This window comes from Streptomyces sp. NPDC048182 (assembly GCF_043202555.1).
In the GTDB taxonomy this organism is placed as follows: domain Bacteria; phylum Actinomycetota; class Actinomycetes; order Streptomycetales; family Streptomycetaceae; genus Streptomyces.
Genome location: NZ_JBIDAQ010000005.1, coordinates 166637 through 224307 on the forward strand (window position 1 = coordinate 166637; position 57671 = coordinate 224307).

A 57671-nucleotide genomic window follows, 5' to 3' on the forward strand; every position below is an offset into this window, starting at 1 on the left:
CTCGACCACGCCTGCCGCACGGCGCTGGAGAACTGGGCCGAGCGGCACGGCGCGAGCGGCACCGCCACGGTGAAGGTCACCGAACCGGCCGGCGCCGGCTGAGGCGTAGCCTGGGACTCCCTGCCGGGCATATCGTGACATCGAACCCTTTGGGTGAGGAGGGTCGCCATGCTCCAGGAGCTGCTGACCGCCGTGGTCGCCGCCGGAGGTGTCGGGGCGCTCTACGCCGCCACGGCCGCGCGGGTCGTCAAGCAGTACGAGCGCGGGGTCGTCTTCCGGCTCGGCCGGCTGGCGGGCGACGTACGGGCACCGGGCTTCACGATGGTGGTGCCCTTCGTGGACCGGCTGCACAAGGTGAACATGCAGATCGTCACGCTGCCGGTGCCCGCCCAGGAGGGCATCACCCGGGACAACGTGACCGTGCGGGTCGACGCCGTGGTCTACTTCCGGGTCATCGACGCCGCCCACGCGCTGGTCCGCGTCGAGGACTACCGGTTCGCGGTCTCCCAGATGGCGCAGACCTCGCTGCGCTCGATCATCGGCAAGAGCGACCTGGACGACCTGCTCTCGGACCGGGAGAAGCTCAACCAGGGCCTGGAGCTGATGATCGACAGTCCGGCCGTCGGCTGGGGCGTGCAGATCGACCGGGTGGAGATCAAGGACGTCTCCCTGCCGGACACCATGAAGCGCTCGATGGCCCGCCAGGCCGAGGCCGACCGGGAGCGCCGGGCCCGGATCATCAACGCCGACGCCGAGCTGCAGGCGTCCAGGAAGCTCGCCGAGGCGGCCCAGCAGATGTCCGAGCAGCCCGCCGCGCTCCAGCTGCGGCTGCTCCAGACGATCGTCGCGGTGGCCGCCGAGAAGAACTCGACGCTGGTGCTGCCCTTCCCGGTGGAGCTGCTGCGGTTCCTGGAACGGGCGGCGCAGGAGCGGCCGGCGGAGCACTGAGTCCGTCGCCCGTGCGGTGACACGGGGTGACACGTGTCGCACGCGTGGTTCCCGGGCCCACAGGGAGGTGATAGACACGGCGGGGTCACTGTCCTGTCCGCCAGCAGGAAGGTCACCCCATGTCCGTGTCCGACGCCCCCTCGGGCCCGTCCGCGACCCGCCGCCAACTGCTCGCCCGCACGGGCGCCGTCGGGGCGGGCATCGCCTTCACCGGCGCCCTCTCCGAACTCTTCGCCGGCACCGCCGCAGCCCAGCCCCTCGGCCGGGCCGGCTACGGCCCCCTGGTCCCCGACCCCGACGGCCTGCTCGACCTGCCCCGGGGCTTCCGCTACCGCGTGCTGTCCCGCGAGGGCGACGCCCTGCGCTCCGGCGAGGGCCGCGTCCCCTCCCACTGCGACGGCATGTCGGCCTTCGCCGCGCGCTCCCGGGACGGCCGCGCCCGGGTCCGCCTGGTCCGCAACCACGAGAACCGCGCCGACGCCGCGATCCCGGTCCCGACGGCCGCCGGGCTCACCTACGACCCGGCCGGCAAGGGCGGCTGTACGGCGCTGACCCTCGACGCGCGCAACCACGTCCTCGCCGAACGGGTCGCCATCGCCGGCACCGCCGTCAACTGCGCGGGCGGGCCCACCCCCTGGCACACCTGGCTGACCTGCGAGGAGACCGAGGACCGGGCCGGCACCAACGGCTACACCAAGGACCACGGCTTCATCTTCGAGGTCGATCCCGAGGACCCGCACCGCAGCGGCGCGGTGCCGCTCACCGCGATGGGCCGCTTCCAGCACGAGGCGATCGCCGTCGACCCGCGGCGCGGGATCGTCTACGAGACGGAGGACGCCTTCGAGCGCCCCTTCGGCCTCTTCTACCGCTTCCTGCCGAAGAAGCCGCTCGGCGGCACCGGCTCGCTGCGCGCGGGCGGCCGGCTCCAGGCGATGCGCGTGCCCGGCGTACCCGACCTCTCCACCATCCAGGAGACCGGCGCCGTCTTCGAGGGCATCGAGTGGGTGGACGTGCCCGACCCGCTGGCCGCCGCGACGCCCATCCGCTTCCAGGACTTCGGGCGCGGCGGCATCACCCACGCGCAGAAGCTGGAGGGCTGCTACTGGGGCGGGAGCAGCGTGTACTTCGTGTCGTCCTTCGCCCGCAGCGCGGACGGCTCGGCCGCCGACCACTACGGCCAGATCTGGCGCTACGACCCCGAGCGGCGCCGGCTCACCCTGGTGATCGTCTTCGGCCCGGACACCGACGTGCAGCTGCCCGGCGAGTCCCCGGACAACATCTGCCTGGCCCCCAGCGGCGGCCTGATGGTCTGCGAGGACGGCAACGGCGCCCAGCACGTCTTCGGCCTCACCCGGCGCGGCGAGGTCTACGCGATGGCGCGCGGGCGGCAGAACATCGGCACTCCCGACGACCCCGAGTGGGGCGAGTTCGCCGGCGTCACCTTCGCCCCCGACGGCGGCACGATGTACGTCAACTGCTACACCCCGGGCACGACCTTCGCCGTGACCGGCCCCTGGGACCGGTAGCGCGGTGCGCCCCGCGGCGGAGGGTCACCGAGGCCGCCGCGGGGTACCCGGCGCGCCATGACCGAGAACCCGCACGTCAGCGGCTCGTACTGGCTGCACACCGCGCCGGGCGGCGCGCCCCGCCCCGCACTCGACGAGGACCTCCGCGTCGACGTGGCCGTGATCGGCGCCGGCATCGCCGGGCTGAGCGCGGCGTGGGAGCTGGCCCGGGCCGGGCGCACGGTGGCCGTCCTGGAGGCCGGGCGGGTCGCGGCCGGCGTCACCGGGCACACCAGCGCCAAGCTGACCGCCCTGCACACGCTGGTCTACGACCGGCTGCGCCGCACCCGGGGCGCCGAGGCGGCCCGCCTGTACGCCCGCTCGCAGACCGAGGCGATCGAGCGCGCCGCCGGGATCGTGGACGAGCTGGGCCTCGACTGCGACTGGGAGACCCGTAGCGCCTACACCTACGTCCTCGGCGAGGACCGGGTGGACGAGGTGCGGGCCGAGGCCGAGGCGGCGGCGGAGGCCGGGTTGCCGGCCGCCTTCACCACCGAGACGGGACTGCCGTTCCCGGTGGCCGGCGCGGTGCGGGTGAGCGGGCAGGCGCAGTTCCACCCGCGCAAGTACCTGCTGGCCCTCGCCGCGGACCTGGAGGCGCACGGCGGGCGGATCTTCGAGGACACCGTGGTGCACGGTCTCGAGGAGGGGTCGCCGTGCCGGGTGTCGATCGGCACCGGGGCGACCGTCACCGCCGCCGACGTCGTGGTCGCCACCCACTACCCGGTCTTCGACCGGGCACTGCTGTTCGCGCGCCTCTCCCCGCGCCGGGAACTGGTGGTGGCCGGCGAGATCGCGGCGGACCGGGACGTCGAGGGCATGTACATCACCCCGGACGAGAACACCCGCTCGGTGCGCACCGCGCCCCTAAACGACCCGGCGCGCCGGGTCCTCGTCGTCACCGGCGAGCACTTCACCCCCGGCACCGGCGACACCAGGGAGCGCTTCGGCCGGCTCTCCGACTGGGCCGCCCGGCACTTCCCCGGCGCCGACCTGACCTGGTCCTGGGCCACGCAGGACATCGACCCCACCGACACCGTGCCCATGGTGGGCCCGCTGCACCAGGGCGCCCGGCACACCTGGGTCGCCACCGGGTTCGGCGGCTGGGGGCTGAGCGGCGGCATCATGGCGGGCCGGCTGCTGTCCCGGCAGATCACCGGCGAGGAGTGCGCCTGGAGCGGGCTGTACGACCCGCGCCGGCTGCGCACGGCGGTGCGTGAGGCGCCGGCGCTGCTGAAGACGCAGGCGGAGGTGGCCAAGCACTTCGTCGGCGACCGGCTGCGCCCGGTGCCGCCGGTGGACGCGCTGCCGCCCGGCGAGGGCGCCGTGGTCCGGGCCGGCGGCGACAAGCTCGCCGTCTACCGCGACGAGGCCGGCGCCCTGCACGCGGTGTCGCCGCGCTGCACCCACCTGGGCTGCCTGGTCGGCTTCAACGCCGCCGAACGCGCCTGGGAGTGCCCCTGCCACGGCTCCCGCTTCGGCATCGACGGCAAGGTGATCGAGGGCCCGGCGACGAAGCCGCTGGAGCGGCGGGACATCTGACCGCCCCCGGGCCCGAAGCCACCCGCACGCAGAAGCCACGCACACGAGGACGTGCATACCCCCTTGCGCAATGGTCAAGAAACGTTGACCATTGCTCGCATGCCCACCGAAGACCTCCCCGAGACGTTCCACGTCACCACCGACGAGCAACTGCGCGCCGTCTCCAGCCTCACCCGGCACCGGATCATGGCCGTACTCCGCTTCGAGCCGGCGACGATCACGCAGATCGCCGAGCGGGTGGGCCTCGCGAAGGGAAGCTCCAGCTACCACGTGCGGCTCCTGGAGCGGGCCGGCCTGGTGAAGGTGGTGCGGACCCGGAAAGTGCGGGGGGTCACCGAGCGGTACTACGCGATGGCCGCGCGGGCGATCGTGCTGCCGGACCCGGGCGAGGGAGGTCCCGACGTGCTGATGCGGCACGCGGTGGCGGACCTGGAGGCGTCGCCCCCGGACGGCGGGCGGCACGTGCGGATGGCGCATCTGCGGCTCACCGAGGAGCAGTTCGAGGAGCTGGGGGCGCGGCTGCAGGCGCTGGCGGACGAGTACCGGGAGCTGTCCGACCCGGCGCTCCCGGACGTGTCGCTGGCCTTCGCGCTGTTCCGCCCGGCGCCGCTCGGACCGGCGGACGGGGAGACCGAGTGAAGCAGGCGGACGGAAAGCTCCCGGCCGGGTTCGGACGGCTGTGGACCGCGCAGACGGTGTCCTCCCTCGGTGACGGGGTGTCGCACGCCGCGCTGCCGCTGCTCGCGCTCACGCTGACGCGGGATCCGATGGCGCTCGCCGTCGTCTCGGCCGCCGGGACGCTGCCGTGGCTGCTCTTCGGGGTGCTCGGCGGCGCGCTGGTGGACCGCTGGGACCGCCGGCGCACGATGTGGGTCACGGACGCGGCGCGCGCGGCGCTGCTGGCGATACCGGCGGCGGCGACGGTGCTCGGCGTGCTGAGCATCCCCCTGCTGGCGGCCGTCGCCTTCCTGCTCGGCCTCGGCGGGCTCTTCTTCGACACGGCCGCCACGGCCTACCTGCCGGACCTGCTGCGCCGCGACCCCGCGCTCCTGACCCGCGCCAACTCCCGGCTGCGCGGGGCCCAGACGGCCATGTCCGGCTTCGCGGGACCGCCCGCGGGCAGTGCGCTGCTGGCGCTCGGGCGGGCGTTCCCGCTGCTCGCCGACGCGGTGTCGTTCCTGCTCTCCGCGCTGCTCGTCCGCGCGCTGCCCGCCGCGCCCCGGCCCGCGCCGGAGGCCAGCGAGCCGCTGCTGCGGCAGGCGCGGGCCGGGGCGTCGTACGTCTTTGGGGACCGGCTGCTGCTCGGGCTGGCGCTCCGCCCGGCGGTCGGGAACATCGCCTTCCTCGCCGTGGAGACGGTCCTCGCCCTCTTCGCGCACGACCGCCTCGGCATCGACACCTACGGCTTCGGCCTGCTCCTCACGGCGGAGGCCACCGGCGGCCTGCTCGGCGCGGCCGTCGCCTCCCGCCTCGGCCGCCGGCTCGGCACCGGCACCGCGCTGACCTGCACGGCCGCCGTAGAGGGGCTCGCCATCCTCGGCCTGGCCGCCGCCCCGGACCCGTACCTGGCCGGTCTCGCGCTCGCCGTCTGCGGGGCCGGCATGGGCGCCACGATGGTGCTCGGGCCCTCCCTGCGGCAGGCGATCGTCCCGGCCCACCTCATGGGCCGGGTCGCCGCCACCTCCCGCATGCTCGCCATGTGCGCCGCCCCCGTCGGGGCCTTCGCCGGCGGCTGGCTGGCCGGCGCCTACGGCGTCCGCACCCCGCTCTGCGCCGCCGGCGTCCTGCTACTGGCGATGACGGCGGTCACGGCGTCCATGACCGGCGACCGCCGGGTCGAGGCGGCGCTGCGTGCCGCCGCGCCGGCCGGCGCTGGCCCGGGAGGGTGACCTCTCGGGCACGTCGCCCGAGATAGTCGTACAACCCGACGACCACACTCCTACGTTCGTACGGTGATCACTCTCGTACGCCGTGCCGCCGTCCTCAGCGCCTTGGGCGCCGCCCTCGCCGCCTGCGGCACCGCCACCGCCCCGCACGCCCCGCACCCCGGCGCGTCCGCGCCCTCCGCCGCCCCGTCCGCCTCGGCCACCGCGCCCTCCCGGCCGCCCACCCTCGCGCCGGGACCGGCCGGTCTCACGCCGGTCTTCGAGCACGGGCCGCGCGCCGGGGCGAAGACGGTCGCCCTCACCTTCGACGCCGACATGACCGCCGACCAGGGGCCGCGCGCCGCGGCGGGCGAGCAGTTCGACAACCCGCAGCTCATCGCGACGCTGCGGCGGCTGAAGGTGCCGGCCACGGTGTTCATGACCGGCCGCTGGGCCGAGGAGTACCCGGACCAGGCCCGCGCGATCGGCCGGGACCCGCAGTTCGAGATCGCCAACCACTCCTACAGCCACTACTCCTACACCCCCGACTGCTACGGCCTGCCCACCGTGGCGCCCGAGGAGATGCGCCCGGACCTGGAGCGCGCCTACACCGCCTTCCGCAAGGCGGGCGTGCCGAACCCGATGCCGTACTTCCGCTTCCCCGGCGGCTGCCACGACCAGAACTCCCTGAAGGCCCTCGCCGCGACCGGCGTGACGGCCGTGCAGTGGGACGTGGTGAGCGGCGACGCCTTCGCCACCGACGCGGACGCGGTGGCCCGGCAGGTCCTGGAGGGCGTGCGGTCAGGCTCCGTGGTCGTCATGCACTGCACCCGCAGCGCGGCCCCGGTGACCGAGCAGGCGGTCCGCACGATCGTGCCGGCGCTGCGCGAGCAGGGGTACCGGTTCGTGAAGGTGTCGGAGCTGATCGGGGCGAGCACGGGGCGGGCGTCCTAAGGTGGCGGGATGAGCGCGGAAGTGACGACCGGGGACGAGCGGGAGGCCGGCGGGCCGGTGTACGCGGAGTGCGTGCTGTGCCAGGAGCCCACCGAGTATCCCGAAGCGCACCGGGGCATCACCCTCTGCCCGGTCTGCGAGTGGCAAGAGGCGCAACGGACGGCCTGCTCGGGCTGAGCGACGGAGCAAGGCCCCGGGCTTGGCAGACTGGGGGCGTGACTTATGAGCAGGCGCCCGTCAGCGACAGCCCCTTCCGCCCCGAGCCCGGTGACCGCGACCTCGCGCCGCAGTTCGTCCTGCCGCTCGTCGTCCGCATCGAACGCGCCGAGCCGCCCGCCCGTACCGACGCCCTGGAGGCGGCGGCGCGGGCGGTGCTGGTGATCCTCGGCGACGAGCGGTCCAGCGGCGACGGCGAGTGGGCGCGGGCGATGCGGGACTGGCAGGACGCCCGGATCCGCAAGGTGGTGCGCCGGGCGCGCGGCGCGGAGTGGCGGCGCGCGGAGGCGCTGCCCGGCATCACGGTGACCACCGGCTCCGCCGAGGTGCGGGTCTTTCCGCCGGTCCCGCTGGACGGCTGGCCCAAGGACCTGGCCCGCCTCCAGGTCTCCGGCACCGACCTCGACGACCCGGAGCCCCCGGCCGCCCCCGATCTCGCGGCGCCGGTGCTGTGGATGAACCCGGACCTCGGCATGTCGGCCGGCAAGGCGATGGCGCAGGCCGGGCACGGTGCCCAGCTCGCCTGGTGGGAGCTGACGGAGCCGCAGCGGGCCGCCTGGCGCGCGGCCGGCTACCCGCTTGCGGTGCGGGAGGCGGACCCGGCCCGCTGGGACGGCCTCACCGCGAGCGGCCTCCCGGTGGTGCGCGACGCCGGCTTCACGGAGATCGCCCCGGGCTCGTGCACGGTGGTCGCCGACCATCCGGCGCTGCGATAAGGGGCCGGGCGGGAAGCTCAAGTCTTGCTCTGAACATCCGGCAGCAGGGTTCGGCGCCGGCCGCCCGGGCCATATCCCCCGCAGACGGACGGGGGAGGAAGCGCATGGAGCGACTGGGAACCGGCATCGGATGGCGCCCGGAGATCGCCGACGCCGTGGAGCGGATGCCCGGCGTCGACTGGGTCGAGGCCGTGGCCGAGAACCTGTGCCCCGGCCATCTGCCCGACTCCCTGCTGCGGCTGCGCGAGCGGGGCGTCACCGTCGTCCCGCACGGCGTCTCGCTCGGCCTCGGCGACGCCGAGCGCCCCGACCCGGGCCGGCTGGCGGCGCTGGCGGAGCGGGCCGAGGCGCTGGGGTCGCCCCTGGTCACCGAGCACATCGCGTTCGTGCGGGCCGGCGGCGCGCTCACCGCCTCCCCCGCCCTGGAGGCCGGCCACCTGCTGCCGGTGCCGCGCACCCGCGACGCCCTGGACGTGCTCTGCGCCAACGTGCGGATCGCCCAGGACGCCCTGCCGGTGCCGCTCGCCGTGGAGAACATCGCCGCCCTGCTCGCCTGGCCCGGCGAGGAGCTGACCGAGGGCCAGTTCCTCTACGAGCTGGCCGACCGCACCGGCGTCCGGCTGCTCATCGACGTGGCGAACCTCCACACCAACCGGGTCAACCGCGGCGAGGACCCCGCCGAGGCGCTGCGCGACCTGCCGCTGGAGGCGCTGGCGTACGTCCATGTCGCGGGCGGCTTCGAGCGGGACGGCGTCTGGCACGACAGCCACGCCCACCCGGTGCCGGAGCCGGTCCTGGGCATCCTGACCGACCTGGCCTCGCTGGCGGAGCCGCCGGGCGTGCTCCTGGAGCGCGACGAGAACTTCCCCGCGCCGGAGGAGCTGGCGGGCGAGCTGGGGGCGATCCGCACGGCGGTGGCCAAGGGCCGCGCCGCCGCCGGGCACCGGTCCGCACCGGCTCCCACCGTGGCCGTGGCCGCCCGCCCGGACGTGGCACCGGTCGACGACGCCGTACGTCAGCGCCTCGGGCTCGCCCAGGCCGCGCTGCTGTCCGCCCTGGTGGCCGACACCCCCGTGCCCGAGGGGTTCGACCGGACGCGGCTCGCCGTGCAGGCCCGGGCGCTCGCCGGGAAGCGCGCCGACGTGGTCGCCAAGGTCGCCCCCGAACTGCCGGAGATCCTCGGCACCGGCTACCGGCCGGCGTTCGTCGCGTACGCCAAGGACCGCCCGCTGACCGGCGGTTACCGCCGCGACGCCCTCGACTTCGCCGCCTGGCTCCTCGACGCCGGGCGGGTGGTGGACGCCGGGGCGCGGCAGGAGGTGCGGGAGTGGTGGCGGGAGCGGTCGGGGTCGGTGCCGTACTCGCGCCGGCCGGGGGTCCGGCTGGCCCGCGCCACCCGGCGGGTGCTGCTGCGCCGCTGACGGCGGCACAGGCGTCCCACCTGGTGTCCCACGTCCCGGAATGTGGAAAGCCCATGGCGCCGACGTGTGCATCTGGCATACAAGTACGGCATGTTCTGGGCCCTCTTCCTCCTGCCGGCCTGGGCCGTCGCCGGCTCCGCGTGCCTGCGGCTGTGCCTGGCCGCCGTCCGCGCGGCGGCCACCGCGCCGGAAGCCGCCGGTGACGACCGCGCGCTGACCCTGTACGAGGCCGCGTTCCTGTCCGGCGGCCCTCGGCGGGTCGCCGACCTGACCCTCGTCTCCATGGCCCGCCAGCGCCGGCTGCTGCTCGCGCACACCGGCTGGGCGACCGTGGTCGATCCGCGCGGGCGGGACGAGATGGAGCGGTCGGTCATCGGGGCGATAGGCCCGGGCGGGCAGTCCCGGATAGCGCCGGTGCGGGCGGCGGCGGCCGGCACGGAGGCGGTGCGCGGGCTCGCCGACCGGCTGGTGGGCGCGGGCCTGGCGGTGCAGGACGGAGCAGGCAGCATCGCGGCGGGGGTGCGGCGGGTGCGCCTCGCCGCGCTGGCCGTGTGCGCGCTGGCCGCCCTCGCGCTGGCGCTGCCTGTGCCCAGCGACCTGCCGGACCGGCTGGTCGCCCTGTGGTTCGCGCTGCCCCTGGCGCTGACGCTGGGCAGCCTGCTCATCGCGCGGATGGAGGTCCACCCGTACTCGCGCTGGGCCTCCCCCGCCGGGCAGCGGCTCCTCACCGCCCTCACCCGGCGGCCCGGCGCGCCGGCGGACGACCCGGCCCAGCTGACCGCGGTGGCCCTGCTCGGCGTGCACGCCGTCGGCGAGCCCGACCTGCGGGCGGCCTTCGCGCACCGCGAGCGGTACCTGGAGGAGCCGGCGGCGCCGGGGCACTGAGCGCCCCGGCGTCCCGTTCAGGGGGTGTCAGGCGAGGCCGGCCACCAGGTCGGCGACGTCCTTGCGGCGGCCGGTGTAGAACGGCACCTCCTCGCGGACGTGCATCCGGGCCTCGGAGGCGCGCAGGTGGCGCATGAGGTCGACGATCCGGTACAGCTCGTCGGACTCGAAGGCGAGGAGCCACTCGTAGTCGCCCAGCGAGAAGGAGGCGACCGTGTTGGCCCGCACGTCCGGGTAGCCGCGGGCCATCTTGCCGTGGTCGGCGAGCATGCGGCGGCGGTCCTCGTCGGGCAGCAGGTACCAGTCGTAGGAGCGCACGAAGGGGTAGACGCTGACGTAGTCCCGGGGCGTCTCGTCGGCGAGGAAGGCCGGGATGTGCGAGCGGTTGAACTCGGCGGGGCGGTGCAGCGCCATGTTCGACCACACCGGGGCGAGCGCGCGGCCGAGGCGGGTGCGGCGGAAGAGGTTGTACGCCTCCTGGAGCTGGTCGGCGGTCTCGGCGTGCCACCAGATCATCACGTCGGCGTCGGCGCGCAGCCCGGAGACGTCGTAGGTGCCGCGGACGACGACGTCCTTGGCGGCGAGTTGGTCGAACAGCTGCTGGACCTCGTCGGCCCAGCCGGCGCGGTCCTCGGGCAGCGCGTCCTTCAGCTGGAAGACGGACCACAGGGTGTAGCGGATGACCTCGTTGAGGTCCTTGGCCAGCTTGCCCTTGTTGGGGATCCGGTCGGCGGCGGGGGTGGCGGCGGCGTCACTCATGGCCCTATTCTCCCGCCCCGCCGTGCGGGCTCTGCACCGGGTGGGCGGCGAGGTCCCGCTCGGCCGCCGCGTCGCCCAGGATCCGGTCGACGGCCGCGTACGCGCTCGCGATGCTCGCCGGGATGCCGACGCCGTCGTAGGCCGCCCCGCACACGGCCAGGCCGGGCAGCTTGGCGACCTGGTCGCGGACGCGGGCCACGCGCGCGTGGTGGCCGACGGGGTACTGCGGCAGGCCGTCGTCCCAGCGGGTGACGCGGGTGGCGACGGGGGTGGCGGTGAGGCCGGTGGCCTGTTCGAGGTCGTGGCGGGAGACGGCCACCAGGTCGTCGTCGTCGCGACCGAGGATCTCCGTCTCGCCGTGCCGGCCGACCGAGGTGCGCAGCACCATCAGGTCCGGGTCCTGGTCGGCGATCCACCGCCACTTGCGGGAGGCGAAGGTGGACGCCTTGATGGTGCGCCCGTCGACCGGGGGCACCAGGAAGCCGCTGCCCTCGGGGAGCGCGGCCGTCTCGGCGCGGCGGTAGGCGAGGGTGACCAGGGCCATGGAGGCGTACTCCACGCCGGCCAGGTCGGCCGCGGCGGCGGGCGCCTCGGCGGCGAGCAGCGCGGCGGCGGCCGGCGCGGGGGCCGCGACGACGACCGCGTCGGCGCGCAGTTCGCGCCCGGCGGCGGCGATCCGCCAGCCGTGCGGGGCGGTGCGGCGCAGCTCCGTCACGCGCGCGTGGGTGACGATCTCGCCGCCGCGCGCCCGGACCGACTCGGCGACGGCGAGGGGCAGCGTGCCGACGCCGCCGGCCAGGCCGGCGAAGACCGGGCCGGCGTCGGGGGCGGCGGCGGTGCGGGCCTGGATCGCGCGGACGGCCTCGGTGAGCGAGGTGTGCCTGCGGGCCGCCGCGAAGAGCTGGGGGACGGCCGAGCGCAGGGAGATGCGGTAGGCGTCGCCGGCGTAGACCCCGCCGAGCAGCGGCTCCACCAGGCGGTCGACGACCTCGCGGCCGAGGCGGGCGGCCACGTACTCCCCCACCGCCACGTCGTCGCCGACCTCGGTGCGCGGCAGTTCGGCGTCCTGGGCGATGCGGGCGAGGCCCTCCTCGGACAGCACGCCGGCCAGCGCGGCGGCGGTGCCGGGGACGCCCATGACGTGGCCCTTGGGCATGGGGCGCAGGGCGCCGCGGGTCCACAGGGCGGCGGTGGCGGTGGCCGGCGCCTGGAGGCGCTCGGCGAGGCCGACCTCGCGGGCCAGGCCGACCGCCTCGGGGCGGCGGGCCAGCATCGACTCGGCGCCCAGGTCGACGCGGACGCCGGCGACCTCGCCGGGCAGCAGCTTCCCGCCGACCCGCCCGGACGCCTCGAGCACCGTCACGCGGGCGCCCCGCTCCAGCAGCCGGTGCGCTGCGGCGAGCCCGGCGACACCGGCCCCGATGACGACGACGTGGCCCCGGGTCGGTGTCTGGTCTGCGCTCATGTCCCCAGCGTCTCAGACCGGGACGGCGGCTTCCCGGGCCGGTCCGGCGAGTCCGGACCGTGACCACTTCGGGACCGTTCCGCGTCGGCGTGCGGGCCGCTTCGCACGTCTGAGGAACGACGGCGGGGACAGGCCGGCCGTCCCATGATCCTCGGGGGGTGTGCGCCATGCGCACAGCACGTTCCGTACGATCCGTCCACGCCGCGGCCGGGCTGCTGCTCGCCGCGGCCCTCGCGCTGACCGGGTGCAGCGCGGCGGACAGCTCCGACTCCGGCGGCTCGGGCGACAAGGCCGCCGCGCGGTCCGACGGCAAGCCCGGGGCCCGTTCGGACGACGGGAGCGGCGCGGCCGGGAGCGACGGGGCCGCCGGCGGCAAGGCGCAGGCGTCCGCGCCGCCGAAGCTGACGCCGAGCCACATCATCCGCACCGTCTCGCTGTCCGTGCAGGTCAAGGACACCGCCAAGGCGCTCGCCGCCGCCCGCACGGCGACGGAGAACGCCGGCGGCTACGTCGGCGACGAGGACACCGCCCGGGACGAGGAGGGCCGCGAGGAGACCCAGGTCACGCTGCGGGTGCCCGTGGAGCGCTACGAGGCGGTCCTCGCCGACCTGGAGGGCGCCGGGAGGCTGCTCGAGCGCAACGCCAAGGCGGAGGACGTCGGCGACCAGGTCGTGGACGTGGAGAGCCGGGTGAAGTCGCAGCGGGCCAGTGTGGCCCGGGTGCGGGAGCTGATGGACCGGGCCACCCGGCTGAGCGACGTGGTGGAGCTGGAGGGGGAGCTGAGCAGCCGCCAGGCGGAGCTGGAGTCGCTGCTGGCCCGGCAGGCGGCGCTGAAGGACCGCACCAGCCTGGCCACCATCACGCTCTCCCTCTCCGAGGCACCGGTGAAGCCGGTCGTGAAGGACGAGGACGACGACGACCCCGGCTTCCTGGACGCGCTGGCGGGCGGCTGGGACGTCTTCGTGACGATGCTGCGCTGGATCGTGGTGGTCCTCGGCGCGGCGCTGCCCTTCCTCGCGGTGGCGGCGCTGGCGGTGCTGGTGTGGACGCGGCTCCATCCGGCCCGGCGGACGCGCCGCGAGCGCCCGGCGCCGAACGGCCCCGCCGTGCCCGCCCAGCCGCTGACCGGCCCGCTGCCGACGCACCGGGCCGCGCAGCACGAGGAGGGCGAGGGCGGCGCACGGGACTGAACCGCCCGCGCCCACGTAGCGTGTCCCGCATGACGCGCAACGGTGAGCGGGAGCGGCTGGTCGTGGTGGGCGGCGACGCGGCGGGGATGTCCGCCGCGTCGCAGGCCCGCCGCCTGCGGGGCGAGGACGAGCTGGAGATCGTGGCCTTCGAACGCGGCCACTTCACCTCGTACTCCGCGTGCGGCATCCCGTACTGGGTCGGCGGCGACGTGGACGAGCCGGACGACCTGGTGGCCCGCACCCCCGAGGAGCACCGGGCGCGCGGCATCGACCTGCGCATGCGCACCGAGGTGACCGCGCTCGACGTGGGCGGCCGGCGGGTCCGCGCCCGGGACGTGGCCACCGGGGCCGAGTCCTGGACGTCGTACGACAAGCTGGTCGTCGCCACCGGCGCCCGCCCGATCCGGCCCGACATGCCGGGCGTCGACGCGGCCGGGGTGCACGGGGTGCAGACGCTGGACGACGGCGAGGCGCTGCTCGACACGCTGAAGGGGGCGCGGGGGAAGCGCGCGGTGGTGGTCGGCGCCGGGTACATCGGCGTGGAGATGGCCGAGGCGCTGATCAACCGGGGCTACGAGGTGACGGTCGTCAACCGCGGCCGGGAGCCGATGTCCACGCTCGACCCGGACATGGGCCGCCTGGTGCACGAGGCGATGGAGGGCCTCGGCATCACGATGGTGAACGACGCGGAGGTGACCGAGCTGGCCACCGACGACGACGGGCGGGTGCGGGCGGTGGTCACGAAGGACGCCGAGTTCCCCGCGGACGTGGTGGTGCTGGGCATCGGTGTGCGCCCCGAGACCGCGCTCGCCGCGGACGCCGGGCTGCCGCTGGGCGCGCACGGCGGGCTGCTGACCGACAAGGCGATGCGGGTGCGCGGGCACCGGGACATCTGGGCGGGCGGCGACTGCGTCGAGGTGCTCGACCTGGTCTCGGGCCAGGAGCGGCACATCCCGCTCGGCACCCACGCCAACAAGCACGGCCAGGTCATCGGCACCAACGCGGGCGGCGGGTACGCCACCTTCCCGGGCGTGGTCGGCACGGCGGTCAGCAAGGTGTGCGACCTGGAGATCGCGCGGACCGGGCTGCGCGAGAAGGACGCGGAGCGGGTGGGGCTGCGCTTCGTGGCCGTGACCATCGAGTCCACCAGCCGGGCCGGGTACTACCCGGGGGCGTCGCCGATGACGGTGAAGATGCTGGCCGAACTGCGCACCGGCCGACTCCTCGGCGTGCAGATCGTCGGCCGGGAGGGCGCGGGCAAGCGGGTGGACGTCGGCGCGGTGGCCCTGACCGCCGGGATGACGGTGGAGCAGATGACGGCCCTGGACCTGGGCTACGCGCCACCGTTCTCCCCGGTCTGGGACCCGGTCCTGGTGGCGGCCCGCAAGGCGGTGGCGGCGGTGCGCTCGCACACCCCCTGACACGTACGGAGGCGTTCCGGGGGCACACCGGTTCGCGCCCGGCCCGTCGGGCACATGTCTTGCGTGGTCATCCCCGTTCATGACGTGAACCCGACGCGCCGCACCCCGTGGGTGACGTACGCGCTGATCGCCGCCAACCTGGCGGTGTTCCTGACCATGCCCGGCATGGCCGACTCCCTGACCGGCGGCGCGTCGCTGGCGCAGACCTGCCGCCTGGACGCCTTCCTCGGCCACTGGGCCGCGGTCCCGCAGGAGCTGATCCACCACACCCTCCCGCGCCTGGTCCCCACCGGCGCCACCGGGACGGGCCCGCAGGGCGCGGGCTGCGTGATCGGCCCGCCGGACTACGACAAGTCCCCCGAACTCAGCGTCCTGACCGCGATGTTCCTGCACGGCGGCTGGCTGCACCTGCTGGGCAACATGCTCTTCCTGTGGATCTTCGGCAACAACGTCGAGGACCGCATGGGCCACCTCCCCTTCCTCCTCTTCTACGGCGTCTGCGGCTACGCGGCGACCTACGGCTTCGCCCTCCTCGACCCCGCCTCGCGCACCCCGCTGATCGGCGCCTCGGGCGCGATCGCCGGCGTCCTCGGCGCGTACCTGGTCCTCTATCCGCGCGCCCGCGTCTGGGTCCTCGTCCCCTTCCTGATCTTCCTGCCCCTCCGCCTCCCGGCCTGGCTGGTCCTCGGCCTCTGGTTCGTCCTGCAGGCGCTCTACTCCTACGGCGGCGCCGTCTCCGCCGACGCGGGCACCGTCGCCTACGGCGCCCATGTGGCGGGCTTCCTCCTCGGCATGCTGATCGCGGTGCCGCTCAGGCGCGGCACTCCCCCACCGCCGGAGCCGCCCGGCATCCTCTTCGGCCGGCGGGCCCGGCAGCCCCGGCAGGCCCACTGGTGACAGCGGGGCCCCCGAGACGGCCGCGATAGGGTGAATCGCGACCGGCCGGACGGGTCGTTCCGCGAGCCGAGGAAGGTCGCCATGGGGAGTGAGCCGACGCGGCCGTCCGCCGTCACCAGCGCGGATGTGGCGCGGCTGGCCGGGGTCTCCCGGGCCACCGTCTCCTTCGTCCTGAACAACACCGAGCTGAGCCGGGTCAGCGCGGCGACGCGGGAGCGCGTCCGGCGGGCGGCCGACGAGCTGGGCTACGTCCCGCACGCCGCGGCCCGTTCGCTGCGGGCGGGGCGCAGCAACCTGGTGCTGATGCCGGCCTCCGTCTCCGCGCTCGGCAGCCTGGTCAGCGCGTGGGTGGACGACCTGCACGGCGAGCTGGAGCGGCGCGGCTGCACCAGCGTGCTGCACGCGGGGCGCTACCCCGACGGCACGTCCGCCGCCCGCGCCTGGGCCGAGCTGCGGCCGGTCGCGGTGCTGGCCCTGGAGGGCGTGGATCCGGTGGCCGCCGCGATACTCCACCGGGCCGGGGTGCGGGCGGTGGTGGCCCTCGCCGGGCATCCCACCGAGGGCGTGCACCTCGTCCCCTTCGACCACGCCCGGATCGGCACCCTCGCCGCCGGGCACCTGCTCGCCCGCGGCCGGCGCCGCATCGGCGTCGTCATGCCGCACGAGAGGGGCCTCGCGACCTTCGCCGGGCCGCGTCTGGAGGGGGCCCGGGAGGCGGTGCCGTCCGGCGAGGGCGAGGTCGTCGCGCTGGACATGGCGTACACCGGTGACTCCGCCGCCGAGGTGGCCCGGCGGGTCGGGGCGCTCGGCCTGGACGGGGTGTTCGCCTACAACGACGAGTACGCCACCCTGCTGCTGCACGCCCTGCGCGCGGCGGGCACCGACGTGCCGGGCACGGTGGCCGTCATGGGCTGCGACGACCTGGTGCCCTCGGCGCTCCAGTCCCCCTCCCTCACCAGCATCCGCCTGGACGGGCCGACGCCGGCGCGGGTCGCGGAGCTGGTGTCGGCGCTGATCGAGGGCGCGGCGCCGCCCGAGGTGGGCGGCGTGGAGCCGACGCTCGTGGTGCGCGGCTCCACCGGGACGCCCCGGGACTGACCTCCGCCGGGGCCGCCAAGGTCTTGAATCGGCGGAGAGGCGACGCAACACTGTCAGTTACACGTGTAACGCACGTTCGCGAGCGTCCACAGACGGCACCCGCCCGACCCGCACCCCAGAGGAGACCCCGTGCGACTCAACGTCCACGAGCAAGGCACCGCCGAACGCACCGCCCTGCTCATCCACGGCGGCATGTCCGACCACCGCACCTGGCACGCCGTCACCGACCACTTGGCCGGGCTCGGTTACCGCGTCCTCGCCCCCGACCTGCGCGGTCACGGCGCCAGCCCGCGCGGCGCGTACCGCCCGGAGCTGCTCGCCGACGACCTGGTGGAGAGCCTGCCGGCCGGCGCCGACCTGGCCGTCGGCCACTCGCTGGGCGGGCTCGCGCTCGCGCACGCCGTGGGGCGGCTGCGCCCGGCCCGGGCGGTCTACTCCGACCCGGGCTTCATGCTCGGCAACGTGCCCACCACGGCGACCCCCGCCATGGCCCGGATGGCCGCCACCGCCACGGCGGAGTCGGTGCGCGCGATGAACCCCCGCTGGTCGGAGGCGGACGTGGCGGCGGAGCTGGCCGGGTTCGCCCTGTTCGACCCGGAGTTCTTCACCGCCCTGCCCGCCTTCCCGCAGGACTACCTGCCGGCCGCCGCCGAGGTGCCCTCCCTGGTCCAGCTCGCCGACCCCAGCCTGTGCCTCACGGCGGAAGACGCGGCCCGGCTGAAGGAGGCCGGCTTCGAGATCCGTACGGTCCCCGGCGCCGGGCACTGCGTCCACCGGGACGACCCCGCGGGCTTCCTGGCCTCGCTGGACGGCTGGATCTGACGGCCCGTCCGGCGGACATGACGGGGCCCCGGCGCGGGGAGGGGAGCGCCGGGGCCCTGTGCCGTACCTGTGCCGTGAGGGGGCCGGCGTCAGCCCCGACCGCGTACGTACCGCGCGAGCCGGCCCGCGTCCTGCCCGGTGTACGTGCGGTCCGGGCCGACCGGCGTCACCGTCACGTACCCCCGCTCGAGCAGCGTGAAGTCGGCGTCGGGCTTGCGCTCGGGGCGGCAGCCCTCCGCGCCCGGCGCGCAGAGCGCCCCGCCGACGGCGAAGGTGTCGGCGCCCTCGGCCGTGTAGACGGGGCGGACCAGGCGCCGGGTGCCGACGGACGTCCAGGCGGTGCCGCGGGGCCGCTGACCCGGCGCCAGGTGCGGGTGGTTGACGTTCACCACGTACCGCGCCTGGAGCAGGTGGCGGCGGCGCAGTTCGCCGATGAAGCCGGCGCCGAAGTCGGCGGTCGCCCGGTAGGTGCGGTCGGTGACCGCGGGGGCGGCCGGGGCGGCGGGGTCGTAGGAGCTGTTGAGGGCGACGGCGGGCACTCCCTCGTCGATCGCCGCCAAGGCGGCGCCCAGCGTGCCCGACTCGTTGACGACCGACGCGGCGTTGGGCCCGAAGTTGCTGCCCGAGACGACCAGCGAGGGCCCGTCCCGCCAGCCGGCCTTCGCGGCCAGCGCCCCACCGGTCGCGAGGCGCACCGTGTCGGCCGGGGTGGCGCCCGGCGCGTCGGGCCCGCAGGGTGCCGCGCCCTTGCAGACGCCGTAGACGGCGCCCCGGGCGGGGGCGGTCGCGCAGTCGCCGGCGTACGACTCCGGCAGGGCGGTGCGCCGGGCCAGGGTGAGCCGGCCGCCGGCGGTGGCGCCGGTGCCGGCGCCGCTCTGGTTGGCCCAGGGCGCCATGACGACGACGTCCGCGCCGGCCGCGCACAGCGCGCGCCGCACCTCGTAGAGGCCCTTGCCGTCGGAGGCGTCGGGGCGGGCCATCCGCATGGAGTCGTCGTTGGTGAGGAGGACCCGAAGGCCGGTGAGGGGGCGCGGGTCGGCGGGCCGGTGCGCGGGCGCGGCCGGGCGGCGGGCCTCGGCGGTCGCCGTAGCCGTCGTCGTGGTGGCCAGGAGCAGGGCGGTGGCGGCGGCGCCGAGCGCGGCACGCCGGTGGCTGACGTACTTCTTCACGGGGACCTCCGTAGACGGGAATCGGCGAGAGGACTCAGCGGACACCGCGCACCCGCAGCACCCCGAAGGCGCCGATGAGGGAGACGACGGCGGCGACCGGGAAGAGCGCCTCGTAGCCGCCGGCCGCGACGATCCAGCCGGCGAGGGTCGGGGCGAGGATCTGCGGCCCCGCGTTGGCGATGTTGATGACGCCCAGGTCCTTGCCGGCGTCCTCGGTGCGGGGCAGCACCTTGGTGATCAGGGCCATGTCGACGGCCATGTACACCCCGAAGGCCAGGCCGCCGGCGATGTTGTACGCCAGCATCCCGTTCTCCGTCGGCGAGGCGATCGGGATCGTCAGGGCCACCGCCGCCGCCACGCCGGAGCCGAGCACGAAGGGCTTGACCCGGCCGACCCGGTCGACCAGCGGCCCGACCAGGACGGAGGCGGCGACGGTGCACACCGCGTTGACGACCATCAGGAAGCCGACCGTGGGCAGCAGGTCCTGGGGCGGGATGTGGATGTGGTCGGCGAGGAGGTACAGGTTGTACGTCAGGACGATGAAGTAGCCGAGCAGCACGCCGAGCCGGGACAGGAACGCCCAGGCGAAGTCGGGGTGTTGCCGCGGGCTCACCCAGAAGTTGGCCAGGAAGGCGCGCGGCGAGAAGGGCTCCCGGGGCAGGGCGCGGGCGTCGGAGTCGGGGGACGCGAGGGTGAAGACCAGGGCGGCGGCCACCACGGTCGCCGCGATCAGGTAGTAGCCGTCCGCGCCGGTGAACCGGCCGCCGAACCCGCCGATCACCCCGCTCACTCCGAACTTCGTGCCCGGCACGCCGCCGATGACCAGTGCCGCGGCGATGGTGCCGAGCGGGACGCCGAGGCCGACGAGGGCGGAGAAGGTGCCGTACCGGACGGGCGGCACCCGGTCGGGCATCGTGGCGGTCAGCGCGGCCTGGTAGCCGTTCATGACGAACTGCACGACGCCCCAACTCAGGCCGAGGGTGGCGATGGTCGCGGCCTGCGCCTGGAGCACCAGGGCGAGCGCGCCGAGCACGGCGCACAGCAGGATCCAGGGGGCGCGGCGGCCGAACCGGGAGCGGGTGCGGTCCGAGAGCTGGCCGAAGACCGGGTTCCCGATGGTGGCGAGCACCGCGCCCGTGGTGCCGGCGGTGGACAGGGCGGTGGTGTCGTTGGTGCCGGTGATCTGCGCGACCTGGAGCGGCAGCAGGAAGCTGCCGACGCCGAGCCACAGCAGGTAGAGGGCGACGTTGGCCAGGGGCAGCGTGGCGACGAGCAGGCCGGGGCGGCGCGGTGCGGCGGCGGGCCTCTGGAGTGGCGTGGCGGCGACGGGCGCGGAGACCGCCGCCCCGCCTTCGGAAAGTGAATGGCTCATTCTGACCCCTCGCGGTGCGGTGCGGGTGGATGAGCGGAGCGTAGGTTACACGTGTTAGCACCGAAAGGGAGCGGGCGGCCGGTTATGCATTCGTGACCTGAACGCGGGCATCGACGTCGTAGGGCGCGACCGTTCACCGGTCGCGCCCTACGGGGGTTCTGGAGGGGGTGTGCGGGTCAGCGGGCCGTCCGCGCGTGGACGTACTCCACGAGGTGGGTCAGCGCGTCGGGGTCGGTGTTCGGCATGACGCCGTGGCCGAGGTTGAAGACGTGGCCCTCCAGGCCGGCCGCCGCGTCGAGCACCCGGTCGGTCTGCGCCTCGATGACGTCCCGGTCGGTGAAGAGGACCGTCGGGTCGAGGTTGCCCTGGAGCGCCTTGCCCGGGCCGACCCGGCGCGCGGCCTCGTCCAGCGGGACGCGGAAGTCGACGCCGACGACGTCCGCGCCGGCCTCGCCCATCGGGCCGAGCAGCTCACCGGTGCCGACGCCGAAGTGGATGCGGGGGACGCCGTAGCCGGCGACGGCGTCGAGGACCTTGGCGGAGGCCGCCATGACCGAGCGCCGGTAGTCGGCGGGGGCGAGTGCGCCGGCCCAGGAGTCGAAGAGCTGTACGGCGCTCGCGCCGGCCTCGATCTGCACCTTCAGGAAGGCGGCGGTGATGTCGGCGAGGCGGTCGAGGAGGTCGGCCCACAGCTCGGGGTCGCCGTACATCATCGCCTTGGCGTTCTCGTACGTGCGGGACGGGCCGCCCTCGACGAGGTAGCTCGCGAGGGTGAACGGGGCGCCGGCGAAGCCGATCAGCGGGGTGGCGCCCAGCTCGCCGGTGAGCTGCCGGACGGCCTCGGTGACGTACCAGACGTCCTCGGGGGTGAGGTCGCGCAGCCGGGCCAGGTCGGCGCGGGTGCGCACGGGCTGCTCGACGACCGGGCCGACGCCGGGCTTGATGTCGAGGTCGATGCCGATGGCCTTGAGCGGGACGACGATGTCGCTGTAGTAGACCGCCGCGTCCACGCCGTGCCGGCGCACCGGCTGGAGGGTGATCTCGGTGACCATGTCGGGCCGCGCGCAGGACTCGAGCATCGGCACGCCCTCGCGCACCTTGCGGTACTCCGGCAGCGAGCGCCCGGCCTGCCGCATGAACCACACGGGGGTGTGCGGCACAGGCTCACGCCTGCACGCCTTGAGGAAGGCGGAGTCGTACGTGGCGGTCGGCTGCTGGCCCGCGGGGCTCTGGATGGCACTCACGGGCGCAAGTCTCCCACGCCCCCGGGACGTGGTGATCCGGACATCGCGTCGGCGCACGGGTGTCCTCCCGGCGCCGGGGCGCCGTTCCGCTTAACCTTCCCCGCATGGCTGCGGCTCAGGGACGACTGTCGGACGACGCCGGCGGAATGGACGATGTGCAGGACACCGAAGAGGTACCGGGCCCCTTCCGGGCGGCCGTCGAGGCGCTGCGGGCGGCCCGGCTGCGACCCCAGATCGAGGTGGAGGCGGTGCGCCCGCCCCAGCGCCTCGCGCCGTTCGCGCACGCCCTGGAGGCGGCGGTGGTGGACGGCGAGGAGGACCTCGCCGACGGGCGCCTGATCCTGCTGCACGACCCGGCCGGGCACGACGCCTGGCGGGGCACCTTCCGGCTGGTGACCCTGGTACGGGCGGAGCTGGAGGCGGAGATGGCCGCCGACCCGCTGCTGCCGGAGGTCTGCTGGACCTGGCTGACCGGCGCCCTCCAGGCGCGCGGGCTGTCCTGCGGCGAGCCCAGCGGCACGGTCACGCGCGCGAGCTCCCACTACTTCGGCGGCCTCTCGGCCCGCCCGTCCGCCTCGCAGATCGAGATCCGGGCGTCCTGGACGCCGCGCGAGGGCCTGGGCGGCGTGCCGGACGCGGCCGGGCACCTGGCGGCCTGGTGCGACCTCCTGGCCCAGGTCGCGGGCCTGCCACCGGCCGGCCCGGGCGACGCGTCGGTGGTGACACTGCCGCAGCGACGGGGGCCGCGAACGCCTTGAGCTTGCCGGGCGAAGCTCAGGCTGTCCTCAAAATTCATGTAGGCCCCCGCACCTTTCCCGGATACTGACCTTCCCTGTCATGGAACCCCGGGAAGGGATCAACGGAATTGCTGTACAGCTTCTTCGCCTCCATTGAGGCCGGCGTGACACAGCCTTGGCTTGCCATTCCCCTGAAGGTCGCCACCGTTGCCGTCATACTGCTCGGCGCACTCACAGTCGCCCGGTTCTTGGCCAGCAAATTCTGGGCGGCGGTAAGCGTGCGCGTCGAGCGGCGGATCTGGTATGCAGACGTGCTGGAATGCGCCAGCGAGCTCGGCGCTCGCGTGGGGGACCCCGGCTGGCGGAAAGAACTACCGCGTTCGCGGGCCAATCTGGGGCGAAAGAGCCCGGTCCGGCTCCTTCGCTATTTGATAGCACGTCGCCTTGTCAGACAAGTCACTGTGAAGAAGCTCGAAAGGATGACACGGAGGAGGAACGCTCTGGAGCAGCTGTCGCGGACACCGAAGAGGGTTGTCAATCTTGCTGGTCGGCGATCCGTGGTCCTCCTCGCATCGGGCGCAGTGGTGTATCGGTACGAGCACCCCGGGAGAACCAGGGCTGATTTCCAGATCATTGCAGATGAACTTCCCCGGATCGCAGAGCAGAGGACATGGGTGCCGATCCTGGTCCTGGTTGTCGGGGTCTTCGCGTTCACTCGGAGCGGGAGCTTGATCGACAGGATCAGGGCGAGGGACGAGGCGGCAAAGGATGTCAACCGCATGCTTGCCGAACTCCTTGCCAAGCTCTCCGAATTGGACGTCGCGCTGCAGGAGGTGCACGAGAACATCGACGCGTATCGTTCTGCCTACCTCGATGCTGCCTCCGGGGCGGCGGAGTCGGGGCGCGCATGGTCTCCGGGATTCGGATTCGAAAGTGATCACTACGCGCTGGGGGTAAGCCTCTACGGCAAAAAATCATTGGAAATCCTCCTTGAGAAGCCAGAATTCCAGAGACTGCAGTGCGCTCTGGACGCAGTCGCCGACCATTTGACGGACATCCGAGAAAAAGGCATCTCTTCGGTAGCCCTCAGGATCCTTTATCCCGTCTGGGAGGAGCTTTTTGACTGCAGGCTCCAATCGCACCTCTACCACTCTACGAGTCGCTACGCCGTAGGCATCAAATACTCGATGCTCGGACTAGGGTGGATGAAAGAACGCCTCGAAACCAAGGAACGCCACTTCGCACGCCTCGCGAAAAAAGATGATCGTGACGACGGCGAACTTGATGCGAGGCTCGTCGAGGAGTCGTACCATCTGGACGACCTGATCCTGCAGAGCAGGTTGGCGCACTGCAAGTTGCAAAAGATCAAAAGATTCCTGCTCAAGCGACTGCACGGCACGTCGCTGACGAAGCTGGTCAGTGCCGTCGGGCATAAGTGACCTCCGCTCCGCCGCCCCATCTTCGGGCGGTGCGGCACAGGGTGCCGAGGGCCGGCGACGGCGCGGACGACCACGCGCCTGATACGAGCCGGCGGTTTCGGTCAGCTCACCCCCGCCCGCTTCGGTGAGTTCCTGGTCGGGTGCGGGGCTGCCGCGTGGGGCGAGGCCGGACCAACGGGCTGACCGCGCCGAGCGCTGCGGACAGTGCCAGGGGTGCCGGGACCGAATACGCGAGCGCGATCGACGCCAGGGCCGTGCCGGAGACCGTCCATGCCAGGCATAGAAGGCGGGCAGCGCGAGGGCGACGGTGTGGGCGGCGATGCCGAAGCCATGGATCCCGATCGCGACTCCTGGGCGCGGTCCTGCCGCGCCACCGGGCCGCGGCGGGCCAAAGCGGTCAGCGCCCGGAGCGAGCCGAAGCGGCCCACGACCCGGCGCCCGACCGCGCCGAGCACGACGTACGGAACGGACTCGGCGATCGCCACGCCCATCGCGAACGCCCCGGACTGACCGCTCGATGGCGATTCACATTACCGCCATCGCGTACAGCCGGTCCCCGAAGATGGACAGCGGCTGTCCCACCCATAACGCGAGCGCGGGGCGGCTCCGCAGCGGCCGTACGTAGCCCGAGGTCACCACCGGTCCTGACGCGACGGTTGCGCGTCACTTTGTCGATACGGCCACATTCGGGCACGAAGCCGCCGCATTACCGTCGCGGACGGACCGGCTCCGCGCCCGTTCGGTCTTCGAATGATCGACCGCATGTCCGAATTGCTCGGATTGTTACTCACTAGATCGTGATCATCCCCTAAAGGCCGAGCGGTCCGGTGCCGAAGGTGACTGTGACCTTGAAAGCGCGCACCCCCAGCGTCACCCCCGCACCCCCACACCCCGCACCCCCCACATCAGGAGGCCTGGTGTCCGTTCTCCTCGAGCAGCCTGCAAGCCTGGTCGCCTACCGCCCGAACAAGCCGACCGCCATGGTGGTCGTGGCCGACCCCCGCGTCCGTTCCACCGTCACCCGCCACCTGTGGGCGCTCGGTGTGCGCGACGTCATCGAGGCCTCGTCCGTCGCGGAGGCTCGTCCCCGCATCGGCAACCCCCGCGACATCTGCGTCGCGGACGTCCACCTCCCCGACGGCTCCGGCCTGACCCTGCTGTCGGAGACCCGCGCCGCGGGCTGGCCCAACGGGCTCGCCCTGTCCGCCGCCGACGACATCGGCGCCGTGCGCAACGCCCTCGCGGGCGGTGTGAAGGGCTACGTCGTCACCGGCACCCGCACCAACCTCGGGCTCCCCTCCCGACCCGGCGCCGCCCCCATCGGCTCGGCCGCCGCCCGTATGCACCGCCGCCCCCCGGGTTCCCCGAGCCACCCGGGTGGCTACCGCGAGCTGTCCGGCCGGGAGGTGGAGGTGCTCAGACTCGTCGCCGAGGGCCAGTCGAACAAGGCGATCGGCGTCTCCATGGGCCTGTCCGCGCTCACCGTCAAGAGCCACCTGGCCCGCATCGCCCGCAAGCTCGGCACGGGCGACCGCGCCGGCATGGTCGCCGTGGCCCTGCGCACCGGCATCATCCACTGACCCCCCCCCCCCCCCCCCCCCCCCCCCCCCCGCCCCCGCCCCCCCCCCGGGGCGGGGGGGGGGCGCCGTCGATCCACCGATACCCTTGACACGTGACCGACGCCCACGAAACCGCAGCAGACCTCGCACCGCCTACCCCCGGGGGCGCCCCTCCGGAAGAAGCCGGACCCGCTGCCGACCGGGCGCCGATCCCCCTGCTGGAGCCGCGTGAGGGCATTCCGCCGGTGATCGCCGACGCGGAGGCCCTCGCCGAGATGACCGCCGCCTTCGCCGCCGGCACCGGGCCGGTCGCCGTCGACGCCGAGCGGGCGTCCGGCTACCGGTACGGGCAGCGCGCCTACCTGGTGCAGCTGCGCCGCGAGGGCGCCGGCAGCGCGCTGATCGACCCGGTGGCCTGCCCCGACCTGTCCGCCCTCGGCGCGGCCGTCGGCGACGCGGAGTGGGTGCTGCACGCGGCCACCCAGGACCTGCCCTGCCTCAGGGAGATAGGGATGGTCCCCACCCGGCTCTTCGACACCGAGCTGGCCGGGCGGCTCGCCGGGTTCCCCCGGGTCGGGCTCGGCGCGATGGTGGAGAACGTGCTGGGCTTCGTCCTGGAGAAGGGCCATTCGGCCGTCGACTGGTCCACCCGCCCGCTGCCCGAGCCCTGGCTGCGCTACGCCGCGCTCGACGTCGAACTGCTCGTCGACCTGCGCGACGCGCTGGAGAAGGAGCTGGACCGGCAGGGCAAGCTGGAGTGGGCCCACCAGGAGTTCGCCGCCATCGCCGCCGCGCCGCCGGCCGAGCCGCGCAAGGACCCCTGGCGCCGCACCTCCGGCATGCACAAGGTGCGCCGGCGCCGGCAGCTCGGCGTGGTGCGCGAGCTGTGGCAGACCCGGGACCGGGTGGCGCGGCGCCGGGACGTCTCCCCCGGCAAGGTGCTCGGGGACGCGGCCATCGTCGAGGCGGCCCTCGCGCTGCCGGCCGACGCGCAGGCGCTCGGTACGCTGCAGGGCTTCGGGCGGGTCAACCGGCGGCAGCTGGAGCAGTGGCAGGCGGCGGTGGACCGGGCCAGGTCCCTGCCGGAGTCGGCGCTGCCGTTGCCCGGGCAGCAGGTGGCGGGGCCGCCGCCGCCCCGGGCGTGGGCGGACAAGGACCCGGCCGCGGCGGCCCGGCTGGCCGCCGCGCGCACGGGTGTCTCCGAGCTGGCCGAGCGGCTGGGGATGCCGCAGGAGAACGTGATCACGCCGGATACGGTGCGGAGGGTTTGCTGGGAGCCGCCGCGGGCGCTGGACGCGGAGTCGGTGGGCGCGGCCCTGGCCTCTCACGGGGCGCGTCCGTGGCAGGTGGAACAGGTGACGCCGGTACTGGTGACGGCGCTGCAAGCGGGCGCGGACGTGAGCTAGGGGGCGTGGCGCAGCCCGGCGCGACGGGGTGCCTCCCCCAAGCTCTTCGAGCAGGGGGGACCCCCAGCGCCCACCCGTGCCGCCCCAGCGGCACGACTGCCCGCAGCGGCGGCGGCTGGGCGGCCGAGAACGACGCTCGACCCAGCGGCGCGCGATGTGACCTTCGCCGCTTGGGGCGAGGGGACTGGGCAGTCACGTTACCCACAAGTAGCATAGGCTGAGCGCGCGCTCAGCGTGGCGCAGCAGTGCCGTGCCATCCCGCACCCTGGAGGAGAGCCATCGTGCCTCGTACCGTCAGGGACGTCGTCTTCGTCGACGGCGTCCGCACCCCGTTCGGCAAGGCGGGCCCGAAGGGCATCTACCACGAGACCCGCGCCGACGACCTGGTCGTCAAGGCGATCCGGGAGCTGCTGCGCCGCAACCCCGGTCTCGACCCCGCCAAGATCGACGAGGTCGCCGTCGCCGCGACCACCCAGATCGGCGACCAGGGCCTGACCATCGGCCGCACCGCCGGCATCCTCGCGGGCCTGCCCACCTCGGTGCCGGGCTACTCCATCGACCGCATGTGCGCGGGCGCCCTGACCGCCGTCACCTCGGTGGCCGGCTCGGTCGCCTTCGGCGCGTACGACGTCGCCGTGGCCGGCGGTGTCGAGCACATGGGCCGCCACCCGATGGGCGAGGGCGTCGACCCGAACCCGCGGTTCGTGAGCGAGAAGCTGGTCGACGAGTCCGCCCTGTTCATGGGCATGACCGCGGAGAACCTGCACGACCGCTACCCGTCGATCACCAAGCAGCGCACCGACGAGTACGCGGTCCGCTCGCAGGAGAAGGCCGCCAAGGCGTACGCCAACGGCAAGATCCAGGCCGACCTGGTGCCGATCTCCGTGCGCCGGACGAACGAGGAGGCCGGTGAGACGGGCTGGGGCCTGGTCACCGCCGACGAGCCGATGCGCCCGGGCACCACGCTGGAGAACCTGGCCGGCCTGAAGACGCCGTTCCGCGTGCACGGCCGGGTCACCGCGGGCAACGCGGCCGGCCTGAACGACGGCGCCACCGCCTCGCTGATCGCCAGCGAGGAGTTCGCCCGCGCCAACGACCTGCCGGTCAAGATGCGCCTGGTCGCCTACTCCTTCGCGGGCGTCGAGCCCGAGGTGATGGGCTACGGCCCGATCCCGGCCACCGAGAAGGCCCTCGCGCAGGCGGGCCTGTCCATCGAGGACATCGGCCTGTTCGAGATCAACGAGGCGTTCGCCGTGCAGGTGCTCGCCTTCCTGGAGCACTACGGCATCGCCGACGACGACGCCCGCGTCAACCAGTACGGCGGCGCCATCGCCTTCGGCCACCCGCTCGCCTCCTCCGGCGTCCGGCTGATGACCCAGCTGGCCCGCCAGTTCGAGGAGCAGCCGCAGGTCCGCTACGGCCTGACCACCATGTGCGTCGGCTTCGGCATGGGCGCGACCGTCATCTGGGAGAACCCGCACTTCGAGGGGGACAAGTGAGCACCACCGCAGAGCTGCTGAAGGGTGCCGCCGAGCTGTTCCCCGGCGAGGTCGTCACCCAGGCGCACGTACGCCACTTCGACCTGCCCCTCGGCGCCGGGCGGTTCGCCCTGATCACCCTGGACAACGGGCACGACCACACCAAGCCGACCACCCTCGGCCCGCAGTCGCTGGCGAACATCGACGCCGCCCTCGACCAGGTCGAGCGGGAGGCCGCGAACGGCGAGATCGGCGGCGTCGGCGTCACCGGCAAGCCGTTCATCTTCGCCGTCGGCGCCGACCTCAAGGGCGTCGAGCTGCTGAAGCGGCACGAGGACGCGCTGGCCATCGGCAAGGGCGGCCACGACGTCCTCAAGCGCCTGGCCTCGCTCGCGGTGCCGACGTTCGCGTACTACAACGGCGCGGCGATGGGCGGCGGCGTCGAGATCGGCCTGCACTGCACCTACCGCACGGTCTCCGCGGCGCTCCCGGCCTTCTCCCTCCCCGAGGTGTTCCTCGGCCTGGTCCCCGGCTGGGGCGGCTGCACGCTGCTGCCGAACCTGATCGGCGCCGACAAGGCCGTCTCGGTGGTCATCGAGAACAGCCTCAACCAGAACAAGCAGCTCAAGGGCGGCCAGGTCTACGACCTCGGCATCGCCGACGCCCTGTTCGAGGGCGCCGACTTCCTGGAGCAGTCGCTGATCTGGACCGCGTCCGTCCTCAAGGGCGAGATCGCGGTGGAGCGCCCGGTCATCGACCGCGGCGAGGGCTGGGACGAGGCGGTCGCCCGCGGCCGGGCCATCGCCGACGGCAAGGTGCACGGCGCGGCCCCCGCCGCCTACCGGGCGCTGGACATCATCGCCGCCGCCAAGGACGGCGACGTCCAGGCCGGATTCGACGCCGAGGACCAGGCGCTGGCCGACCTCATCATGGGCGGCGAGCTGCGCTCCGGCATCTACTCCTTCAACCTGGTGCAGAAGCGCGGCAAGCGCCCCGCGGGCGCCCCGGACAAGGCGCTGGCCCGCCCGGTCACCAAGGTGGGCGTGGTCGGCGCCGGCCTGATGGCCTCGCAGCTGGCGCTGCTCTTCCTGCGCCGCCTGGAGGTGCCGGTCGTGCTGACCGACATCGACCAGGAGCGGGTCGACAAGGGCGTGGGCTATGTGCACGCCGAGATCGAGAAGCTGCTGCACAAGGGCCGCATCGACACCGACAAGGCCAACCGCCTCAAGGCGCTGGTGAGCGGCGTCCTGGACAAGGCCGAGGGCTTCGCGGACGCCGACTTCGTCATCGAGGCGGTCTTCGAGGAGATGGGCGTCAAGCAGAAGGTCTTCGCCGAGGTCGAGGCGGTGGCGCCGGCGCACGCGATCCTCGCCACCAACACCTCCTCGCTCTCCGTCTCGGAGATGGCGTCGAAGCTGAAGCACCCCGAGCGGGTCGTCGGCTTCCACTTCTTCAACCCGGTCGCGATCCTGCCGCTCCTGGAGATCGTCCGCGGCGAGCAGACCGACGAGGCCGCGCTGGCCACGGCGTTCGCCGTCGCCAAGAAGCTGAAGAAGACCGCGGTGCTGGTCAAGGACGCCCCGGCGTTCGTGGTCAACCGCATCCTGACCCGCTTCATGGGCGAGATCCAGAACGTCATCGACGAGGGCACCCCGGTCCCGGTCGCCGAGAAGGCCGTCGAGCCGCTCGGCCTGCCGATGTCGCCGCTGGTGCTCCTGGAGCTGGTCGGCCCGGCCATCGGCCTGCACGTCTCGGAGACCCTGAACCGCTCCTTCCCGGACCGCTTCACCGTCTCCCCCAACCTCAAGGCGGTCGTCGAGGCGGGCAAGCGCGGCTTCTACGTCTACGACAGCGGCAAGCCCGAGCTGGACCCCGAGGTCGCCGCGCTCCTGAAGCAGGGCGACACCGTCCTGACCGAGGAGCAGGTCCGCGCCCGCGTCCTGGACGCCGTCGCCCAGGAGATCGGCCTGATGCTGGACGAGGGCGTCGTCGCCGAGGCCCAGGACATCGACCTCTGCCTGATCACCGGCGCCGGCTGGCCCTTCCACCTGGGCGGCATCACGCCGTACCTGGACCGTGAGGGCGTGTCGCAGCGGGTGAACGGCAAGCCGTTCCTGGCACCGGGCGTGGCCTCGGTCCCGGCGTAACCCGTATGCCACGACGGGCCGCGCGGTTTCCCCGTGCGGCCCGTCCGGCGTTCCCGGGACCTACCAGTCGCCGCTGAACGGCCGGTGCTCGCACACGGCGTCGCCGCAGGCGTGACGCGAGTCCCCGAAGGAGCGGATCGGGCTGTCCTCGGGGATCCCCACGACCTGGAAGGTCGTGCCGGCCGGTCCGGACTCCGTCGCGCCGAAGAGCGCGATCACCTCCACGGTGTGCGTGCCGGGACGCCACGGGTGCGCGTGGCTGAACGACCACTCCCCGCTCTCGCCGACCCCGGTCGCCCCCACGAGCATTCCGCGTTCCATCAGCACGACCTTGGTCGTGCCGGGCTGGGCCTTGCCGGAGAACCGCGGCCGGGGTCCGGAGAACGTGCCGTCGCCGGGCGCCGTGACGACGGGCGGCGACACTTCCGTCAGCACCATGAAACGGCGCTCCAGGACCGGTGAGCAGCCGTCACCGCGCAGTCCGACGCACTGGACCACGTGCTCCCCCGACGACCAGTTGACGGAGCGCCGCCAGGTCCACCGGCCCGTTCCGCCGACCTGCGCCCCGCCGATGTACCTGCCCTGCTCGAAGAGGAGGACGTAGTTCGTGCCGGGCGACGCCTGTCCGGAGAACTTCACCATGGGACCCACCAGGCCGTCCGGCGCCGGTTTGGCCAGCGTCGGCGGCTCGCCCGTCGGCTGGGCGTAGTGCAGCGCCGACTCGGGCGACTGGATGGTGGACTCGGTGGAGAGTTCCGGGAGCGTGGGCGGCGTCATGAGCGCGGTGACGTCCACGTCCGCCTTGTCCAGGACCCCGAGGTTGCACAGTTCGGCCACGACGACGCGGGCGACCTCGTAGGCCCCCGTGTGGTTGAGGTGGGTCGAGTCGATGACCCCGTCCGGGTGCAGGGGGTGCTCGCCGGCGTCGTTCCAGCAGAAGAACCGGCGCAGGCGCGCGGGGCCCAGCTCCGCCCACATCTCCATGGTCCGGCTCGTCAGGTCGATCACGGGCGCGCCGAGTTCCGCCGCGACGTCGAGCATGGCCCGCGGGTAGGCCCCCAGGGTGTTGAGCACCTCGCCGCTGCCGGAGAAGGCGTAGCGTGCGCAGGGGGTGACCAGGACGGGTGTTCCGCCGTGGTTGTGGATGTAGCGCGCGAAGAGGCGGAGCAGTTCCTGGTACTCGGGCACCGGGACGTAGCGCGTGCCGTTGTGGATCATGTGGTCGACACAGCCGAAGCCGATGAGGACGATGTCGCCGCGGCGCATGCGGTTGAGCATCGCCGGGAAGCGCTCGGTGAAGTACTTCCGGGTGGTCATCGCGCTTCTGGCGTAGTTCGCCACAGCCACCGGCCCGGCCAGGAGATCTTCGATCTTCTGGCCCCAGCCGGCCATGGGAGCCTCTTGTTCCGTCCGGGGGGCGGGTACGGAGTCCCCCAGGACGAAGATGGTTCTGTTCATCGTCTTCCCATTCCTCAGCGGTCCACGACGTTCATGGCCATGGCTCCGGAAGCAGAGCAGTACGGCCGCACCCATACCGGGCGGGCGGGGTGCACCACGAAGTGCTCGGAGGCTTCGTCCCCGACCAACGGCACCGAGGGGTAGGCGTACGCGCCCTTGACGTCGGGGAAGTCCTCCAGCAGGTGGCAGACGCGTACCTTGTGCCGGTCATCGGGGTCCGGCTGGAACCACCAGTCCCAGTCCTCCCAGCGCTCCAGCCGCTGGTCGACGACCTCGCGGACGGGCACCTCCGCCCGGAAACCCTGGCGTCCGAGCTGCTGCGCCGGGACGGTGATGTTCCTGCCGTGCCGCCCGCGGCGGCTCACGACGAACAGCGCACCCGGGTGTATCCGGCGGTCGCCGCACAGCACGCCGTGCACGGTGACGGCGGCGGCACCGATGTCGACACCGGTGCACTCCGCGTGCTCCTCGCGCCGCACCGTGCGCAGCATCAGCCGGCCGTTGGCCTGGGCGTAGGGCAGGTTCCAGAGGATCGGGTCCGGGGACGGGCGGCGGAGTGCGCGCTCGCGTGCGTCGACGAGGGTCCGCGTGTCACGGATGCCGGCCTTCATGTGGATGGCCGCCGACCTGGGCGAGCCCATCGTCACCTGCCAGCGTCCGTCGCCCAGTTCGTCCAGGGCCGACGGTCCGAGCGCGGCGGTGTAGCGGGTGCCGCCGTTCTCCAGGTGGGTGCGCGAGGTGCGGACGGGGAAGTCCGGGCGCCGCTCGCCGTCCGAGGGCCGGTGGCGCAGGACGAACTGCCAGCGGTGCCGCCCTTCTCCGGGTCCCTCGGCGTTGAAGCGCAGCCAGCCGGCACCGTCGGTGGTCACGTCGACCGCGGCCGCGCGGAGGGTGGCCGGGGGGACGCTCGCCCGGTCCGTCGCCCTGCGCGCGGCGACGGCGGGCTCCCGGTAGCCGCGGACGGCCGCGGCCCGGCGACGGGCGGCCTCCTGGAAGAGCTCGACATAGCGGTCCGCCACGGCCGCGGGGTCGTAGCGGCTCGCGTTGCGCAGGGCGGCCTCGCCCATCTCCCGGCGCAGCGACTCGTCCCCCATGAGCCGGCGCAGCCCCCAGGCGATGCCCCGGACGTCGCCGTTGGGCACCAGGAAACCGTCCTCGCCGTCGGTGAGGATCTCGCGGGGGCCGACGGGGCAGTCCGTGGACACCACGGGCAGTCCGCAGCGCATCGCCTCCACCAGGGTCATGCCGAACGACTCGGCGCTCGAGGTGACGGCGGCTATCGAGCCCTTGGCCCACTCGGACTCGATCGGGGAGAACCCGCCCATCAGCAACACGCGGCCGTTCAGACCGAGTTCGGTCACCAGGGCACGGAGCTTCGCCGCCTCGCCGCCGTCGCCGTAGATGCGCAACTGCCAGTCGGAGAACTCCTCGGACAGGCTGCCGAAGGCGCGGACGAGCAGGTCGTAGCGCTTGATGCGGTGCATGCGGCCGGCGCTGACGACGATCTTGCGCATGCCGTCGGAGGGCTGCACGGCCGGCCGGGGGACGCTGTTGGGGATGCCGACCACAGTGAGACCGGCGATGGGCGTGTTCTCCATGAACGAGCGGGCGTCCGCCTCCGTGACGGTGGTGATCGCGTCCAGCCGCGGATAGACCCGGGCCATCTCCGCGCGCACCGGCAGGGGGATGGCGAGATGGGTCATGTGCTCCTGGGCGACCCGCAGCGCCCCCTCGCGGGTGTGGGCGGCGACGAACAGGTTGAGACTGGGCCGGGTGCCCACGACGACGTCGGCGTCGGTCTTCTTCAGTTCGCGGACGATGCGCTCGTCGGTGAACTTGCTGTACTGCGCGGAGAACTCCTCCTGCCGGGGCACCACCTCGCTCGGCTCGTCGCTGCCCGGGGCACCGCGGTCCGCCGACCCCGGGCGCAGGTCGACCAGGGCCCGGACGCCGACGCGGGAGGAGATGTCGAACTTGGGGGTGGCGGCCCGCCGGAAGACGGAGACGATCTCGACCTTGTGGTGCACGGCCAGTGCCTCGGCCAGGTTGATGACCGTCCGGTTGGTGCCGCCGATGCCGTAGATGTTGTTGATCAGGAAGGAGATCTTCACCGGGCCTCGGGTCCCTTCCGCTCGAAGGGGCTCGGCACCGGGTAGTAGGCGTCGAGGAACCTGCCGAGCATCGCCGTCTGACGCTCGGTGTCGCGGCCGTCGGACAAGGTGTCGTTGATGCAGAACGCCTGGCGGTCGCGGCGCGCCAGCAGGATGCCGAGTCTGCGCTGGATCTCGGGTCTGGCGAGGTCCAGGTAGGCGAAGCGGATGTCGGAGGGCACGGCCCGGCCGGTGAAGTAGGCGAAGTAGTGGTAGAGCGACGACGGGATGGAGATGTCGTCGGCGCTGCGGAAGCGGCTGCGCGAGGTCTGCCGGTGCGCGTCGGAGAACTCGCGCTCGATCTCGTGCAGCACACTGCGGCGCAGCGCGTAGGGCGCGTGCCGCAGCTTCTGGACGATGACCGTGCCGAAGTACTCCTGTATCAGCCGGCGGTTGTTCTTGCCGGCCGCGTCCACCGGGCGGTCCCCGCTGCTCGGATCCCAGCGCGGCACCTGGGAGGGCGAGAAGAAGGTCCGGGTCATGCCGTTGGACAGGAAGAAGTCCTGCGGGGTGACGGGACGGCCCAGGAACATGTCGTCGTTCAGGTAGAGGAAGTGCTCGGACAGGCCCTTGATGTGGTGCAGCCGGCTCTCGATGGCGTGCGAGTTGAAGGTGGGCAGCGCGTCCTGGTCGGCGAAGATCTCCGAGTGGTCCACCACCGCCAGGCGCGGATGGGTGTCGTTGAGCCAGGAGGGCCGCTGGCGGTCCGTCACCACGAAGACGTTCCGCACCCATGGGGCGTTCTGCTCCAGGGCGCGCAGCGAGTAGCGCAGCTCGTCGCGGCTGATGTACCGGGCCGCGTTGGCGGATTCGGCGTGGTACCCGCCGTCGTAGGCGCGGCGCCGTTCCTGCCAGGCGGGATCGTTGCCGTCGACCCAGGTGTAGACGACGTCGACGGGGAAGCGGACGTCCTCCGGCAGGGCGTCGGCGCACGCCTTGAGGGTGCGGACGGACCTGGTGCGCCGGGTGTGCAGGGCGGCGAAGCCGGTCAGCCTGCTGACCGGCACCGTGACCCGGGCCTCCCGCGGCGACACGTCCTCCGTGACCCGGTTGGGCCGCGGCGCCACCAGGCGGCCGTCCCGCGGCTGCCAGAACTCGATGTCGCAGCTGTACTCCAGGCCGAGCACCAGGGAACCGGTGGGGTCGCTCCACACCATGCCGATCTGGAGCACGGGCGCCTGACGCGCGATCTGCGCGCCGCCGCGCGAGCCGGCCAGCGCCACGCGGCCGTGGGGCGTCTCGCCGTGGCAGGCCCGCAGGTAGACGGGGCTGTGCGCGGCGCAGCGCGCCAGCGCGCCCGCGACGCGGTCCCGGTCCGTCTCGGCGACGGCGAGGCACGAGCGGAAGTCGGAGGTGCCCCGGATCGCGAAGTAGTCGACGCCCGCCTCCTCCAGGGCGGTCGCGACCAGCTCGAGGTTGGCCTCGCGCAGCCCGAGGGGCGACACGGTGGGCCGGACCAGAGCGATGCGGTCGCCGTGGCCGGCCGGCGCCGCGAGCCGGTCGCCCTCGCGGAAGAGGTGCGGCCAGCGGCGGCGGGCGCGCAGACCGCGCCCCAGCCGGGCGGCCGGCGAGAAGACGTGCAGCCGGCGCAGCACGCGCTTGAGCGTCATGCGCAGCCCGAGCGGCACCCGGCGGGCGACACGTCGTCTCAGGCGCGCGGGCACGAGGTTGCGGTAGGCACCGACCGCGGCGGAAGCCTCGGGGTTACCTGTGCTCACGAAGGGTGTCCAGCTCTGTGGAGGTCTGCGGGCGCTCGTGCTCGAAGACGCTGGGGACGGGGAAGTAGCGGTGCAGGAAGCGCACGACGGCGGCGGTGCCGCCGCTCGCGCCCGCCTCCTCGGTGCCGAGACCGAAGAACTGCAGCTGCTGGAGGTCGCGGCGGACGAGCAGGCGCTCGAGGCGGACACCGATGCCGGGCAGGGCCGCGTGCAGTGCCGCCGTCGCCTCGGACGAGGGGTCGGCGAGACCGGCGGCGAAACCGAAGTGGTGCACCATCCCGTCCATCGGGTGCGTACCGGGAACGGCGGACAGGAACTGGCCGTCGGCGAGCGGCAGCGTACGCGCACCGCTGCGCGCGAGGCGGGCGACGGTGTCGGCCCGGTAGGGCTGGGGGCCCGACGCGTACCCGTGACCGGCCATACGCCCGGTGGTGCGGTGCGCGGCACGGACCCACTCGGCGAAGGACTCCTGGGCGTTCCACGGGCCGCGCCGTGGACGGGACCCACCGCTGGGGGCGAAGTAGTCGAAGGGGCGGACCGGCCGGCCGATCAGGGCCCCGGGACGCAGCAGCAAGAAGTGTCCCGCCACGTCGGGCAGCTGGTCCAGGTGCCATTCCGCACCCGGCCGCGCCCGGACGACGCTGAGCCGTTCGTCCGCCCTGAGCCAGGCCGGCGGCTCGGCCTCGGCCACGACGTGTACGACGTCGATCCAGGGGGCGTACTGGTGCAGGGAACGCAGCGCGGCCCGCAACAGCTCCTCGCCCCACGGCGTGGGGTGGCGCCACAGCAGCACCGCGTCCACCGGGAAGGCGATCTCCTCCAGCCGGGTGACGTCGAAGTCCTCCAGCGTGACGGTGGGTTCCAGGTCGCCGTCGATGTCGCAGTAGCCGGACAGCCGGCCGAGCCCGATCTCGATGCCGGGGGCCTCGGCGGGCACGGCGCGCTGCACCCGGTTGGGGCGCGGACCGATCAGCCGCTCGTACGGCAGGGCGGAGTCGGCGGACCAGAACTCGATCTCGACGCCCTGGTCCTCACCGACCCAGAGCTGCTCCGTGGGGTCGGTCCGCAGCCAGGTGAGGCGGATCACCTTGGCCTTGCCGTAGTTCTTCCATGCCTTGACATGGCTGCCCGGGATCTCCCGGGTGTCACCGGCTGCCGGGGAGACCGAGACGACGTAGCCGGTGTGCTCCTCCAGGAGCGCGCGCAGCACCCGCCGCACCGTGCCCTTCTCCCGCTGCTCCACGGCGATGCAGAGCCGTCGGTCGTCCAGGGCGGGGACCGCGAACCAGGGGACCTCGGCCGCGTCGAGCGCCTGGGTCACCAGGTCGAGGTCGAGCCGGCGGGCGAGATCGACGGTGAGACCGGTGTGCACGTGCCCGATCCGGCCGTCGGGTGCCTCGGTGCGGCGTTCGGACCGGCCGAGCCCCGCCCGCCGCACCCGGCGCAGCGCGCGGCGGTGCAGGCGCGCCTCGCGCCGGCTCAGGGTGCGGGCGAGCCCGCCCTTGACCTTGCGCCGGACACCGGCGGGCACCGTGGTCGCCGCGGCCGAGCGCACGGGCTGGGGGACCCAGCGCCGGTAGACGTGGCCCGCGGAGCTCATCGACGTCGGACTGGACACGTCATGAACTCCGGTTCATCGTTCGTACGGACTTGGGGTGGGGAAGTAGGAGGTGAGGAAGTCGTCCAGCAGTACCTGCTGCGCCTCGATGTCCTCCGGGGTGGAGAAGGCGTCGTTGAGGCAGAAGGAGTCCTGGTCCCTGCCGTCGAGCAGCCGTTGCAGCCGGTCCGCCAGGTCCGGCACCGCCAGCTGCAGATAGGTGAACGGCATGGAACCCGGTTGGGCCCGGCCGGTCAGGGCCGCGTAGTACAGCGCGAACGAGGAGGTCGGCGACAGGTCGGTCATGGCCCGGAACCTGCTGGCCGCGGTGCGCGCCCAGGCCTCGGGGAAGTCCCGCTCGGCCTCTTCCATCGCCGAGCGGCGCAGGGCGTAGGGGATGTGCTCCATGGGCTGGGTGATGACCCTGCCGAACCGCTCCTTGAGCAGCGCCCGGTTGTTCTTGCAGGCCGCGTCGACCGGAGTGTCGGTCTCCGCGACCGGCCCCTGCGGGATCCGGTTGCGCGAGGGGAAGTAACGGGCGGTGCCGCTCGCCGTGAAGAAGGCGTGCGGGGCCACCGGGCGCCCCATGAACATGTCGTCGTTGAAGTACAGGAAGTGCTCGGCGAGGCCCTCGATGTGGTGCAGCTGGCTCTCGATGGAGTGCGAGTTGAAGGTCGGCAGGTCCGCCGCGTCGCGGAAGATCTCCCGGTGCGTGGCGATGCGGATCCCGGGTACACCCTCCCGCAGCCAGACCGGGACCTGGTCGTCGGTGACGATGTAGATGTTCCGGATCCACGGCGCGAACAGGTGCAGGGAGCGGACCGAGTAGCGCAGTTCGTCCCGGCTGATGAAGCGGGCGTCGCTGGCCGACTCCGCGTGGTACGCCTCGCCCTTCGCCTCGGCCTTGCGTCGCTTCCACACGGGGTCGTCGCCGTCCACCCAGGTGTACACGGCGTCGACCGCGAAGGCGATGTCGTCGGCGCAGTCGACCAGGAACTCGGGCCGGGTGGGCAGCGGTGGCGCCAGGTGCTGCGGCGTCCAGTCCGAGACGAAGCGGCTGAAGAGGCGCCCGGCGCCGACGACGCCCGGGCCGTCGGCCGCCACGGCCCAGGTCGCGCGGTTGGCACGCGGGGCGACCAGGTGGGTGCCGTGCCGCTGCCAGAACTCCACGGCGCAGCCGTACTCGTGGCCCAGCAGCAGATGCCGGCCCGGGTCGGTGCGGTACCAGCTGACCTGGAGCACCCGGGCGCCGGCGACGTCGCGCCAGGCCCGCGGGTCACGCGAGGACATCGGCTTGGCGGGGCGGGGGGCGTCCGGGTCGATGACCGTGAGATGCCCGGGATACTGGCCGAGCCCCCGGAAGACCGTCTCGAGGACGCGCTCGCGGTCCTCCTCGGCCACGGCCACGACCGTGCCGTGGTCGACCGTGCCGCGCACGGCGAAGTGGGCGATGCCGGCGGAGTCGAGCAGGGCGGTGAGCGCCGAGCGGTTGGCCTCCCGCGCGCCCAGGGGAGTCATCCCCCGCTCCACGTAGACGTCACCGTGCTCCGCCGTGAACGTGGTCGGCCCGGCCGCCGCGGACCGGCGTCGGCCGGTGTCCTGCCGCTGGTCGTCGCCGGTGGCGAGCGCTCGGCGGGGAGTGAACTCAGATACGGTCGTCATGCCACGGATCCCCAAAGGACGACGCGCGCAGCCGCATGGTCACCCTCCCTCTCCTCACCCGGGCCCCCGCCCGGGTGAGCACTGGTGGCCGTGAGCCCTCGTGCCCCCCGGCTCGATGCACGGCCACACCGCGTGCCGGTCACCGACCGGCACTGCTCATACCGAATGTTCCATCTTCATAGAACAAACACATCCTGACCAAGAGGATCGAAGCCTGTCAACGGTGGTCAGTTGTGACGGAAGATACACGCTCAGATGACGTAGAGCCGAAACTCTGCCGTCGGAGAGATGGCCGCGGCCGGGAACCGGCACCTCCGGCAACCGGTCTATAGTTCGGGCACGCCGCGGCTGCCGACGCCGCGACGGGGCCCGGCCCTCCCCCACACGCGCCCTGCACCCTTTCGGATTCACGCAGTGAGCCGACCGATTGAGAGGACCGAGGTCCATGACGCACGCCCCGACGGAGACGAGCCCCCGCGGGTCCAGGCGTGCACCCTCGGGTCGCAGAGCCGCCAAGCCCCCTCGCCGGCGCCGCGTCTGGCGCTGGGTCACGCTGAGCCTGGTGCTTCTGCTGCTGGTCGTGGGCGGTGTCGGCTACTGGCTGTACAGCGACCTGAACGGCAACATCAAGGGCGTCGACATCGACCGGGCGATCGGCACGGACCGGCCGGAGAGGCTGCCGACCTCGGGCCAGAACATCCTGATCCTCGGCTCCGACTCGCGGGCCGGCGACAACGCCGCCCTGCACACCGGCAAGGTGGCCGGCGCCCGGTCGGACACCGCGCTGGTGATGCACGTACCGGAGGGCCGCACGGAGGCCGTCGCGATCAGCATCCCGCGTGACACCCTGGTGACCCGGCCGGAGTGCGTGAAGTCCGACGGCTCCGAGGTCGCCTCGAAGCAGCGGGTGATGTTCAACTCCATCTTCTCGCAGGTCGGTCCGGCGTGCGTGGTCAAGACCGTGGAGAAGATGTCCGGGGTCCGCATGGACCACTACATGCAGATCGACTTCGCCGGCTTCAAGGGGCTGGTCGACGCGATCGGCGGCGTGCACATCACCGTCGACCAGGACATCCACGACTCCTCCAGCGGCCTCGACCTCACCAAGGGCCCGCACAAGCTGGACGGCACCCAGGCGCTCCAGTTCGTCCGCACCCGGCACGGCATCGGCGACGGCAGCGACCTCGGACGCATCGGCCTGCAGCAGCAGTTCATGCTGGCGCTGCTCAGCGAGATCAAGAAGCAGGACCTGCTGGGCAGCCCGACCAAGTCCTACAAGATCGCCGACAGCCTCACCGCCGCCCTGACCACCGACTCCGACCTCGCCTCGCTCACCTCGCTGGCGGAGTTCGGGCGGAGCCTCAACGGCGTCGACCCGGCCACCATGGAGACCATCATGCTGCCGGTGGCCTACGACAAGATCGACCCGGCCCGCGTGGTGGCCGCCGAACCGCAGGCGTCGACGCTGTGGAAGGCGGTCCGCAGCGGCGAGGACATCCCGGAGTCGGCGAAGAAGTCGCCGGCGACCGGCGGCACTTCCTGACGGCCTTCGCCGGCGGGCGGCCCGGCAGACGGGACGTCAGACACGCATCGCGGGGTCCAGCGAGAGACCGGGCCCCTGGGCCTGCCGGGCGACACGCAGGGCGCCGTCGGGACCGAGCACCGCGAGCACGACGCGCCCGAAGCCGTCCAGGGCGAGAGCCGGGGCGCCGAGGGACCGCTCACCGGTGGGAGACCACCACAGGCCCGCCCCCTCGTTCTCCGTCCCGCACACCGCGAAGTGGACCTGCCCCTCCAGGTCCCGGTGGGCCAGCACCGTGCAGTCGTACCCGTCGAGGACCGTCCGCAGCGCGGCCACCCGGTCGCTCGTCGACGCGCCGCCCAGGGGGATCACCCAGCCCCCGGGGCGGTGCGCGACAAGCCGGCCGGAGTCCTCGTCGGACCAGAAGTAGGTCGCCCGGTCCGGCGCGGTCTCCAGCGCCGAGGCCGTACCGGGCGTCACGCGCAGGGGGATGTTCGGCCGGCGGACGAAGGAGCCGTCGGCCTCGTCCTGCCGCCACCACATGGCGAACTGCTCGTTCGCGGCCAGCACTTCGACGCGGCCGGACGCGTGGGCGACGGTGGTGAACCCGTCCCGCACACCGCTGCCCTGCAGGTCCGTCCAGGGTTCCCACCCGCCCTTGGCATCCTCCCGGCGGAGCATCAGCCCACCGCCGGCGTTGCGGGCGAGGACGTGCACCCGGCCAGTGGCGCTCACCGCGGCGGCCGGCGTGCCGAACCGGACCCCCTTCTCGGGCTCCCGGTGCGGATTGCCCAACGAACGCCACTCGGTGACGGGCCTGGCGGTCTGGTACTGGATGGCATGGACGATGTCGACGGCGCCGGCGTTCGCCGGGCGGGCCCGCCTGCCCAGGAAGTGGACGTAGGTGTCCGCGCCCTGGACGATCGCCACGTGCGTGAGGTCCGGGACCACGACGAGTTCGGGGGCCGACCAGTGCGGGCCCCCCGGCCGCGTCTCCGTCCAGCGCAGAAGTCCGCGCCCGGAGCGGGCGTAGGCGGTCAGCCTGCCGTCCTTGCCGCGCACGAGCCAGCGGCCGTCGAGGGTCGCCTCGGCGACCGGGTACTCCTCGCCGGTGTCCGCGGCCCGGTCGGGCGCGCTTCCGCGGACTGCTCCGCGTCCGGATCTGGTCCGCATGGCGTGACCTGCCCCTCCTGCCGCCCACAGCGACCGACCTGTCGCCTCCGGAGCGTCTGGCATGTGCGGAGGCCGAGCGGCGACCATCATAGATCGAACAGGTGACGGAGAATATGTGACGAACTCGTGCACAACTCGCGGGACGACGGTCGTCTCAGACCTCCTGCCACGCCCCCATCGCCAGCCCCGCCGCGTCCTTGCGCCGGCTCAGCAGCAGCCGGCCGGTCGACGGGGACAGGCAGGCGGCGGTCACCCGGTCCTCGGCGTCCAGGGCCAGGGACACCAGGGCGTCCGCCGGGACCGGCGGGCCCGACTCAGTCCAGGTCGCGCCGGCCTCCTCCTGCTCGGACGGGTAGGCGGCGAAGACGATGCGGCCGTGCGTGGCCCGCTGGGCGAGCAGCGTGCAGTCGTGGCCGTCGATGACGCAGCGCACGGCGGCCACCGGTCCCGGCCCCGCCGCCGACGCGACCGGGACGGGCTTGTGGCCGGGGCGCCAGGCGCACAGGCGGCCGGTGGCGTCGTCGGTGTAGAACACCGTGGTGTTCTCCTCGGACGTGGCCACCGCGCGCAGCGTGCCGGGGCGGGGCACGGCCTCCGCCGTCTCGACCAGGTGGAAGGCGGCGGCGGGCTTGTCCTGGCGCCAGTGCAGCAGCGCGTCGGGGGCGGCGCCGTAGACCTCGACGCGTCCCGCCCGGCCCGGCACGGCGACGGGGGCGCCCGCGAACTCCCCCTCCTGGGGGTCGCGCCAGGGTCCCCAGCCGCCCTTCTCCTTCTGCGCGCGGATCACCAGCCGGCCGGCTCCGTCGCGGACGAAGACGTGGGCCCGGCCCTGGTCGTCGACCGCCACGGCGGGCTCGTCCGGGCTCTCGCCCAGGCCGGCCGGGCGGCCGAGCGGATGCCAGTCCAGGGCGGCGAGCAGCGGCCGGAAGTGGGTGGAGTGCAGCAGGCCGCCCGGCTTGCCGCCGGCCGGGGACTGCCAGGCGACCAGGTGCGCGTAGGAGTCGGCGCCGCGGCCGACGCCGACGAGCGGCTCCACCCGGCGTTCCCCGCCGGTCCGCCGCGGGGCGTCCCAGTTGCCGCCGGGTGCGCGCTCCGCGCGGCAGCGGACCGCGCCGTCGGAGACCAGGTAGACGCTGAGGCGGCCGTCGGAGCCGCGTATGAGCCACTCGCCATTCACCGGCACACCTTATGCCGCGCCGGACGGCACGGTCGCCCCGGGCGGGCCCGTGGGTGCCGCCCCTGGTGCCATGCTCATGCGTGCCGCCCTGGGGCCATGCTCATGCGTGCCACCCTGGGGCCATGACGGACAGCGCCTCTCTCCTCGTGATCGTCGACGCCGCGAACGTGGTCGGGTCGGTGCCCGACGGTTGGTGGCGGGACCGGCGCGGGGCCGCGGAGCGGCTGCGGGACCGGCTCGCGGCGGACGGGGTGCCGGGACGGGCGGAGCCGGTGGAGATCGTGCTGGTGGTGGAGGGCGCGGCGCGCGGGGTCGAGCCGGTCGCGGGGGTGCGGGTGGCGGCGGCGCCGGGCAGCGGCGACGACCACATCGTCGCCCTGACCGCCGGGGCGGCGCCCGGGCGCCCGGTGCTCGTGGTCACGGCCGACCGGGAGCTGCGCCGCCGGGTGACGGAGCTGGGGGCGGAGGTCGCGGGGCCGCGGACGGTGCGTCCCGACTGACCTCCGCCGCAGGTCCTTAGGGCTTCTGCCCCGTCGGGGAGACGCCCTCCTCCAGTTCGCCGCGGGCCAGGCGGCTGTGGGTGCGGCCGTAGAAGAAGTACAGGGCGAAGCCGATGACCATCCACACCGCGAAGCGGACCCAGGTCTCGGCCGGCAGGTTCAGCATCAGCCACAGCGAGGCGGCGACCGACAGGATCGGCAGCCACGGCACCAGCGGGGTGCGGAAGGCGCGCGGCAGGTCGGGGCGGGTGCGGCGCAGGATGATCACGCCGATCGCGACGACGACGAAGGCGAACAGCGTGCCGATGTTCACCAGCTCCGCCAGCTCGCTCAGGCTGGTGAAGCCGGCGACGATCGCGATGATCACGCCGAGCAGGATGGTCGGCCGGTACGGGGTGCGGAAGCGCGGGTGGACGCGCGAGAAGAAGCGGGGCAGCAGCCCGTCGCGGCTCATCGCGAAGAACACCCGGGTCTGGCCGAGCAGCAGGATCAGGCAGACGGTGGTCAGGCCGACCGCGGCGCCGAAGCTGATGACGCCGGAGAAGAACGGGTGCCCGGTGGCCTTGAAGGCGTCGGCGAGCGGGGCGTCCACCGACAGCTGGGTGTAGTTCTGCATGCCGGTGACGACGATGGACACCGCCACGTACAGCAGGGTGCAGATGATCAGGGAGCCGATGATGCCGCGGGGCATGTCGCGCTGCGGGTTCTTGGTCTCCTCGGCGGCCGTGGCGACGACGTCGAAGCCGATGAAGGCGAAGAAGACGACGGAGGCGGCGGTGAAGATGCCCATGACGCCGAAGTTGGCCGGCGCCCAGCCGAACATCAGCTGGACCAGCGGCGAGTCCAGGGAGCTGCCCGCGTCCACCGGCTTGGACTTCGGGATGAACGGGTCGTAGTTGGAGCTCTTGACGAAGAACGCGCCCGCGATGATCACGACGAGGACGACGGCCACCTTGATGGCGACGACCACGGAGGTGACCCGCGCGGACAGCTTCATGCCGAGGACGAGGATGCCGGTGAGGACGAGGACCAGCGCGGCGGCGAGGATGTCGAAGCCGAAGCCGTCGGCGCCGTCCCGGCTGCCCAGCGACTCCGGCAGGGTCAGGCCCGCGTTCTCCAGGAACGAGCGGATGTACCCGGCCCAGCCGACGGCCACCACCGCCGTGCCGAGCGCGAACTCCAGGACCAGGTCCCAGCCGATGATCCAGGCGGGCAGCTCACCCAGCGAGGCGTAGGAGAAGGTGTACGCGGAGCCGGCCACCGGGATCGACGAGGCGAACTCGGCGTAGCAGAGGGCGGCCAGGGCGCAGACGACGCCGGCGACGACGAAGGCCAGCGCGGTGGAGGGCCCGGCGTTGTCCTTGGCGACCGTGCCGGTCAGCACGAAGATGCCGGTGCCGATGATGACACCGACGCCGAAGACCGTCAGCTCCAGCGCGGACAGGGACTTCTTGAGCTGGTGCTCGGGCTCCTCCGTGTCCTGGATGGACTGCTCGATCTTCTTGGTTCTGAACAGGGTGCTGCTCACGGTGACCTCCGACGCTCGTCGTCCCCGACATGCATGATCGAGAGGGGGGCGTAGTGCGTATGCCCCGGCGTGAGCTGATTCACGCGGATGAGCGGGTTTCCCCACCGCAAAGGGTGGGGACACCTGCCCATCCGGCCGTACCTCGGAGGCGGCCGTCAGTCGCGCGCCGCCTCCACCGCGTCCGCCTCGGCGCCCGCCTCCTCGTAGCGGCCGTCGAGCTTGGCCACCAGGCCGGTGACCTGGCGGGCGATGTCCGGCGCGGTGAGGCCGATCTCGGCGAGCACCTCGGCGCGCGAGGCGTGGTCGAGGAAGCGCGGCGGGATGCCGAAGTCGCGCAGCGGCACGTCCACGCCGGCGTCGCGCAGGGCCTGGGCGACGGCGGAACCGACGCCGCCGACCCGGGAGTTGTCCTCGACGGTGACGACCACGCGGTGCCGCTCGGCGAGCGGGGCCATCGCCTCGTCGACGGGCTTGACCCAGCGCGGGTCGACCACGGTGGTGGAGATGCCCTGCTTGTCCAGGAGGGCGGCGATCTCCAGGCACATCGGCGCGAGGGCGCCGACGGAGACGAGCAGCACGTCGGGGGTGTCGGTGCCGGGGGCGCGCAGCACGTCCATGCCGCCGACCCGGCCGACGGCCGGCACCGCGGGGCCGACGGCGCCCTTGGAGAAGCGGACCACGGTCGGGGCGTCGTCCACCGCGACGGCCTCGCGCAGCTGGGCGCGGACCTGCTCGGCGTCGCGCGGGGCGGCCAGCCGCAGGCCGGGGACGACCTGGAGGATCGACATGTCCCACATGCCGTTGTGCGAGGCGCCGTCGGTGCCGGTGACGCCGGCCCGGTCCAGGACGAAGGTGACGCCGCACTTGTGCAGGGCGACGTCCATCAGGACCTGGTCGAAGGCGCGGTTGAGGAAGGTGGCGTAGACGGCGAAGACCGGGTGCAGGCCGCCGTGGGCGAGGCCGGCCGCGGAGACGGCGCCGTGCTGCTCGGCGATGCCGACGTCGTAGACGCGGTCGGGGAAGGCTTTGGCGAAGCGGTCGAGGCCGACCGGCTGGAGCATCGCGGCGGTGATGGCGACGATGTCCTTCCGCTCCTTGCCCAGCTCGACCATCTCCTCGCCGAACACGGACGTCCAGTCGGCGCCGGAGGCGGCGATGGGCAGGCCGGTGTCGGGGTGGATCTTGCCGACGGCGTGGAAGCGGTCGGCCTCGTCCTGGAGGGCGGGCTGGTAGCCGCGGCCCTTCTCGGTGAGGCAGTGCACGATGACCGGGCCGCCGAACCGCTTGGCCCGGGTGAGGGCCGACTCCAGCGCCTCGAGGTCGTGGCCGTCGATGGGGCCGACGTACTTCAGGCCGAGGTCCTCGAACATGCCCTGCGGGGCGATGAAGTCCTTCAGGCCCTTCTTGGCGCCGTGCAGGGTGTCGTAGAGCGGCCTGCCGAGGACCGGGGTGCGCTCCAGGAGGTCCTTGGTGCGGGCCAGGAAGCGCTCGTAGCCGTCGGTGGTGCGCAGGGTGGCCAGGTGGTTCGCGAGGCCGCCGATGGTGGGCGCGTAGGAGCGCTCGTTGTCGTTGACGACGATGACCAGCGGGCGGTCCTTGGCGGCGGCGATGTTGTTCAGCGCCTCCCAGGCCATGCCGCCGGTGAGCGCGCCGTCCCCGATGACGGCGACGACGTGCCGGTCCCGGCCGAGCACCTGGTTGGCCTTGGCGATGCCGTCGGCCCAGCCGAGCACCGTGGAGGCGTGGCTGTTCTCGATGACGTCGTGCTCGGACTCGGCCTGCGCGGGGTAGCCGGAGAGGCCGCCCTTCATCTTCAGCCGGGAGAAGTCCTGGCGGCCGGTGAGCAGCTTGTGCACGTAGGACTGGTGCCCGGTGTCGAAGAGCACCTTGTCCTCGGGCGACTCGAACACCCGGTGCAGGGCGAGGGTCAGCTCCACCACACCGAGGTTGGGGCCGAGGTGGCCGCCGGTCTTGGACACGGCGTCCACGAGGAAGGTACGGATCTCCTCGGCCAGCAGGTCCAGCTCCTCCATGCTGAGCCGGTCCAGATCGCGCGGTCCCGTGATGCGGGTCAGCAGCGGCACCCGTGCCTCCTTGCAGTAGAGCTGTTGCCGGGCCTGTCGAGTCTAATGTTCCGCTCCGGCGCCCCGTCCTCGGGCGGTGCGTCGTATGTCACGCGTTCGGCTGTACCCATCATGCGACGGTCCTATGACACGGCTGCGCCCGGCACCGGGGACCGGTGCCGGGCGTGCAGCGTGTCGGGCGAGGTCAGGCGCGGCCGGCCGTCTTCTGGGTCTTGCGGGTGACGGCGTCGATGACGACGGTCACCAGCAGGACACCGCCGGTGATCATGTACTGGACCGGCGAGGCGACGCCCTGGAGGGCGAGGCCGTACTGGATCGAGACGATGACCAGCACACCGAGCAGCGCGTTCCAGGTGCGGCCGCGGCCGCCGAAGAGGGACGTGCCGCCGATGACCGCCGCGGCGATGGCGTTCATCAGCAGGTCGCCGCCGCCCGCGCCCTGGTTGGCGGAGGCGATCTTGGAGGCGATGAACAGGCCGCCGATGGCGGCGAAGGTGCCGGAGATCGCGAACACCGAGATGCGCACCAGGGTGACGTTGATACCGGCGCGGCGGGACGCCTCGACGCTGCCGCCGAGCGCGAAGACCTTGCGGCCGTAGGCGGTGCGGCGCAGCACGAAGTCGGTGATGAGCAGCACCACGACGAAGATCAGCACCGCCAGGGGCAGGCCCTTGTACTGGTTGAAGACGATCGCCACGCCGAAGGCCAGGACGGCCAGCAGCACGGTGCGGGCGATGATCTCGCTCAGCGGCCGGGAGGGCACCCCGACGGCCTCGCGGCGCCGGTTGCCGAAGAAGGCGCTGAGGAAGTAGCCGACCACCACGACGACGGCGAGCCCGTAGGCGGCGGCCACGTCGGCGAAGAAGTAGCTGGTCAGCTTGGCGACGACACCGTCGGAGTCGATGTTGATGGTGCCGTTGTCGCCGAGCACCTGGAGCATGAAGCCGTTCCAGAACAGCAGACCGGCCAGCGTGACGGCGAAGGCGGGGACGCCGATCCGGGCGAAGAAGAAGCCGTGGATGGCGCCCGCGACGGTGCCGGTGAGGATGGCCAGCACCAGGGCCAGCCACTCGTTCATGTCCTTGTTGACGGCCAGCACCGCGAAGGCGGCGCCCGCCACACCGCTGACCGAGCCGACCGACAGGTCGATCTCGCCGAGCAGCAGCACGAAGACGATGCCGACGGCGATCATGCCGGTGCCGACCATGGTCACCGACATGTCGGACAGGTTGCCCGCGCTGAGGAAGTTGGAGTTCAGGCTCTGGAAGATGATCCAGATCAGCACGAGGCCGAGGACCACGGGTATGGACCCGAGGTCGCCGGACTTCAGCTTGCGCTTGAACTCGCCGAGGTACCCGGCGAAGCCCTGCTCGCGCACCAGCAGCCGGGGGTCGACCACGGTGACGGCGGCGGCGGCCGCCTCGGAGTTCTCCACGGTCTGCCCGCCGGCCGGCGTGGAGGTCTTCTCGGTGCTCACTTCGCGACCTCCCCAGTCGTACGCGCCGCACGGCGGGTCACGGCGTTGTCCGTGGCGCCGGTGATGGCGGAGATGATCTCTTCCTGCGAGGTCGACTTGACCTCGAACACGCCGTTGTTGCGCCCGAGGCGCAGCACGGCGACCTTGTCGGCCACGGCCTTGACGTCGGCCATGTTGTGGCTGATGAGGATGACCGCGTGGCCGCGCTCGCGCAGCCGCTCGACCAGGTCGAGGACCTGGGCGGTCTGCTCCACGCCGAGCGCCGCGGTGGGCTCGTCGAGGATGACCAGCTTGGGCTCGCCGAGCATGGACCGGGCGATCGCCACGACCTGGCGCTGACCGCCGGAGAGCGAGGCGATCGGGATGCGGACGCTGGGGATGCGGATGGACAGCGTGTCCAGCAGCTCGCGGGAGCGGCGCTCCATCTCCACCTCGTCCAGGACACCGCGCTTGCGGACCTCCCGGCCGAGGTACAGGTTGCCGACCACGTCGATGTTGTCGCACAGCGCGAGGTCCTGGTAGACGGTCGCGATGCCCAGGTTCTGGGCGTCGTGCGGCTTGTTGATCGTGACGGACCTGCCGTCCCACTCGATGGCGCCCTCATCGATGGGGTGCACGCCGGCGATCGTCTTGACCAGCGTGGACTTTCCGGCGCCGTTGTCGCCCACCAGGGCGACCACCTCACCGGCGTGGACCTCAAGCTCTACGTCGGTGAGCGCCTGAACGGCACCGAACCGCTTGGAGACCCCGCGCAACGCCAGCACGGGCGTAGCGGACACGTGAACCATCTCCTTCGCCGCCTGACCCGGCGGGAGGTTGTGCAGAAGATTTGGGGGGTGTTCCGTCCGGCGCCCCGCCATAGCTTGCGGGGCTGATGAGTGCGGGGCGCCGGAGGAGCCGGGGGGCCGGGCGGGAGGCGGTCCGCCTCACCGCGGGGCCCTGGGACCTACTGGAGGTTGATCTTGTCGCAGGCGGCCTTGTACTTGCCGCCGCAGATCTCGTCGAGGGTGTAGAACCCGTCGGCGATGACCGTCTCCTTGATGTTGTCCTTGGTCAGCGAGACGACCGGGACGAGGACCGTCGGGATGCCCTGCGCGGTGGCGCTGTCGGACTTCTCCTTGGCGAGGGAGTCGAGCGACTCGCCCTTGGCGAGCTTGACGGCCATCTCCGCGGCCACCGCGCCCTCCTTCGGGTAGGACTTGTAGACGCTCATGTACTGCTCGCCGGTGATGATGCGCTGCACGCCGTTCAGCTCGGCGTCCTGGCCGGTGACCGGGATGTCGGCGATGCCGGCGGCCTTCAGGGCGGTGATGATGCCGCCCGCCATGCCGTCGTTGGCGGAGTAGACGCCGACGATCTTGTTCTTGCCGATCGCGGAGATGGCGCCCTCCATGTTGGCGTTGGCGTTCTCCGCCTTCCACTCCTTGGTGTCGTACTCGCGGCCGATCTTGACCTTGCCGTCGAGGACCGAGTGGGCGCCGTCCTTGAACTGCTTGGCGTTCGGGTCGGTGGAGGACCCGTTCATCATGACGATCTGGCCGCTCTTGGCCTTGTCGCCCAGGGCCTTGAGCAGGGCCTCGCCCTGGGTCTTGCCGACGGTCACGTTGTCGAAGGACGTGTAGGCGTCGATCGGGCCCTCGGCCAGGCGGTCGAAGGCGACGACCTTGATGCCGGCGTCCTTGGCCTTCTTCACCGAGCCGGCGATGGCCTTGGAGTCCACGGCGTCCACGATGAGGACGTCCACCTTGTTGGTGACCATCGTGTCGACCTGCTGCGACTGGAGGCTGGCGTCCTGCTTGGCGTTGGCGTAGACGACCTTGCCCTTGTTGTTCGTGAGCTCCTTGACCTTCTTCTCGATCAAGGGCTTGTCGAACTTCTCGTAGCGAGCGGTCTGGTTCTCCGGCAGGAGCAGGCCGACCGTGATGTCGTCGCCCTTCTTGGCGGCGCCGTCGTCGGAGCCCTTCTTGTCGCCCGACTCCTTGGCGCTGCCACAGGCGGCCAGCGAGACGGCCATGGCACCGGCGGCGATGGCAACGGCGGCACGACGCATACGCGTGTTCACTTCACAAACCTCCCTGACGAGGCCGCGACGTTGCGGCCGAGGTGGCTCGAAGTCAACTCGGCCGCCTGTGCGACGTCAAGAAGTAAATCCTTAACGAGATGGCAACGGTGCCATCCGTTCTCTAAGTGAAGGCGGGTGCGACGGTGGACGGGGTGCCGGTCGCACTTCCGTCCAGAAGGGTCGAATCGCCCATTTCGCTGAGTGCCAGGGCGAGCGCCCCGAGCACCTCGGCGCGTCCGCCAAGTGCCCCCGGAAGCACGGAGAGTTGACGCGCGGCGCTGGGGATCGCGTAGCGGCCGACGGACTCCCTGATCGGCCCGAGGACCAGCTCACCGGCCTCGGCGAGATCGCCGCCGAGGACCACCCGGGAGGGGTTGAGGAGATTGCACAGGTTGGCCACGCCGCTGCCGATGTGCCGCCCCACGTCGGCGATCACCCGCCGGCAGCCGGGGTCGCCGTCCCGCGCGAGGCGGACGACGCCCTCCATGGTCAGGTCGCTGCCGTGGCTGGACCGCAGCAGCGGCAGCACGTAGCGGGCGGCGGCGAAGGTCTCCAGGCAGCCGCGGTTGCCGCAGCGGCACACCGGGCCCGCCTCGTCCAGGGTGATGTGCCCGATCTCGCCGGCCGTGCCGCCGGGCCCGCGGTAGATGCGCCCGCTGATGACCAGGCCGGCGCCGACACCGCTGGCGACCTTGATGTACGCCAGGTCCCGCACCCCCCGGCCGCTGCCCCAGACCAGCTCGCCGAGGGCCCCGAGGTTGGCGTCGTTGTCCACGTGCACCGGCACGCCGAGCCGCTCCCGCAGCTCCTCGGCGGGCCGGGTGCCGCCCCAGCCGGGCAGGATGGCGGTCGAGCCCAGCGTGCCGGACTCCACGTCGATCGGGCCCGGCACCCCGAGGCCCACCCCGGCGATCTTGGCGCGGTCCACACCGGTGGCCTCGATCAGGCGGCTGACCAGCTGTTCCGCCCGGTCGAAGCCCTGCGCGGCGCTGGCGTCCACGTCGAGCGGCTCGGCCTCCTCGGCGAGCACCTGGTGGGCCAGGTTGCCGACCGCGACGCGCAGGTGGGTGTGGCCGAAGTCGACGCCGATGACGATGCCCGCGTCGCCGCTCAGCGAGACGCTGCGGGCCCGCCGGCCGCCCGCCGAGGTGGGCGTGACCTCGACCGTCCCGCCGTCCTTCAGCTCCCGGACGATGTTGGAGACGGTCGCCGCGGACAGGCCCGTCGTCCTCGCGATCTCCGCCTGCGTGAGCGAACCGGCGAGGCGTACCGCACGTACCACCCGCTCCAGGTTGGCTCGGTGCAGCGACGACTGCGACCCCGGAGTCTCCACGACGACCTCCTGCGCGCGGGACCGCTTCGGTGAGGCCCCGTCCATGTCCAACTAGTGAACCCTAAGCTGAGCTGTTCGGGTCGCCTCCCGTCAAGAGGTTGAACCTCATCGGAGCTCGCGCCCGCACGCGTGTGCCGCCCCCGGACCACCGGGAGCGGCACGCGCGGAGAGAGGGCCGGCCTACTTCAGGGCGCCCGCCGTGAGGCCCTGGACCACCTGGCGCTGGAAGACGATGTACGCCGCCAGCACCGGCAGCATGGCCATCACCAGGCCCGCGAAGAGGCCCGACCAGTCGCCCTTGTACCCCTGGCTGACCGCGAGCTGCACCAGGCCCTGGGTGAGGACGTGCTTGTCCGGGTCGGTGTTCAGCACGGTCGGCAGCATGTACTGGTTCCACTGCCCGAGGAAGTTGAAGATCCCCACGCTGATCAGGCCCGGCTTGGCCATCGGCAGCATGACCTGGAAGAACGTCCGGCTGTGCGAGGCGCCGTCGACGAACGCGGCCTCCGCCACCGAGGTCGGCAGGGTGCGGAAGAACGCGGTCAGGAAGAACACGGTGAAGGGCAGCGAGTAGGCGATGTACACCAGGATCAGCCCGTGGATCGTGTTCAGCAGCCCCATGTTGTCCACCACGTAGAACAGCGGGACCAGGGCGAGCATGATCGGGAAGCTCATGCCGGCGACGAACAGGTAGTAGATGAAGCGGTTGCCCGGGAAGTCGAAGCGGGCCAGCACATAGGCGGCCATGGAGCCGAGCACCAGGGTGCCGACGAGCGAGCCGCCCACCACCAGGATGGTGTTGAGGAAGTAGTCGCCCATGTGGGCCTGGGACCAGGCGCGCGACCAGTTGTCGAAGTGCAGCTTGTCCGGGAGCGACCAGGGCGAGTTGAAGATCGAGGCGTCGTCCTTGAAGGAGGTCATCACCGCCCACAGCAGCGGCATCGCGACGAGGATCGCCCAGATGACGAGGACGCCGTGGGAGAAGACGTTGAGGGTGGTGCCCTCCTTCTTCGGCCGGGCCGGTCCGCCGGGCGCGGCGTCCGTCTTGCGGACCGGGGGGCCGGACTGGGCCGGCACCGGGGCGGGGGTCTGGGTCGTCTTCATCTGATCAGTACTCCAGCCGCTCGCGCCGGCCGAGCCGCATCACGACGGCCGCGAAGGCCAGGGTGACGAGGAGCAGGGCGACGCCGATGGTGGTCGCGTAGGCGGCCTGGCCGTCCCGGAACGCCTTCTGGTACACGTACAGGACCATGACGGTGGTCGAGTAGTCGGGCCCGCCGGGCCCGGTGGTCATGATCTGCACGACCGCGAACGACTCGGCGCCGAGCGCCAGGATGCCCATGTAGACCCAGCCGGACTGCACGGTGTCCCACAGCAGCGGCAGGGTCACCTTGAAGAAGGTGGCGAAGCGGTTCGCCCCGTCGAGCAGCGCGGCCTCGTACAGCTCCGCCGGGATGGAGGCCATGGCGGCGGAGAAGAGGACCACGAAGAAACCGACCGTGGACCAGACGAGCACCGCCATCACGCACCACAGCGCGTAGTTCGGGTCGCCGAGCCACAGCGGCTGGAAGCCGTCCAGGCCGATGCCGCGCAGGAAGGAGTTGAGCGCGCCGCTGTCCGGGTTGTACGCGAACGCGAACAGCAGGGCGACGATGGCGATCGAGAGCACCTGCGGGAAGAAGTACACGATCTTGTAGAAGCCGGAGCCGCGGACCCCGGTGATCGCCGGGCCGCCGCGCCGGCGGCGTCCGCCCACATTGATCATGAAGGCGAAGAACAGCGCCAGGCCGAGCGTCACCACCGGCACCAGCAGGGCGAACAACACGCTGTGCTGCAACGACTTCCAGAAGATGTCGTCGTCCAGCATGCGCGAGTAGTTGTCGAAACCGACCATCTTGAAGTCGGGGCTCAGCCCCGTCCAGTCCGTGAACGAGTAGTAGATGGACTGGATGAACGGCCAGACGACGAAGAGCGCGTACAGCCCCAGGGGAACCGCCAGGAACCCCACGATGAACCGGTACTTGCCGTGCTGCATTGCTACCGACCCCGATCTGCGCGCGGGCGGCGCCGCGGCGGCCCGGCCGGCGCGCAGGCGCCGGCCGGGCCCCGCAGGGCCGTCCTCACTGGTGCTTGTAGTGCTTGATCGACGAGTCCTTGGCCGCTTCGTCGGCGTAGCCCTGGATCTTCTTGATGGCCTCGGCCGGGGTGAGCCGGCCGGCCATCATCTCGCCAAGACCTGACACGCCGATCTTCTCCTTCTGGAGCTGCACATACCAGTCCTGGAGCCGCGGGTTGACCACGTTCGTGCCGGCCAGCTCGAGGGCCGCCACACCGGCCTTGAGGCCGGGGGTCAGCTCGATGCCGTCGGTGCCGCCGTTGTAGGCGGTCAGCGACTTCACCTTGCTGGTGAAGTTCTTCGACGACGCCTCGCTGAGCATGATGCGCAGCTGCTCCATGCCGCCGGCGCCGTTCTTCGCCTTGGCCGGGACGATGAAGGGCTCGCCGCCGGAGGCCCAGATGGTGCCGAAGGGCATCTTGTCGGAGGAGTCCAGGCCGGTGGGCGCGGAGACGGCGAGCTGGAAGTCGGCCGGGATGACCTTGGCCGACTCGTTCTCCACCCAGGAGCCGTTGGGGATGAAGAGGGCGTCGCCCTTGGCCCAGGCGGTCTGCGACTGGATGTGGTCCAGGCCGGGCGTGCCCTTGAGGACGTAGCCCTTCTTGTACAGCTCGTAGTAGGCCTCGAAGGCGGCCTTCACGGCCGGGTCCTTCCAGGCGTTCGGCTCCAGGTTGTCGATGGCGTCGAGGACCTTGGCGCCGCCGATCTTGGCGATCATCGGGTAGAGCGAGAAGGGCAGGTAGTACGGGTACTTGCCGGCGTAGGTCCAGCCGGCCATGCCCTTCTTCTTGGCCTTCTCGCAGACCGCGAGCATCTCGTCCCAGGTCTTGGGGTACTCCGCGTCCAGCGAGTCCAGCGCCTTCTGGGAGTACCAGACGCCGTAGACCGTGTACGCGTAGTACATGATCCAGACCTTGTCCCCGTCGAACTGGCCCATCTCCACGATGCCGGGGCGCAGGGTGTCGCGGACCTTCTTGTTCGGGTCGTCGTAGGACGGCGCGTCCAGGAGCGCGGTGAGGTCGGCGAGCTGCTCCTTGCCGACCAGGACGCCCATGTCCATCTGCTCGGCGCCGGAGTTGTCGATGAGGTCGGGCGGGGTGCCCTGGTTGAACCGCGGCTGGAGGGTGGACTGGATCTTCTGGGTGGCGGCGAACTTCGTCTTCGCGTCGGGGAAGTTCTTCTGGTAGATCTTCACCGCGTCCTCGGCGTACTCCTTGCCGAAGCCGCCGTCGAAGAGGACGAATTCCATCTGGGCGGTCTCGTTGACGGCCAGCGGGTTCTTGGCGGTCTTCTTGCCCGATTCCGCCTTCTTCTGGTCGTCACCGCCCCCGCTGGCACACGCCGACAGGAAACTCATTCCCGGTACGGATACCAGGCCGAGCGCGGCGGACCGCTTGATGAGCGCGCGGCGGCCGACGCCCGTGCTGTTGTTCTCGGCGGAAGTGGATCCCATGCTCAAGTCCTCGCCTTCTCCAGGACTCAGGCGGTGTACCGGATCCTCCCGGGCACCGCGATCGGGTCACGCTGGGTGGTGCACGAAGTACTGATACGGCTGTCGTTGCTGTTCGGGTGCCCTGGCGGTGGCTTTTCGCGGTTCGCCCCGGAACCCCCCGGTGGCCGACAGGTATAGTCCACTTCCCGCCGCCGGAGCAAGATCGAAAGCAAGGTTGTCGGTGGGTCTTTTCCGAGTTGAGACCTGTCGGAAATATCGGCGGCCAGTACCCCGCCGACCGGTCGAAGTCCGGCCACAGGCCCCGGACACCACAGCAACGCCCTTGACATCACTTGCCACTTGGCCGCTACTGGTCCTTGCGCGTGTGAATTGACAACGTTGTCCCGAGCGCATGGAGGGTGACCACGGCATGGGTTACAGGGTTCGGCACAGATGGGGTCCGGCGGTCGTCCTGACGACCGCCTTCGCCTTGGCGGTGAGCGCCCAGGGGGCCGCGGTCGCGCGGCCCGCCGCGCCGGCCGCCGCGTCCGCGGAGTTCGCGTCCTCCTTCGAGGCGGGCGACCCGGCCCCGGACTGGCTGAGCACCGTCGACACCGGCCCGGGCGGCGCCAAGCGCGCCTCCGGCGTGGACGGCGGCTTCAGCAACGGCATTCCGGGCAACGTCACCGACCGCGTCACGGCGGTGCGGGCCAGCGCCGAGAACACCGACGGCGGCGAGGTCAAGGAGAACCTCACCGACGGCGAGCCGGGCACCAAGTGGCTGGCCTTCGCGAAGACCGGCTGGATCGAGTACGACCTGGACGCGCCGGTGAAGGTGGCCCGCTACGCGCTCACCTCGGCCAACGACCACGCCGAGCGCGACCCGGCCGACTTCGTGCTCCAGGGCTCCGCGGACGGCCAGGACTGGCACACCCTGGACACCCGCACCGGGGAGACCTTCGGCGAGCGCCTGCAGACCAGGACGTACGACCTCGCCGAGCCGGCCGAGTACCGGCACTTCCGCCTGGAGATCGCCAAGAACGCCGGCGGGGACATCCTCCAGCTGGCCGACCTCCAGCTCTCCACCGGCGGCAGCGGCGGCGAGGTGCCGCCCGACATGCTCTCGCTGGTCGACCGGGGCCCGAGCGGCTCCCCCACCGCGAAGGCGGGCGCCGGCTTCACCGGGACCCGGGCGCTGCGCTACGCGGGCCGGCACACGGCGGACGGGCGGGCGTACTCGTACAACAAGGTCTTCGACGTGAACGTGAAGGTGGACCGCGCGACCGAGCTGTCCTACAAGGTCTTCCCGTCGATGGCCGACGGCGACCTCGACTACGACGCCACGAACGTCTCCGTCGACCTCGCCTTCACCGACGGCACCTACCTCAGCGGCCTCGGCGCCACCGACCAGCACGGCTTCGCGCTCACCCCGCGCGGGCAGGGCGACGCCAAGGTGCTGTACGTCAACCAGTGGAACAGCGTGCGCTCGGCGATCGGCTCGGTCGCGGCCGGCAAGACGGTCGACCGGATTCTGGTGGCGTACGACTCCCCCAAGGGCCCGGCGAAGTTCCGCGGCTGGCTGGACGACGTGGCGCTGAAGCGGGCCGCGCCCGAGAAGCCCAAGGCCCACTTGTCCGATTACGCGCTGACCACCCGGGGCACCAACTCCAGCGGCAGCTTCTCGCGCGGCAACACCTTCCCGGCGACAGCCGTGCCGCACGGCTTCAACTTCTGGACGCCGGTGACCAACGCCGGCTCGCAGAGCTGGCTGTACGACTACGCGCGCGGCAACAACGCGGCCAACCTGCCGACCATCCAGGCGTTCAGCGCCAGCCACGAGCCGAGCCCCTGGATGGGCGACCGGCAGACCTTCCAGGTGATGCCCTCGGCCGCCGAAGGCACCCCGGACACCGGCCGGGACGCCCGCGAGCTGGCCTTCCGGCACGAGAACGAGACCGCGAAGCCGTACTACTACGGCGTGCGCTTCGAGAACGGCCTGAAGGCCGAGATGGCGCCCACCGACCACGCGGCGGTGCTGCGCTTCACCTACCCCGGTGACGACGCGAGCGTGCTCTTCGACAACGTCACCGACCAGGCGGGCCTCACCCTCGACCAGGCCGGCGGCACCGTCTCCGGCTACTCGGACGTGAAGTCGGGCCTGTCCACCGGCGCGACCCGGCTGTTCGTCTACGGCGAGTTCGACAAGAAGGTCACCGGCGGCGCCTCCAGCGGCGTCAAGGGCTCCCTGCGCTTCGACGCGGGCGCCGACCGCACCGTCACCCTGCGCCTGGCGACCTCGCTGATCAGCCTGGACCAGGCGAAGGCCAACCTGCGCATGGAGGCCCCGAAGGGCACGTCCCTGGAGAA

General features: G+C 72.7%; 46 protein-coding genes (2 of these 46 running past the window's edge). 25 read left to right on the top strand and 21 right to left on the bottom strand.

Annotation, left to right across the window (positions count from 1 at the left end; genetic code table 11):
* From ACGFZL_RS12145 to ACGFZL_RS12195, 11 genes are all read left to right on the top strand, one after another.
* Nucleotides 1-102, top strand: the final stretch of a protein-coding gene (locus tag ACGFZL_RS12145; RefSeq protein WP_393690807.1) for a SulP family inorganic anion transporter. The gene continues 1386 nt to the left of window position 1, outside the view; only the last 102 of its 1488 coding nucleotides appear in the window; the start codon falls outside the window, past its left edge; it ends in the stop codon at nucleotides 100-102.
* A gap of 66 nt (nucleotides 103-168) precedes the next feature.
* Complete coding sequence (locus ACGFZL_RS12150) at nucleotides 169-948, top strand: slipin family protein (protein WP_393690809.1); 780 nt, start codon at nucleotides 169-171, stop codon at nucleotides 946-948.
* 119 nt (nucleotides 949-1067) lie between these two features.
* Entirely contained in the window at nucleotides 1068-2474 is a 1407-nt protein-coding gene (locus ACGFZL_RS12155; protein WP_393690811.1) for a PhoX family protein, read from the top strand.
* A 57-nt stretch (nucleotides 2475-2531) separates the two neighbouring features.
* On the top strand, nucleotides 2532-4055 hold the full coding sequence (locus ACGFZL_RS12160; protein WP_393690813.1) for an FAD-dependent oxidoreductase: 1524 nt from the start codon (nucleotides 2532-2534) through the stop codon (nucleotides 4053-4055).
* Between the two features lie 99 nt (nucleotides 4056-4154).
* Nucleotides 4155-4694 (top strand): ArsR/SmtB family transcription factor, encoded by a 540-nt coding sequence (locus ACGFZL_RS12165; RefSeq protein WP_393690815.1) that lies wholly within the window; start codon nucleotides 4155-4157, stop codon nucleotides 4692-4694.
* A complete protein-coding gene (locus ACGFZL_RS12170) occupies nucleotides 4691-5944 on the top strand; it encodes an MFS transporter (protein ID WP_393690817.1) in 1254 nt (417 codons plus the stop codon). Before ACGFZL_RS12165 ends, ACGFZL_RS12170 begins: the two co-directional genes overlap by 4 nt.
* 63 nt (nucleotides 5945-6007) lie before the next feature.
* Complete coding sequence (locus tag ACGFZL_RS12175; RefSeq protein WP_393690819.1) at nucleotides 6008-6874, top strand: polysaccharide deacetylase family protein; 867 nt, start codon at nucleotides 6008-6010, stop codon at nucleotides 6872-6874.
* Nucleotides 6875-6883: 9 nt separating this feature from the next.
* Nucleotides 6884-7051, top strand: coding sequence for a hypothetical protein (locus ACGFZL_RS12180; protein WP_393690821.1), 168 nt, complete (start codon nucleotides 6884-6886; stop codon nucleotides 7049-7051).
* Nucleotides 7052-7089: 38 nt separating this feature from the next.
* Nucleotides 7090-7806 carry an aminoacyl-tRNA hydrolase gene (locus ACGFZL_RS12185; RefSeq protein ID WP_393690823.1) on the top strand — a complete coding sequence of 239 codons (717 nt, stop codon included), beginning with the start codon at nucleotides 7090-7092 and terminating at the stop codon, nucleotides 7804-7806.
* Nucleotides 7807-7910: 104 nt separating this feature from the next.
* Nucleotides 7911-9227, top strand: coding sequence for a DUF692 domain-containing protein (locus ACGFZL_RS12190; RefSeq protein ID WP_393690825.1), 1317 nt, complete (start codon nucleotides 7911-7913; stop codon nucleotides 9225-9227).
* Between the two features lie 90 nt (nucleotides 9228-9317).
* Nucleotides 9318-10112, top strand: a complete 795-nt coding sequence (locus ACGFZL_RS12195) for a TIGR04222 domain-containing membrane protein (protein ID WP_393691227.1) — start codon at nucleotides 9318-9320, stop codon at nucleotides 10110-10112.
* A 27-nt stretch (nucleotides 10113-10139) separates the two neighbouring features.
* On the opposite strand, the gene hemQ is transcribed toward ACGFZL_RS12195, so the two are convergent.
* Together hemQ and hemG are read right to left on the bottom strand one after the other, a co-directional pair.
* On the bottom strand, nucleotides 10140-10871 hold the full coding sequence (hemQ, locus tag ACGFZL_RS12200) for a hydrogen peroxide-dependent heme synthase (protein WP_355170780.1): 732 nt from the start codon (nucleotides 10869-10871) through the stop codon (nucleotides 10140-10142).
* Nucleotides 10872-10875: 4 nt separating this feature from the next.
* On the bottom strand, nucleotides 10876-12336 hold the full coding sequence (gene hemG / locus ACGFZL_RS12205; RefSeq protein WP_393690828.1) for a protoporphyrinogen oxidase: 1461 nt from the start codon (nucleotides 12334-12336) through the stop codon (nucleotides 10876-10878).
* Nucleotides 12337-12503: 167 nt separating this feature from the next.
* On the opposite strand from hemG, the gene ACGFZL_RS12210 reads away from it, so the two are divergent.
* The 5 genes from ACGFZL_RS12210 (at nucleotide 12504) to ACGFZL_RS12230 (ending at nucleotide 17764) form a co-directional block, all read left to right on the top strand.
* Complete coding sequence (locus ACGFZL_RS12210; RefSeq protein ID WP_393690830.1) at nucleotides 12504-13526, top strand: DUF4349 domain-containing protein; 1023 nt, start codon at nucleotides 12504-12506, stop codon at nucleotides 13524-13526.
* Nucleotides 13527-13555: 29 nt separating this feature from the next.
* The gene (locus tag ACGFZL_RS12215) at nucleotides 13556-14947 is read left to right on the top strand and encodes an FAD-dependent oxidoreductase (RefSeq protein WP_393690832.1); all 1392 of its coding nucleotides are present in this window, start codon (nucleotides 13556-13558) and stop codon (nucleotides 14945-14947) included.
* A 63-nt stretch (nucleotides 14948-15010) separates the two neighbouring features.
* The gene (locus tag ACGFZL_RS12220; protein WP_393690834.1) at nucleotides 15011-15844 is read left to right on the top strand and encodes a rhomboid family intramembrane serine protease; all 834 of its coding nucleotides are present in this window, start codon (nucleotides 15011-15013) and stop codon (nucleotides 15842-15844) included.
* Nucleotides 15845-15925: 81 nt separating this feature from the next.
* On the top strand, nucleotides 15926-16942 hold the full coding sequence (locus tag ACGFZL_RS12225) for a LacI family DNA-binding transcriptional regulator (protein WP_393690836.1): 1017 nt from the start codon (nucleotides 15926-15928) through the stop codon (nucleotides 16940-16942).
* Between the two features lie 129 nt (nucleotides 16943-17071).
* Nucleotides 17072-17764, top strand: a complete 693-nt coding sequence (locus tag ACGFZL_RS12230; protein WP_393690838.1) for an alpha/beta fold hydrolase — start codon at nucleotides 17072-17074, stop codon at nucleotides 17762-17764.
* A gap of 89 nt (nucleotides 17765-17853) precedes the next feature.
* Here the strand turns inward: ACGFZL_RS12230 and ACGFZL_RS12235 are convergent, their stop codons facing one another.
* The 3 genes from ACGFZL_RS12235 to hemE form a co-directional block, all read right to left on the bottom strand.
* Nucleotides 17854-18933 (bottom strand): 5'/3'-nucleotidase SurE, encoded by a 1080-nt coding sequence (locus tag ACGFZL_RS12235; protein ID WP_393690840.1) that lies wholly within the window; start codon nucleotides 18931-18933, stop codon nucleotides 17854-17856.
* A 34-nt stretch (nucleotides 18934-18967) separates the two neighbouring features.
* Nucleotides 18968-20305 (bottom strand): MFS transporter, encoded by a 1338-nt coding sequence (locus tag ACGFZL_RS12240; protein ID WP_393690842.1) that lies wholly within the window; start codon nucleotides 20303-20305, stop codon nucleotides 18968-18970.
* Nucleotides 20306-20481: 176 nt separating this feature from the next.
* Nucleotides 20482-21549: a uroporphyrinogen decarboxylase gene (gene hemE, locus ACGFZL_RS12245; protein ID WP_393690844.1), complete on the bottom strand. Its 1068-nt coding sequence runs from the start codon at nucleotides 21547-21549 to the stop codon at nucleotides 20482-20484.
* A 104-nt stretch (nucleotides 21550-21653) separates the two neighbouring features.
* Between hemE and ACGFZL_RS12250 the strand changes: the two genes are divergently transcribed.
* The 6 genes from ACGFZL_RS12250 (at nucleotide 21654) to ACGFZL_RS12275 (ending at nucleotide 30315) form a co-directional block, all read left to right on the top strand.
* Nucleotides 21654-22307 carry a DUF3000 domain-containing protein gene (locus tag ACGFZL_RS12250; RefSeq protein WP_393690846.1) on the top strand — a complete coding sequence of 218 codons (654 nt, stop codon included), beginning with the start codon at nucleotides 21654-21656 and terminating at the stop codon, nucleotides 22305-22307.
* 107 nt (nucleotides 22308-22414) lie between these two features.
* Complete coding sequence (locus ACGFZL_RS12255; protein ID WP_393690848.1) at nucleotides 22415-23725, top strand: hypothetical protein; 1311 nt, start codon at nucleotides 22415-22417, stop codon at nucleotides 23723-23725.
* A gap of 917 nt (nucleotides 23726-24642) precedes the next feature.
* A complete protein-coding gene (locus tag ACGFZL_RS12260) occupies nucleotides 24643-25305 on the top strand; it encodes a response regulator transcription factor (protein WP_143638412.1) in 663 nt (220 codons plus the stop codon).
* A gap of 92 nt (nucleotides 25306-25397) precedes the next feature.
* Nucleotides 25398-26690, top strand: coding sequence for an HRDC domain-containing protein (locus ACGFZL_RS12265; RefSeq protein ID WP_393690851.1), 1293 nt, complete (start codon nucleotides 25398-25400; stop codon nucleotides 26688-26690).
* Between the two features lie 281 nt (nucleotides 26691-26971).
* Nucleotides 26972-28189, top strand: coding sequence for a thiolase family protein (locus ACGFZL_RS12270; RefSeq protein ID WP_393690853.1), 1218 nt, complete (start codon nucleotides 26972-26974; stop codon nucleotides 28187-28189).
* The gene (locus ACGFZL_RS12275; protein ID WP_393690855.1) at nucleotides 28186-30315 is read left to right on the top strand and encodes a 3-hydroxyacyl-CoA dehydrogenase NAD-binding domain-containing protein; all 2130 of its coding nucleotides are present in this window, start codon (nucleotides 28186-28188) and stop codon (nucleotides 30313-30315) included. The genes ACGFZL_RS12270 and ACGFZL_RS12275 overlap by 4 nt, the downstream gene beginning before the upstream one ends.
* Before the next feature lie 60 nt (nucleotides 30316-30375).
* On the opposite strand, the gene ACGFZL_RS12280 is transcribed toward ACGFZL_RS12275, so the two are convergent.
* The 5 genes from ACGFZL_RS12280 to ACGFZL_RS12300 are packed head-to-tail and all read right to left on the bottom strand — an operon-like array spanning nucleotide 30376 to nucleotide 38900.
* Complete coding sequence (locus ACGFZL_RS12280; RefSeq protein ID WP_393690857.1) at nucleotides 30376-31773, bottom strand: GDSL-type esterase/lipase family protein; 1398 nt, start codon at nucleotides 31771-31773, stop codon at nucleotides 30376-30378.
* Between the two features lie 14 nt (nucleotides 31774-31787).
* Complete coding sequence (locus tag ACGFZL_RS12285; protein WP_393690859.1) at nucleotides 31788-33884, bottom strand: glycosyltransferase family 4 protein; 2097 nt, start codon at nucleotides 33882-33884, stop codon at nucleotides 31788-31790.
* A complete protein-coding gene (locus ACGFZL_RS12290) occupies nucleotides 33881-35641 on the bottom strand; it encodes a stealth family protein (protein ID WP_393690861.1) in 1761 nt (586 codons plus the stop codon). The genes ACGFZL_RS12285 and ACGFZL_RS12290 overlap by 4 nt, the downstream gene beginning before the upstream one ends.
* A complete protein-coding gene (locus tag ACGFZL_RS12295; protein WP_393690863.1) occupies nucleotides 35628-37259 on the bottom strand; it encodes a sugar phosphotransferase in 1632 nt (543 codons plus the stop codon). The genes ACGFZL_RS12290 and ACGFZL_RS12295 overlap by 14 nt, the downstream gene beginning before the upstream one ends.
* Before the next feature lie 15 nt (nucleotides 37260-37274).
* The gene (locus ACGFZL_RS12300) at nucleotides 37275-38900 is read right to left on the bottom strand and encodes a stealth family protein (protein ID WP_393690865.1); all 1626 of its coding nucleotides are present in this window, start codon (nucleotides 38898-38900) and stop codon (nucleotides 37275-37277) included.
* A 445-nt stretch (nucleotides 38901-39345) separates the two neighbouring features.
* Between ACGFZL_RS12300 and ACGFZL_RS12305 the strand changes: the two genes are divergently transcribed.
* The gene (locus ACGFZL_RS12305) at nucleotides 39346-40443 is read left to right on the top strand and encodes an LCP family protein (protein ID WP_393690867.1); all 1098 of its coding nucleotides are present in this window, start codon (nucleotides 39346-39348) and stop codon (nucleotides 40441-40443) included.
* Between the two features lie 36 nt (nucleotides 40444-40479).
* On the opposite strand, the gene ACGFZL_RS12310 is transcribed toward ACGFZL_RS12305, so the two are convergent.
* Both ACGFZL_RS12310 and ACGFZL_RS12315 read right to left on the bottom strand, forming a co-directional pair.
* Nucleotides 40480-41595: a hypothetical protein gene (locus ACGFZL_RS12310; RefSeq protein ID WP_393690869.1), complete on the bottom strand. Its 1116-nt coding sequence runs from the start codon at nucleotides 41593-41595 to the stop codon at nucleotides 40480-40482.
* A 154-nt stretch (nucleotides 41596-41749) separates the two neighbouring features.
* Entirely contained in the window at nucleotides 41750-42772 is a 1023-nt protein-coding gene (locus ACGFZL_RS12315; protein ID WP_393690871.1) for a hypothetical protein, read from the bottom strand.
* A 122-nt stretch (nucleotides 42773-42894) separates the two neighbouring features.
* Between ACGFZL_RS12315 and ACGFZL_RS12320 the strand changes: the two genes are divergently transcribed.
* Nucleotides 42895-43272 (top strand): NTP pyrophosphohydrolase, encoded by a 378-nt coding sequence (locus ACGFZL_RS12320; protein WP_393690873.1) that lies wholly within the window; start codon nucleotides 42895-42897, stop codon nucleotides 43270-43272.
* A gap of 16 nt (nucleotides 43273-43288) precedes the next feature.
* Here the strand turns inward: ACGFZL_RS12320 and ACGFZL_RS12325 are convergent, their stop codons facing one another.
* The 9 genes from ACGFZL_RS12325 to ngcE form a co-directional block, all read right to left on the bottom strand.
* Complete coding sequence (locus ACGFZL_RS12325; protein ID WP_393690875.1) at nucleotides 43289-44800, bottom strand: amino acid permease; 1512 nt, start codon at nucleotides 44798-44800, stop codon at nucleotides 43289-43291.
* Nucleotides 44801-44955: 155 nt separating this feature from the next.
* Entirely contained in the window at nucleotides 44956-46884 is a 1929-nt protein-coding gene (dxs, locus tag ACGFZL_RS12330) for a 1-deoxy-D-xylulose-5-phosphate synthase (protein ID WP_355170729.1), read from the bottom strand.
* A 184-nt stretch (nucleotides 46885-47068) separates the two neighbouring features.
* The gene (locus ACGFZL_RS12335) at nucleotides 47069-48361 is read right to left on the bottom strand and encodes an ABC transporter permease subunit (RefSeq protein WP_355170727.1); all 1293 of its coding nucleotides are present in this window, start codon (nucleotides 48359-48361) and stop codon (nucleotides 47069-47071) included.
* Complete coding sequence (locus tag ACGFZL_RS12340) at nucleotides 48358-49149, bottom strand: ATP-binding cassette domain-containing protein (RefSeq protein WP_355170725.1); 792 nt, start codon at nucleotides 49147-49149, stop codon at nucleotides 48358-48360. The genes ACGFZL_RS12335 and ACGFZL_RS12340 overlap by 4 nt, the downstream gene beginning before the upstream one ends.
* Nucleotides 49150-49307: 158 nt before the next feature.
* Nucleotides 49308-50411: a sugar ABC transporter substrate-binding protein gene (locus ACGFZL_RS12345; RefSeq protein ID WP_355171115.1), complete on the bottom strand. Its 1104-nt coding sequence runs from the start codon at nucleotides 50409-50411 to the stop codon at nucleotides 49308-49310.
* A 133-nt stretch (nucleotides 50412-50544) separates the two neighbouring features.
* Nucleotides 50545-51756 (bottom strand): ROK family protein, encoded by a 1212-nt coding sequence (locus ACGFZL_RS12350; protein WP_393690878.1) that lies wholly within the window; start codon nucleotides 51754-51756, stop codon nucleotides 50545-50547.
* A 180-nt stretch (nucleotides 51757-51936) separates the two neighbouring features.
* Nucleotides 51937-52860: a carbohydrate ABC transporter permease gene (locus tag ACGFZL_RS12355; protein ID WP_355170721.1), complete on the bottom strand. Its 924-nt coding sequence runs from the start codon at nucleotides 52858-52860 to the stop codon at nucleotides 51937-51939.
* A gap of 4 nt (nucleotides 52861-52864) precedes the next feature.
* On the bottom strand, nucleotides 52865-53791 hold the full coding sequence (locus ACGFZL_RS12360; RefSeq protein ID WP_355170719.1) for a sugar ABC transporter permease: 927 nt from the start codon (nucleotides 53789-53791) through the stop codon (nucleotides 52865-52867).
* A gap of 85 nt (nucleotides 53792-53876) precedes the next feature.
* Nucleotides 53877-55325 carry an N-acetylglucosamine/diacetylchitobiose ABC transporter substrate-binding protein gene (gene ngcE, locus ACGFZL_RS12365; protein WP_355170717.1) on the bottom strand — a complete coding sequence of 483 codons (1449 nt, stop codon included), beginning with the start codon at nucleotides 55323-55325 and terminating at the stop codon, nucleotides 53877-53879.
* 409 nt (nucleotides 55326-55734) lie between these two features.
* Here ngcE and ACGFZL_RS12370 point away from each other — a divergent pair, with 409 nt between their 5' ends.
* A protein-coding gene (locus ACGFZL_RS12370; RefSeq protein WP_393690881.1) for a GH92 family glycosyl hydrolase crosses the window boundary here: on the top strand, nucleotides 55735-57671 show its 5' portion. It continues 1864 nt past the right edge of the window; only the first 1937 of its 3801 coding nucleotides appear in the window; it begins with the start codon at nucleotides 55735-55737; its stop codon lies beyond the right edge, outside the window.

Bases quoted from the DNA above. Each gene is read 5' to 3' on its own strand.
- ACGFZL_RS12150 (WP_393690809.1), top strand. From the start codon at position 169: ATGCTCCAGGAGCTGCTGACCGCCGTGGTCGCCGCCGGAGGTGTCGGG.
- ACGFZL_RS12155 (WP_393690811.1), top strand. From the start codon at position 1,068: ATGTCCGTGTCCGACGCCCCCTCGGGCCCGTCCGCGACCCGCCGCCAA.
- ACGFZL_RS12160 (WP_393690813.1), top strand. From the start codon at position 2,532: ATGACCGAGAACCCGCACGTCAGCGGCTCGTACTGGCTGCACACCGCG.
- ACGFZL_RS12165 (WP_393690815.1), top strand. From the start codon at position 4,155: ATGCCCACCGAAGACCTCCCCGAGACGTTCCACGTCACCACCGACGAG.
- ACGFZL_RS12180 (WP_393690821.1), top strand. From the start codon at position 6,884: ATGAGCGCGGAAGTGACGACCGGGGACGAGCGGGAGGCCGGCGGGCCG.
- ACGFZL_RS12190 (WP_393690825.1), top strand. From the start codon at position 7,911: ATGGAGCGACTGGGAACCGGCATCGGATGGCGCCCGGAGATCGCCGAC.
- ACGFZL_RS12195 (WP_393691227.1), top strand. From the start codon at position 9,318: ATGTTCTGGGCCCTCTTCCTCCTGCCGGCCTGGGCCGTCGCCGGCTCC.
- hemQ (WP_355170780.1), bottom strand. From the start codon at position 10,871: ATGAGTGACGCCGCCGCCACCCCCGCCGCCGACCGGATCCCCAACAAG.
- hemG (WP_393690828.1), bottom strand. From the start codon at position 12,336: ATGAGCGCAGACCAGACACCGACCCGGGGCCACGTCGTCGTCATCGGG.
- ACGFZL_RS12210 (WP_393690830.1), top strand. From the start codon at position 12,504: ATGCGCACAGCACGTTCCGTACGATCCGTCCACGCCGCGGCCGGGCTG.
- ACGFZL_RS12215 (WP_393690832.1), top strand. From the start codon at position 13,556: ATGACGCGCAACGGTGAGCGGGAGCGGCTGGTCGTGGTGGGCGGCGAC.
- ACGFZL_RS12225 (WP_393690836.1), top strand. From the start codon at position 15,926: ATGGGGAGTGAGCCGACGCGGCCGTCCGCCGTCACCAGCGCGGATGTG.
- ACGFZL_RS12240 (WP_393690842.1), bottom strand. From the start codon at position 20,305: ATGAGCCATTCACTTTCCGAAGGCGGGGCGGCGGTCTCCGCGCCCGTC.
- ACGFZL_RS12250 (WP_393690846.1), top strand. From the start codon at position 21,654: ATGGCTGCGGCTCAGGGACGACTGTCGGACGACGCCGGCGGAATGGAC.
- ACGFZL_RS12280 (WP_393690857.1), bottom strand. From the start codon at position 31,773: ATGAACAGAACCATCTTCGTCCTGGGGGACTCCGTACCCGCCCCCCGG.
- ACGFZL_RS12300 (WP_393690865.1), bottom strand. From the start codon at position 38,900: ATGACGACCGTATCTGAGTTCACTCCCCGCCGAGCGCTCGCCACCGGC.
- ACGFZL_RS12305 (WP_393690867.1), top strand. From the start codon at position 39,346: ATGACGCACGCCCCGACGGAGACGAGCCCCCGCGGGTCCAGGCGTGCA.
- ACGFZL_RS12310 (WP_393690869.1), bottom strand. From the start codon at position 41,595: ATGCGGACCAGATCCGGACGCGGAGCAGTCCGCGGAAGCGCGCCCGAC.
- ACGFZL_RS12320 (WP_393690873.1), top strand. From the start codon at position 42,895: ATGACGGACAGCGCCTCTCTCCTCGTGATCGTCGACGCCGCGAACGTG.
- ACGFZL_RS12340 (WP_355170725.1), bottom strand. From the start codon at position 49,149: ATGGTTCACGTGTCCGCTACGCCCGTGCTGGCGTTGCGCGGGGTCTCC.
- ACGFZL_RS12345 (WP_355171115.1), bottom strand. From the start codon at position 50,411: ATGCGTCGTGCCGCCGTTGCCATCGCCGCCGGTGCCATGGCCGTCTCG.
- ACGFZL_RS12355 (WP_355170721.1), bottom strand. From the start codon at position 52,860: ATGAAGACGACCCAGACCCCCGCCCCGGTGCCGGCCCAGTCCGGCCCC.
- ACGFZL_RS12360 (WP_355170719.1), bottom strand. From the start codon at position 53,791: ATGCAGCACGGCAAGTACCGGTTCATCGTGGGGTTCCTGGCGGTTCCC.
- ngcE (WP_355170717.1), bottom strand. From the start codon at position 55,325: ATGGGATCCACTTCCGCCGAGAACAACAGCACGGGCGTCGGCCGCCGC.